Source organism: Pseudomonas sp. DrBHI1 (assembly GCF_002205115.1).
Taxonomy (GTDB): Bacteria; Pseudomonadota; Gammaproteobacteria; order Pseudomonadales; family Pseudomonadaceae; genus Aquipseudomonas; species Aquipseudomonas mosselii.
Genome location: NZ_NIBE01000069.1, coordinates 1 through 48,726, shown reverse-complemented (window position 1 = coordinate 48,726; position 48,726 = coordinate 1). Strand labels below are relative to the sequence as shown.

The 48,726-nt window shown below is 63.6% G+C and carries 50 protein-coding genes; 27 read left to right on the top strand and 23 right to left on the bottom strand.

The genetic code is table 11. From position 1 onward, the window contains the following. Nucleotides 1–52: 52 nt before the first annotated feature. Nucleotides 53–574 carry a ribosome biogenesis factor YjgA gene (gene yjgA / locus CC207_RS15675; RefSeq protein WP_028689647.1) on the bottom strand — a complete coding sequence of 174 codons (522 nt, stop codon included), beginning with the start codon at nucleotides 572–574 and terminating at the stop codon, nucleotides 53–55. Between the two features lie 109 nt (nucleotides 575–683). On the opposite strand from yjgA, the gene pmbA reads away from it, so the two are divergent. Beyond that, entirely contained in the window at nucleotides 684–2,030 is a 1,347-nt protein-coding gene (pmbA, locus tag CC207_RS15670; protein ID WP_028689648.1) for a metalloprotease PmbA, read from the top strand. Between the two features lie 14 nt (nucleotides 2,031–2,044). Here pmbA and CC207_RS26800 read toward each other — a convergent pair whose 3' ends face one another. Next, nucleotides 2,045–2,260, bottom strand: coding sequence for a hypothetical protein (locus tag CC207_RS26800; protein ID WP_143496126.1), 216 nt, complete (start codon nucleotides 2,258–2,260; stop codon nucleotides 2,045–2,047). Between CC207_RS26800 and CC207_RS15665 the strand changes: the two genes are divergently transcribed. From CC207_RS15665 to CC207_RS15645, 5 genes are read left to right on the top strand one after another with little or no spacing between them, the layout of a single operon-like run. Beyond that, on the top strand, nucleotides 2,250–2,651 hold the full coding sequence (locus CC207_RS15665; RefSeq protein ID WP_028689649.1) for a hypothetical protein: 402 nt from the start codon (nucleotides 2,250–2,252) through the stop codon (nucleotides 2,649–2,651). The two genes, CC207_RS26800 and CC207_RS15665, sit on opposite strands and share 11 nt — an antisense overlap. Next, entirely contained in the window at nucleotides 2,644–4,020 is a 1,377-nt protein-coding gene (locus CC207_RS15660; protein ID WP_028689650.1) for a lyase family protein, read from the top strand. Before CC207_RS15665 ends, CC207_RS15660 begins: the two co-directional genes overlap by 8 nt. Nucleotides 4,021–4,045: 25 nt before the next feature. Beyond that, nucleotides 4,046–4,507, top strand: coding sequence for a hypothetical protein (locus CC207_RS15655; RefSeq protein WP_028689651.1), 462 nt, complete (start codon nucleotides 4,046–4,048; stop codon nucleotides 4,505–4,507). Nucleotide 4,508: 1 nt separating this feature from the next. Continuing rightward, nucleotides 4,509–5,120 (top strand): superoxide dismutase, encoded by a 612-nt coding sequence (locus CC207_RS15650; protein ID WP_028689652.1) that lies wholly within the window; start codon nucleotides 4,509–4,511, stop codon nucleotides 5,118–5,120. Between the two features lie 11 nt (nucleotides 5,121–5,131). Continuing rightward, a complete protein-coding gene (locus tag CC207_RS15645) occupies nucleotides 5,132–6,025 on the top strand; it encodes a ZIP family metal transporter (RefSeq protein ID WP_088852393.1) in 894 nt (297 codons plus the stop codon). Nucleotides 6,026–6,070: 45 nt separating this feature from the next. Here the strand turns inward: CC207_RS15645 and CC207_RS15640 are convergent, their stop codons facing one another. The 10 genes from CC207_RS15640 to CC207_RS15595 all read right to left on the bottom strand — a co-directional run bounded on the left by CC207_RS15640 (nucleotide 6,071) and on the right by CC207_RS15595 (nucleotide 13,075). Further along, a complete protein-coding gene (locus CC207_RS15640) occupies nucleotides 6,071–6,343 on the bottom strand; it encodes an HPr family phosphocarrier protein (protein WP_028689654.1) in 273 nt (90 codons plus the stop codon). 20 nt (nucleotides 6,344–6,363) lie between these two features. Further along, the gene (rapZ, locus tag CC207_RS15635; protein WP_028689655.1) at nucleotides 6,364–7,218 is read right to left on the bottom strand and encodes an RNase adapter RapZ; all 855 of its coding nucleotides are present in this window, start codon (nucleotides 7,216–7,218) and stop codon (nucleotides 6,364–6,366) included. A 2-nt stretch (nucleotides 7,219–7,220) separates the two neighbouring features. Then, nucleotides 7,221–7,685, bottom strand: a complete 465-nt coding sequence (gene ptsN / locus CC207_RS15630) for a PTS IIA-like nitrogen regulatory protein PtsN (RefSeq protein WP_028689656.1) — start codon at nucleotides 7,683–7,685, stop codon at nucleotides 7,221–7,223. A 12-nt stretch (nucleotides 7,686–7,697) separates the two neighbouring features. Continuing rightward, nucleotides 7,698–8,006, bottom strand: a complete 309-nt coding sequence (gene hpf, locus CC207_RS15625; protein WP_011532415.1) for a ribosome hibernation-promoting factor, HPF/YfiA family — start codon at nucleotides 8,004–8,006, stop codon at nucleotides 7,698–7,700. A 78-nt stretch (nucleotides 8,007–8,084) separates the two neighbouring features. Further along, nucleotides 8,085–9,584 (bottom strand): RNA polymerase factor sigma-54, encoded by a 1,500-nt coding sequence (locus CC207_RS15620; RefSeq protein ID WP_028689657.1) that lies wholly within the window; start codon nucleotides 9,582–9,584, stop codon nucleotides 8,085–8,087. Between the two features lie 173 nt (nucleotides 9,585–9,757). Beyond that, the gene (gene lptB / locus CC207_RS15615; protein WP_088852373.1) at nucleotides 9,758–10,483 is read right to left on the bottom strand and encodes an LPS export ABC transporter ATP-binding protein; all 726 of its coding nucleotides are present in this window, start codon (nucleotides 10,481–10,483) and stop codon (nucleotides 9,758–9,760) included. Further along, on the bottom strand, nucleotides 10,484–11,008 hold the full coding sequence (gene lptA, locus CC207_RS15610; RefSeq protein ID WP_011532418.1) for a lipopolysaccharide transport periplasmic protein LptA: 525 nt from the start codon (nucleotides 11,006–11,008) through the stop codon (nucleotides 10,484–10,486). It lies immediately after the preceding gene. Further along, nucleotides 10,995–11,567 (bottom strand): LPS export ABC transporter periplasmic protein LptC, encoded by a 573-nt coding sequence (gene lptC / locus CC207_RS15605; RefSeq protein ID WP_028689658.1) that lies wholly within the window; start codon nucleotides 11,565–11,567, stop codon nucleotides 10,995–10,997. Before lptC ends, lptA begins: the two co-directional genes overlap by 14 nt. 8 nt (nucleotides 11,568–11,575) lie before the next feature. Next, entirely contained in the window at nucleotides 11,576–12,100 is a 525-nt protein-coding gene (locus tag CC207_RS15600; RefSeq protein WP_028689659.1) for an HAD family hydrolase, read from the bottom strand. Further along, on the bottom strand, nucleotides 12,101–13,075 hold the full coding sequence (locus tag CC207_RS15595; RefSeq protein WP_028689660.1) for a KpsF/GutQ family sugar-phosphate isomerase: 975 nt from the start codon (nucleotides 13,073–13,075) through the stop codon (nucleotides 12,101–12,103). Nucleotides 13,076–13,319: 244 nt separating this feature from the next. Here CC207_RS15595 and CC207_RS15590 point away from each other — a divergent pair, with 244 nt between their 5' ends. The 10 genes from CC207_RS15590 to hisC all read left to right on the top strand — a co-directional run bounded on the left by CC207_RS15590 (nucleotide 13,320) and on the right by hisC (nucleotide 21,242). Further along, the gene (locus CC207_RS15590) at nucleotides 13,320–14,129 is read left to right on the top strand and encodes an ATP-binding cassette domain-containing protein (RefSeq protein WP_028689661.1); all 810 of its coding nucleotides are present in this window, start codon (nucleotides 13,320–13,322) and stop codon (nucleotides 14,127–14,129) included. Then, nucleotides 14,129–14,926 carry a lipid asymmetry maintenance ABC transporter permease subunit MlaE gene (mlaE, locus tag CC207_RS15585; RefSeq protein WP_028689662.1) on the top strand — a complete coding sequence of 266 codons (798 nt, stop codon included), beginning with the start codon at nucleotides 14,129–14,131 and terminating at the stop codon, nucleotides 14,924–14,926. The genes CC207_RS15590 and mlaE overlap by 1 nt, the downstream gene beginning before the upstream one ends. Further along, nucleotides 14,926–15,411, top strand: a complete 486-nt coding sequence (gene mlaD / locus CC207_RS15580) for an outer membrane lipid asymmetry maintenance protein MlaD (RefSeq protein WP_028689663.1) — start codon at nucleotides 14,926–14,928, stop codon at nucleotides 15,409–15,411. The genes mlaE and mlaD overlap by 1 nt, the downstream gene beginning before the upstream one ends. Nucleotides 15,412–15,420: 9 nt before the next feature. Beyond that, the gene (locus CC207_RS15575; RefSeq protein ID WP_028689664.1) at nucleotides 15,421–16,074 is read left to right on the top strand and encodes a phospholipid-binding protein MlaC; all 654 of its coding nucleotides are present in this window, start codon (nucleotides 15,421–15,423) and stop codon (nucleotides 16,072–16,074) included. Further along, complete coding sequence (locus CC207_RS15570; RefSeq protein ID WP_028689665.1) at nucleotides 16,071–16,373, top strand: lipid asymmetry maintenance protein MlaB; 303 nt, start codon at nucleotides 16,071–16,073, stop codon at nucleotides 16,371–16,373. Before CC207_RS15575 ends, CC207_RS15570 begins: the two co-directional genes overlap by 4 nt. Before the next feature lie 118 nt (nucleotides 16,374–16,491). Next, on the top strand, nucleotides 16,492–16,731 hold the full coding sequence (locus CC207_RS15565) for a BolA family protein (RefSeq protein WP_028689666.1): 240 nt from the start codon (nucleotides 16,492–16,494) through the stop codon (nucleotides 16,729–16,731). A 23-nt stretch (nucleotides 16,732–16,754) separates the two neighbouring features. Next, nucleotides 16,755–18,020 (top strand): UDP-N-acetylglucosamine 1-carboxyvinyltransferase, encoded by a 1,266-nt coding sequence (gene murA, locus CC207_RS15560; RefSeq protein ID WP_028689667.1) that lies wholly within the window; start codon nucleotides 16,755–16,757, stop codon nucleotides 18,018–18,020. Nucleotides 18,021–18,105: 85 nt separating this feature from the next. After that, nucleotides 18,106–18,741 (top strand): ATP phosphoribosyltransferase, encoded by a 636-nt coding sequence (gene hisG / locus CC207_RS15555; protein WP_011532429.1) that lies wholly within the window; start codon nucleotides 18,106–18,108, stop codon nucleotides 18,739–18,741. A gap of 126 nt (nucleotides 18,742–18,867) precedes the next feature. Next, complete coding sequence (gene hisD, locus CC207_RS15550) at nucleotides 18,868–20,190, top strand: histidinol dehydrogenase (RefSeq protein ID WP_028689668.1); 1,323 nt, start codon at nucleotides 18,868–18,870, stop codon at nucleotides 20,188–20,190. A gap of 2 nt (nucleotides 20,191–20,192) precedes the next feature. Next, nucleotides 20,193–21,242, top strand: a complete 1,050-nt coding sequence (gene hisC / locus CC207_RS15545) for a histidinol-phosphate transaminase (protein WP_062364504.1) — start codon at nucleotides 20,193–20,195, stop codon at nucleotides 21,240–21,242. A 701-nt stretch (nucleotides 21,243–21,943) separates the two neighbouring features. On the opposite strand, the gene CC207_RS15540 is transcribed toward hisC, so the two are convergent. The 8 genes from CC207_RS15540 to CC207_RS15505 all read right to left on the bottom strand — a co-directional run bounded on the left by CC207_RS15540 (nucleotide 21,944) and on the right by CC207_RS15505 (nucleotide 34,629). Then, the gene (locus CC207_RS15540) at nucleotides 21,944–24,991 is read right to left on the bottom strand and encodes a multidrug efflux RND transporter permease subunit (RefSeq protein WP_028689670.1); all 3,048 of its coding nucleotides are present in this window, start codon (nucleotides 24,989–24,991) and stop codon (nucleotides 21,944–21,946) included. A 13-nt stretch (nucleotides 24,992–25,004) separates the two neighbouring features. Beyond that, on the bottom strand, nucleotides 25,005–26,147 hold the full coding sequence (locus tag CC207_RS15535) for an efflux RND transporter periplasmic adaptor subunit (protein WP_088852372.1): 1,143 nt from the start codon (nucleotides 26,145–26,147) through the stop codon (nucleotides 25,005–25,007). 220 nt (nucleotides 26,148–26,367) lie between these two features. Beyond that, entirely contained in the window at nucleotides 26,368–27,465 is a 1,098-nt protein-coding gene (locus CC207_RS15530; protein WP_088852371.1) for a DUF1513 domain-containing protein, read from the bottom strand. Between the two features lie 2 nt (nucleotides 27,466–27,467). Next, entirely contained in the window at nucleotides 27,468–28,532 is a 1,065-nt protein-coding gene (locus tag CC207_RS15525; protein WP_028689673.1) for an imelysin family protein, read from the bottom strand. 19 nt (nucleotides 28,533–28,551) lie between these two features. Beyond that, nucleotides 28,552–29,973: a di-heme oxidoredictase family protein gene (locus CC207_RS15520; protein WP_028689674.1), complete on the bottom strand. Its 1,422-nt coding sequence runs from the start codon at nucleotides 29,971–29,973 to the stop codon at nucleotides 28,552–28,554. 200 nt (nucleotides 29,974–30,173) lie between these two features. Continuing rightward, nucleotides 30,174–31,511, bottom strand: coding sequence for an imelysin family protein (locus CC207_RS15515; protein ID WP_028689675.1), 1,338 nt, complete (start codon nucleotides 31,509–31,511; stop codon nucleotides 30,174–30,176). Nucleotides 31,512–31,659: 148 nt separating this feature from the next. After that, entirely contained in the window at nucleotides 31,660–33,711 is a 2,052-nt protein-coding gene (locus tag CC207_RS15510) for a bifunctional diguanylate cyclase/phosphodiesterase (protein WP_088852370.1), read from the bottom strand. Nucleotides 33,712–34,032: 321 nt separating this feature from the next. After that, nucleotides 34,033–34,629, bottom strand: a complete 597-nt coding sequence (locus tag CC207_RS15505) for a superoxide dismutase (protein WP_028689685.1) — start codon at nucleotides 34,627–34,629, stop codon at nucleotides 34,033–34,035. Nucleotides 34,630–34,961: 332 nt separating this feature from the next. On the opposite strand from CC207_RS15505, the gene CC207_RS15500 reads away from it, so the two are divergent. Next, complete coding sequence (locus CC207_RS15500) at nucleotides 34,962–36,197, top strand: MFS transporter (protein WP_088852369.1); 1,236 nt, start codon at nucleotides 34,962–34,964, stop codon at nucleotides 36,195–36,197. A gap of 92 nt (nucleotides 36,198–36,289) precedes the next feature. Here CC207_RS15500 and CC207_RS15495 read toward each other — a convergent pair whose 3' ends face one another. Next, nucleotides 36,290–37,837: an AmpG family muropeptide MFS transporter gene (locus CC207_RS15495; RefSeq protein WP_028689687.1), complete on the bottom strand. Its 1,548-nt coding sequence runs from the start codon at nucleotides 37,835–37,837 to the stop codon at nucleotides 36,290–36,292. A gap of 44 nt (nucleotides 37,838–37,881) precedes the next feature. Beyond that, nucleotides 37,882–38,187 carry an MGMT family protein gene (locus CC207_RS15490; RefSeq protein WP_050703864.1) on the bottom strand — a complete coding sequence of 102 codons (306 nt, stop codon included), beginning with the start codon at nucleotides 38,185–38,187 and terminating at the stop codon, nucleotides 37,882–37,884. 200 nt (nucleotides 38,188–38,387) lie between these two features. Between CC207_RS15490 and CC207_RS15485 the strand changes: the two genes are divergently transcribed. The 5 genes from CC207_RS15485 to groL all read left to right on the top strand — a co-directional run bounded on the left by CC207_RS15485 (nucleotide 38,388) and on the right by groL (nucleotide 43,157). Beyond that, entirely contained in the window at nucleotides 38,388–39,395 is a 1,008-nt protein-coding gene (locus tag CC207_RS15485) for a DUF481 domain-containing protein (RefSeq protein ID WP_062364493.1), read from the top strand. Nucleotides 39,396–39,630: 235 nt separating this feature from the next. After that, nucleotides 39,631–40,362 carry a HugZ family protein gene (locus CC207_RS15480; protein ID WP_062364491.1) on the top strand — a complete coding sequence of 244 codons (732 nt, stop codon included), beginning with the start codon at nucleotides 39,631–39,633 and terminating at the stop codon, nucleotides 40,360–40,362. Nucleotides 40,363–40,428: 66 nt separating this feature from the next. After that, entirely contained in the window at nucleotides 40,429–40,890 is a 462-nt protein-coding gene (locus CC207_RS15475) for an FxsA family protein (RefSeq protein ID WP_028689691.1), read from the top strand. Nucleotides 40,891–41,174: 284 nt separating this feature from the next. Continuing rightward, nucleotides 41,175–41,468, top strand: coding sequence for a co-chaperone GroES (locus CC207_RS15470; protein WP_028689692.1), 294 nt, complete (start codon nucleotides 41,175–41,177; stop codon nucleotides 41,466–41,468). Between the two features lie 48 nt (nucleotides 41,469–41,516). Further along, entirely contained in the window at nucleotides 41,517–43,157 is a 1,641-nt protein-coding gene (gene groL / locus CC207_RS15465; RefSeq protein WP_088852368.1) for a chaperonin GroEL, read from the top strand. 99 nt (nucleotides 43,158–43,256) lie between these two features. Here groL and CC207_RS15460 read toward each other — a convergent pair whose 3' ends face one another. Then, nucleotides 43,257–43,988, bottom strand: a complete 732-nt coding sequence (locus CC207_RS15460; RefSeq protein WP_088852367.1) for a phosphatase PAP2 family protein — start codon at nucleotides 43,986–43,988, stop codon at nucleotides 43,257–43,259. Nucleotides 43,989–44,167: 179 nt separating this feature from the next. Between CC207_RS15460 and colR the strand changes: the two genes are divergently transcribed. The 5 genes from colR to CC207_RS15435 all read left to right on the top strand — a co-directional run bounded on the left by colR (nucleotide 44,168) and on the right by CC207_RS15435 (nucleotide 47,892). Next, a complete protein-coding gene (gene colR / locus CC207_RS15455) occupies nucleotides 44,168–44,851 on the top strand; it encodes a two-component system response regulator ColR (protein WP_028689695.1) in 684 nt (227 codons plus the stop codon). Beyond that, a complete protein-coding gene (locus CC207_RS15450) occupies nucleotides 44,841–46,169 on the top strand; it encodes a HAMP domain-containing sensor histidine kinase (protein WP_028689696.1) in 1,329 nt (442 codons plus the stop codon). The genes colR and CC207_RS15450 overlap by 11 nt, the downstream gene beginning before the upstream one ends. Before the next feature lie 107 nt (nucleotides 46,170–46,276). Then, entirely contained in the window at nucleotides 46,277–46,957 is a 681-nt protein-coding gene (locus CC207_RS15445) for a class I SAM-dependent methyltransferase (protein ID WP_028689697.1), read from the top strand. A gap of 6 nt (nucleotides 46,958–46,963) precedes the next feature. Beyond that, nucleotides 46,964–47,665: a lipopolysaccharide kinase InaA family protein gene (locus tag CC207_RS15440; protein WP_028689698.1), complete on the top strand. Its 702-nt coding sequence runs from the start codon at nucleotides 46,964–46,966 to the stop codon at nucleotides 47,663–47,665. Continuing rightward, on the top strand, nucleotides 47,662–47,892 hold the full coding sequence (locus CC207_RS15435; protein ID WP_028689699.1) for a hypothetical protein: 231 nt from the start codon (nucleotides 47,662–47,664) through the stop codon (nucleotides 47,890–47,892). Before CC207_RS15440 ends, CC207_RS15435 begins: the two co-directional genes overlap by 4 nt. The last annotated feature ends 834 nt before the right edge of the window (nucleotides 47,893–48,726 follow it).

Sequence of the window (48,726 nt, the reverse complement as noted above, 5' to 3'; positions counted from 1 at the left end):
CCCACAGATGCCTGCAAAGGCAGCGTGGGAGCGGGCTTGCCCCGCGATGGCCTCAACGCAGACCGCGCTGGACCTCGTCGAGGTCGCGGATGTACTTGAACACTTTACGCGCAGCCGCAGGCGGCTTGTTCCGCGCCTTCTCGTGCTGGGCATGACGGATCAGCGAGCGCAGGTGCTGGCGATCGGTGTCGGGGAACTCGTTGACGAAGCGTTCGAGGTCCTCGTCGTTGCCGTCGATCAGGCGATCGCGCCAGCGCTCGAGGCCGTGAAAGCGCTCGTTGTACTGGCGGGTCGAGCTGTCGACCTGCTCGAGCACGGCATGGATGGCGTCAAGGTCCTGCACGCGCATCAGCTTGCCGACGAACGACATGTGGCGTTTGCGGGCGCCGTGGGCGGTGTGCTTGCTGGCCTCTTCCAGCGCCTTGCGCAGCTCGTCGGTCAACGGCAGGCGGGCCAGGGTGTCGGCCTTGAGGGTGGTGAGGCGCTCACCGAGCTCGACCAGCGCATGCAGCTCGCGCTTGATCTGGGTTTTGCTTTTTTCGCCGTCGAAGGCGTCGTCGTAAGAATCAACCATGGGGGCAGTCCGCAGGAAATCGCCGCCATGATAACCAGTCGGGGGCCGCTTGTCCGGCCCGGTCGTAGAATGACCCACGCCGTACGCAGAATTTTCAGTGGAGAGAACCATGAGTGCAGTCCAGAGCGTAGGCCCCAAGGACCTGCCGGCGTTGCAGGAACAGGTCGAGGCGATCGTCGCCGAGGCGCGCCGCCAGGGCGCCAGCGCCTGCGAAGTAGCGGTGTCGCTGGAGCAGGGCCTGTCCACCACGGTGCGCCAGCGCGAAGTCGAGACGGTCGAGTTCAACCGCGACCAGGGCTTCGGCATCACCCTCTACGTTGGCCAGCGCAAGGGTTCGGCCAGCACCTCGGCCAGCGGCCCTGAGGCGATCCGCGAGACCGTCGCGGCGGCCCTGGCAATCGCCAAGCATACCTCCGAGGACGCGTGTTCGGGGCTGGCCGATGCCGCCTTGATGGCCCGCGAGATCCCTGATCTGGACCTGTACCACGACTGGGACATCGAGCCGGAGAAGGCCATCGAGATGGCGCTGGCCTGCGAGGCGGCGGCGTTCGACGCCGACAAGCGCATCCTCAACGCCGATGGCACCACCCTCAACACCCACCAGGGCGTGCGGGTCTATGGCAACAGCCACGGCTTCATCGGCGGTTATGCGTCCACCCGGCACAGCCTCAGCTGCGTGATGATCGCCGAAGCCGAAGGGCAGATGCAGCGCGACTACTGGTACGACGTCAATCGCCAGGGCAACCTGCTGGCCGACCCGCGCAGCATTGGCCAGCGCGCCGCGCAACGCGCCGCCAGCCGTCTGGGCGCGCGTCCGGTGCCGACCTGCGAGGTGCCGGTGCTGTTCTCGGCGGAGCTTGCCGGCGGCCTGTTCGGCAGCTTCCTGTCGGCGATTTCCGGCGGCAACCTGTACCGCAAGTCGTCGTTCCTCGAAGGCACCCTCGGCCAGCGCCTGTTCCCCACCTGGCTGACCCTTGATGAGCGTCCACACATCCCGCGTGCGCTGGGCAGCGCGGCGTTCGACGGCGATGGCCTGGCCACCTACGCCAAGCCGTTCGTCGACAAGGGCGAGCTGGTGTCCTACATCCTGGGCACCTATTCCGGGCGCAAGCTGAGCCTGCCGAGCACCGCCAACGCCGGGGGCGTGCATAACCTGTTCGTCACCCACGGTGTGGAAGACCAGGCGGCATTGATTCGCCGCATGGGTCGCGGCCTGCTGGTGACCGAGCTGATGGGGCATGGCCTGAACATGGTGACCGGTGACTATTCTCGTGGTGCGGCGGGCTTCTGGGTCGAAAACGGCGAGATCCAGTTCCCGGTCCAGGAAGTGACCATCGCCGGCAATATGAAGGATATGTTCCAGCAGATCGTGGCGATCGGCAGCGATATCGAGACCCGCAGCAATATCCACAGTGGCTCGGTGCTGATCGAACGGATGACGGTGGCAGGCAGCTGATCGGCGCTCTGTCATCAGCAGGGAAGTAGCAGTGCGTGGGAGCGGGCTTGTCCCGCGATAATCTTACCTGCAATCGCGAGGCAAGCTCGCTCCCACGCTGCCCTGCTCATACCTTGTAAAAGACCCGGCCATCGCGCCGGGTTTCTTTTGCCCATTGCTCGACTTGAACTGATTCTAGTTATCACATAATAATGAATATCATTATCCAGTAACTTGGCGATGATGTTCATGAAATCCGTCCTCCACGAACTGCCTTACCTGGAAAACTGGCGCTGGCTCAGCCGGCGCATCCGCTGCGCGCTCGAACCCGACGAGCCGCGTCTGATCGAGCATTACCTGGCCGAAGGCCGCTACCTGGTGTGCTGCACCGAAACCTCGCCCTGGACCGTGGCGCTGACCGCCTTCCGCCTGCTGTTGGATACCGCCAACGATCGCATGCTGCCGTGGCATTGGCGCTGCCTGTGCCTGGACCAGGCCTGGCGGCCCTTGCTCGACCTGCGCAACCTCGATCGCCGCGAACAAAACCTGCGCTGGCAGCCCTACGCGATGCAGCTCGCCAACAGCGTGCTGCTGCCGTCGATTTCTCCCGAAGAACTGATGCAAGGACTTGAAGATGAGTGATACCCGTATCGAGCGTGACAGCATGGGCGAACTGCAGGTGCCGGCCCAGGCCCTGTACGGTGCCCAGACCCAGCGCGCGGTCGACAACTTCCCGGTCAGCGGCAAGCCGATGCCGGCCCAGTTCATCCGTGCCTTGCTGCTGGCCAAGGCGGCTGCGGCCAAGGCCAACGTCGAGCTGTCCCAGCTGAGCGCGGGGCAGGGCGAGGCCATCGTCAGGGCGGTGGAGCAACTGCTGGCCGGCGACTTCATCCAGCACTTCCCGGTGGATGTGTTCCAGACCGGTTCCGGCACCAGTTCGAACATGAACGCCAACGAGGTCATCGCCACCCTGGCCAGCCGCGTGCTGGGCGAGCCGGTCAATGCCAACGACCACGTCAACTGTGGCCAGAGCAGCAACGACATCATCCCCACCACCATCCACGTCAGCGCCGCCCTGGCCCTGCACGAGCAATTGTTACCGGCCCTGCGCCACCTCACCCAGGTGATCGAGGCCAAGGCGGTCGAAGTGCACAAGCACGTGAAGACCGGCCGCACCCACCTGATGGATGCCATGCCGGTGCGCATGAGCCAGGTGCTCGAAGGCTGGGCCGCGCAGGTCAAGGGCGCCCAGGCGCATATCGAAGCCACCCTGCCGAGCCTGCAGGCCTTGGCTCAGGGCGGTACTGCCGTGGGCACCGGCATCAACGCCCACCCGCAGTTCGCCGCAGGCTTTGCCCGCCAGTTAAGTGGCCTGACCCAGGTCAAGTTCACCCCCGGCGAGAACCTGTTCGCCCTGATCGGCTCCCAGGACACCGCCGTGGCCCTGTCCGGCCAGCTCAAGACCGCCGCCGTGGCGCTGATGAAGATCGCCAACGACCTGCGCTGGATGAACTCCGGCCCGCTCGCCGGCCTGGGTGAAATCGAGTTGCAGGGTCTGCAGCCGGGCTCGTCGATCATGCCGGGCAAGGTCAACCCGGTGATCCCGGAGGCCACCGCCATGGTCGCGGCCCAGGTGATCGGCAACGATGCCACCATCGCCGTGGCCGGGCAGTCGGGCAACTTCGAGCTCAACGTGATGCTGCCGGTGATCGCCCGCAACCTGCTGGAAAGCATCGAGCTGATGGCCAACGTCAGCCGCCTGCTGGCCGACAAGGCCATCGCCAGCTTCAAGGTCAATGACACCAAGCTCAAGGAGGCGCTGTCGCGCAACCCGATCCTGGTCACTGCGTTGAACCCGATCATCGGCTACCTCAAGGCCGCCGAGATCGCCAAGACCGCCTACAAGCAGGGGCGCCCGATCATCGACGTGGCGCTGGAGCACACCGACTTGTCGCGTGACCAGCTCGAGGCGCTGCTGGATCCGGAAAAACTCACTGCCGGCGGCATCTGAGCCCGGGCCGCCCAGGAGACACGTCATGCAGCACTGGAAACACACCACGCAAGACGCCAACCGCCTGTTCGAGCAGGGCGAGCTGGTCGATGCCCGGGAACACTACCTGCAAGCCCTGGCCCTGGCCCAGGTGCTGTTCGAGCGCTGGCATGACGTCGACGAGGCGGTGGCCGCACTGGTCATCGCCCATCACAACCTGGCCGACCTGCACCTGCGCCTGAACCAGCCGCAGGAAAGCGCCGACTACCTGTGCGCGGCGCACCAGCGGCTGCTCCAGGCCAGTCAGGACCCGCGCCTGCCCCAGGCCCTGCGCGACGCCGCGTTACGCCATAGCGGGCGCACCTACACCGAGTTGCTGAGCTTCATCGCCGAATACGGCCAATACCCGCGTACCGAGCGCCTGCTCAATCGGCAGGCTCCGGTGACCAGCGAGCTGGTCGTATATACGGATATCACTGATCGCACACCTGCCTACGGAATCCACTGACATGCCGCATACCTTGCCTGCGTTGCCCTATGCCTACGATGCGCTGGAGCCGCACATCGACACCCAGACCATGGAGATTCACCACAGCAAGCATCACCAGACCTATATCAACAATCTCAACGCCGCCATCGAGGGCACCGAGTGGGCCGAGTGGCCCGTGGAGCAGTTGGTGGGCGCGGTCAGGCAACTGCCCGAGAAGCTCCAGGGCGCGGTGATCAACCAGGGCGGTGGGCATGCCAACCACACCCTGTTCTGGACCGTCATGTCGCCCAAGGGCGGCGGCCAGCCGGCAGGGCAGGTGGCCAAGGCCATCGATGCGCAGCTCGGCGGCTTCGAGGCGTTCAAGGAGGCCTTCACCAAGGCCGCGCTGACCCGTTTCGGCAGCGGCTGGGCCTGGTTGAGCGTGACCCCGCAGAACACGCTGGTAGTTGAGAGCAGCGGCAACCAGGACAGCCCGCTGATGCACGGCAACACGCCGATCCTTGGCCTGGACGTGTGGGAGCACGCCTACTACCTGAAGTATCAGAACCGTCGTCCGGAATACATTGGCGCTTTCTACAACGTGGTCGACTGGGCCGAAGTGGAACGTCGCTACCTTGAAGCCCTGAAGTGAGCCTGACCGGTATGCGTGCCGAGGTGATGTCTGTCAGCAGTGTGCGCCTGTTCCGCCTGGCGCTTGGGACCATGCTGTTGCTGGTTGGCACCGCATTGTTGGTGGCACGCGGCATCGCCTGGCTGGACCTGGAACCGCGCATGTTGCGTGCCCTTGAGGGCGGCGCATTGTGCGCACTGGGGACGGCGTTGGGCGCGGTACCGGTGCTGGTGATCCGCAACATGCCGGTGGCCGTGGCCGATACCTTGCTTGGCTTCGGTGCCGGCGTGATGCTGGCGGCCACCGCGTTCTCGCTGATCATGCCCGGGCTGGATGCGGCCCAATCCATCGGTTTCAGCCCGTGGGGCGCCGGTGGCCTGATCAGCGGCGGCCTGCTGTTCGGCGCGCTGTGCCTGTTCCTGGTCGACCTCAAGGTCTCTGGTGCTTCGCCAGAAGCCCTGGTCGGCAGCGATCAGCAACCGGTGATCGCGGCGCGAATCTGGTTGTTCGTCATCGCCATCATTGCCCATAACATCCCCGAAGGCATGGCCATTGGCGTGTCTGCTGGCGGTGGCATGCCCGATGCCGACAGCCTGGCCATGGGCATCGCGCTTCAGGATGTGCCGGAGGGTCTGGTAATCGCGCTGGTGCTGGCCGGGGCCGGCATGTCGCGGTTCAAGGCGTTCCTGATCGGCGCGGCGTCCGGGTTGGTCGAACCGCTGGCCGCGGTGATCTGCGCCTGGCTGGTGAACATCGCCGAACTGTTGCTACCGCTGGGCTTGGCCTGTGCGGCGGGGGCGATGCTGCTGGTGGTGACCCAGGAGATCATTCCCGAATCGCGCAGTAACGGGCATCACCGCCTGGCGAGCCTGGGGCTGTGTGCCGGGTTCTGCCTGATGATGGTGATGGACACGGCGCTGTCTTGAGCCCGGCACATTCCCTGTAGGAGCGTGCGCAGTCGTTAACGGCGCTTACTCGCCTTCGTCGAAGAAGTTCTCGATCAACGCGACCAGTGCATCCATGGCCTCACCGTCCTGTTCGCCCTCGGTGTGCAGGTGCACCGGCGTGCCCTTGCCGGCGGCGAGCATCATCACCGCCATGATGCTCTTGCCGTCCACCAGCTTGTCCGGTGCGCGGCCGACCCGTACCTGGCAGGGAAAGCGACCGGCCACGCCGACGAACTTGGCGGCCGCCCGCGCATGCAGGCCCAGCTTGTTGATGATGGTGATTTCGCGGGCGGGCATCGTGGGGCGGATCCTGTGGGCTAGAGGTCGCGGTGGCGGACCTGGACGTTTTTCAGGGATTGCTGGAGCAGTTGGCCAAGCCGTTCGGTGATGTACACCGAGCGGTGGTGGCCGCCGGTACAGCCGATGGCGATGGTGACGTAAGCGCGGTTGCTGGCGGCGAAGCGCGGCAGCCACTTGAGCAGGTAGCCGGAGATGTCCTGGAACATTTCCTCGACGTCCGGCTGGGCGGCCAGGTAATCAATTACCGGCTGTTCGAGGCCGGAATGCTCACGAAGTTCCGGCTTCCAGTACGGATTGGGTAGGCAGCGCACGTCGAACACCAGGTCGGCGTCCACCGGCATGCCACGCTTGAAACCGAATGACTCGACCAGGAACGCGGTGCCTGGCTCGGGCTGGTTGAGCAGGCGCAGCTTGATCGAATCGCGCAGTTGATAGAGGTTCAGGCTGGTGGTGTCGATCTTCAGGTCGGCGAGGTCGGCGATCGGGCCGAGCAGCTCGCTTTCCACGCGGATCGCCTCGGCCAGCGAACGGCTGTCGTTGGTCAGCGGGTGGCGGCGGCGGGTTTCCGAGAAGCGCTTGAGCAGGGTGTCTTCGTCGGCGTCCAGGTACAGCACGTCGCACTGGATATGGCGCGAACGTGCATCTGTCAGCAGTTCGGGGAAGCGTGACAGGTGGCTGGGAAGGTTGCGCGCATCAATGGACACAGCGACCTTCGGTTGCAGCAGCTCGGTGTTGAGCAGCGCGTTTTCCGCCAGCTGCGGCAGCAGCCCGGCGGGCAGGTTGTCGATGCAGTAGTAGCCGTTGTCTTCCAGCACGTCGAGGGCGGTACTCTTACCGGAGCCGGAGCGGCCGCTGACGATGATCAGGCGCATGTTCAGTGCTCGTTCTGTACGTCCAGGACGACCTGGTAAAGGGTCTCGCTGCTGTCGGCGGCACGCAGGCGATCGCGGACCTCCTTGCGATCTAGCATGCTGGCGATCTGGCGCAGCAGTTCAAGGTGGGCATCGGTGGCAGCTTCCGGGACCAGCAGGACGAACAGCAGGTCGACCGGGGCACCATCGATGGCGTCATAATCAATGGGGGCATCCAGGTGCAGCAGGGCGCTTACTGGCGCGCTGCAACCCACAAGCCGGCAGTGCGGAATGGCGATGCCATTGCCAAAACCGGTGGAGCCGAGTTTTTCCCGAGCGATGAGCTTGTCGAAGACATCTTGCATCTCCAGCTCGGGTACTTGCTCGGCGATCAGGGTGGCGACCTTTTCCAGGGCGCGCTTCTTGCTGCCGCCCGGCACGTTCACGAGTGAACGGCCGGGGGTCAGGATGGTTTCAAGTCGGATCATGGATGAGGGGGATCAGCGGGCGGCTGCGCCTTGCAGCAGGCTTTGCTGTTTTTCCTTGTGTTTTTTCAGTTGGCGATCGAGTTTGTCGGCCAGGGCGTCGATCGCCGCGTACATGTCTTGGTGTTCAGCGTTGGCGACGACTTCGCCACCGGGAATCTGGAGTGTGGCTTCCACCTTCTGCTGCAGCTTCTCGACCTTCATGATCACCGTCGCATTGGTGATCTTGTCGAAATGACCCTCCACGCGGGCGAGCTTCTCGAGCACGTAATCGCGCAGTGGTTGGGTGACTTCTACATGCTGTCCACTGATGTTGACTTGCATACAGCTTCTCCTTTGTTGCCCGTGCATAAAGAGGCAGGTCTTGCACCTGCCACTGAAACGCTGTGGCACATCCTGGGGCTACATCAGTCGCTTGCGCTCGCTCGATGGGGCGATGCCCAACGATTCGCGGTACTTGGCGACGGTGCGACGGGCTACCTGGATGCCTTGTGCCTCCAGTAAACCAGCGATCTTGCTGTCACTCAATGGCTTTTTCTGATTTTCCGCCGCCACCAGTTTCTTGATGATCGCGCGAATCGCCGTGGACGAGCATTCGCCGCCTTCGGCGGTGCTCACGTGGCTGGAGAAAAAGTATTTCAGTTCGTAGATGCCGCGCGGGGTGTGCATGTATTTCTGCGTGGTCACCCGGGAAATGGTCGACTCGTGCATGCCCACCGCCTCGGCGATATCGTGCAGCACCAGCGGCTTCATGGCCTCGTCGCCATGGTCGAGGAAGCCGCGCTGGTGCTCGACGATCTGTGTCGCCACCTTCATCAGCGTCTCGTTGCGGCTCTGCAGGCTCTTGATGAACCAGCGCGCTTCCTGCAGCTGGTTGCGCATGAAGGTGTTGTCGGCGCTGGTGTCGGCGCGGCGAACGAAGCCGGCGTACTGCGGGTTGACCCGCAGGCGCGGTACCGCTTCCTGGTTGAGCTCGACCAGCCAGCGCTCGCTGTCCTTGCGCACGATGACGTCGGGCACGACGTACTCGGGCTCGCTGGACTCGATCTGCGAGCCGGGGCGCGGGTTGAGGGTCTGCACCAGTTCGATGACCTGGCGCAGCTCGTCTTCCTTGAGCTTCATGCGGCGCATCAGCTGGCTGTAGTCGCGGCTGCCGAGCAGGTCGATGAAGTCGGTGACCAGGCGCTGGGCCTCACCCATCCAAGGCGTCGAGGCCGGCAGTTGGCGCAGTTGCAGCAGCAGGCATTCGCCCAGGGAGCGGGCGCCGATGCCGGCGGGTTCGAACTGCTGGATGCGGTGCAGCACCGCCTCGACCTCGTCCAACTCGATGTCGAGTTCCGGGTCGAAGCCTGCGCAGATTTCCTCGAGGGAGTCCTCCAGGTAGCCCTGGCCGTTGATGCTGTCGATCAGGGTGACGGCGATCAGGCGGTCGGTGTCGGACATCGGCGCCAGGTTGAGCTGCCACAGCAGGTGACTCTGCAGGCTCTCGCCGACCGAGGTGCGGGTGGTGAAGTCCCACTCGTCGTCATCATTGCTCGGCAGGCTACTGGCGCTGGTCTGGTAGATGTCCTCCCAGGCGGTGTCGACCGGCAGTTCGTTGGGGATGCGCTCGGCCCATTCGCCGTCTTCGAGGTTTTCAGCGGTGCTGCTGGTACTGGTTTCCTGGAAGCTGTTGTCCTGGACTTCGGCGGCCGGCTTGTTCTCGGCGTTGTCCGCCATCGGGTCGCTGTTGTCGAAGTCCTCGCCGTCTTCCTGACGTTCGAGCATCGGATTGGACTCCAGCGCTTCCTGGATTTCCTGCTGGAGGTCCAGGGTGGAGAGCTGAAGCAGACGGATGGCCTGTTGCAACTGCGGGGTCATCGTCAGTTGCTGGCCCATTTTTAGGACGAGCGATGGTTTCATGGCTGGGGCTTGATACCTTGTTGCCGGCGCGCATGCGCCATCCACTACACGGAGGGCGCCTGGGCGCCGATTTTAAGCAAGTTATATGCCTGAAATTGCAGCGTTTGCCTAGAGCACTGTAACAACTTAAGCCTCGAACAGGCGCCTGCGCCAGTGCTCCGGGCAGGCCAGGGTCAGAGTCGGAACTCGTGCCCCAGGTATACTTCCTTGACCAGCTGGTTGGCCAGGATGGTCTCGGCGTCGCCTTCGGCGATCAGCTGGCCATCGTTGACGATGTAGGCGGTCTCGCAGATGTCCAGGGTCTCGCGAACGTTGTGGTCGGTGATCAGTACGCCGATACCCTTGTTCTTGAGGTGGTGGATGATCTGCTTGATGTCGCCGACAGAGATCGGGTCGACACCGGCAAAGGGTTCGTCCAGCAGGATGAACTTGGGCGCGGTGGCCAGGGCACGGGCGATCTCGACGCGGCGGCGTTCGCCGCCGGAGAGGCTCATGCCGAGGTTGTCGCGGATATGGCTGATGTGGAACTCCTGCAGCAGGCTTTCCAGCTCCTTGCGCCGACCGTCACGGTCGAGGTCCTTGCGTGTCTCGAGGATGGCCATGATGTTGTCGGCCACCGACAGCTTGCGGAAGATCGAGGCTTCCTGCGGCAGGTAGCCGATACCGGCCTTGGCGCGCCCGTGCATGGGTTGGTGGCTGACGTCGAGGCTGTCGATCAGCACGCGACCTTGGTCGGCCTGGACCAGGCCGACGATCATGTAGAAACAGGTGGTCTTGCCGGCGCCGTTGGGGCCTAGCAGGCCGACGATCTGGCCGCTGTCGATGGACAGGCTGACGTCGCGAACGACCTGCCGGCCCTTGTAGCTCTTGGCCAGGTGCTGGGCTTTGAGGGTTGCCATTTACTCGGCCTTTTTCTTCGGTTGAATGACCATGTCGATGCGCTGACGTGGTGCAGTCACGTTGCCACCGCGACCGGCGGTAGCCACCTGGGTCTTGGTGTTGTAGACGATCTTCTCGCCTTCGGTGGTGTTGCCTTCGTTCTCGACCTTGGCGCGATCGGTGAGGATCACCATGTCTTTCTGCGCCTGGTACTGGATGGTCACGGCCCAGCCTTTCATCTTGTCGGGCTTGGCGGCGCTCTGCTGTTGCTCGAAGTAGGCCAGGTTGCCCACCGAGGTGACCACGTCGATGTCGCCGGAGGCGGCGCGGGTCATGGTCACGGTGTTGCCTTTGATCATCATCGAACCCTGGGTGATGATCACGTCGCCGGTATAGGTGGCAACGCCCTGCTTGTCGTCCAGGTGGGCGTTGTCCGCCTGGATGCGGATCGGCTGGTCACGGTCGTTCGGCAGGGCGAAGGCGCTCGCGCTTCCCAGTGCTACGCCCAGGCTGAGCAGAAGGGGGATGGTTTTAACGAGCCTCATACTGTCCTCTTACGTTAGAGAGCAGGTCCATCCTGCCTTCTTTCAAATACGCTTTCATTCCTTTGCCCGTAGTCGTGCCACCGGCGCCGTCGATTCTAACGGCTTGCTCGGTCTGCGCATATTGCTTCTGCGGGAACACGGTCATGCGTGTGCTGGTGATGATGGTTTCACGTTGCTTCTCGTCGGTGCGCGCCACGCGCACATCGTCGATCAGCTCGACCTCGGTGCCGTCCGGATTGACCTCGGCGCGCTTGCTCTGCACGTGCCAGGGATACTCGGTGCCACGGTACATGTGCAGGTCGGGCGTGGTCACCAGGGTGACCTCGCTGGCCTTCAAATGCTCAACCTTGGCGGCGGTCATCTCGTACTGCAGCTTGCCGTCGGGCAGGAACTGCAGGCTGTGGGCGTTGATCGCATAGTAGTCGATGGCGCTCTGGTCGACCTGGGCCTGCGGCTGGTCGAGGAAGCTCTCCGGGCTGATATTCCAATAGCCTACTGCAACGAGCACGGCGGCGATCCCGCCTAGCAGCGCGACATTTCTGATCTTCTTGCTGAGCATGGGCAGCCTTACAGGTAATGGGCGTTGGCAGCGTCCAGGGTGCCCTGGGCCTGCATGATCAGTTCGCAGAACTCGCGGGCGGCGCCTTCGCCGCCGCGAGCCTGGGTAACGCCATGGGCGTGCTGGCGAACGAATGCCGCGGCGTTGTGCACCGCCATGCCCAGGCCGACGCGGCGGATCACCGGCAGGTCGGGCAGGTCGTCGCCGAGGTAGGCGACCTGTTCATAGCTTAGATTGAGTTCGGCGAGCAGGCCGTCGAGCACCACCAGTTTGTCCTCGCGGCCCTGGAACAGGTGCGGGATGCCGAGGTTCTTCGCCCGGCGCTCGACCACCGGGGTCTTGCGCCCGCTGATGATCGCGGTGGTCACGCCCGCGGCCATGAGCATCTTGATGCCGTGGCCGTCGAGGGTGTTGAAGGTCTTGAACTCGCTGCCGTCCTCGAGGAAGTACAGGCGGCCGTCGGTGAGCACGCCGTCGACGTCGAACACCGCCAGCTTGATGGCCTTGGCGCGTTGCATCAGGTCCTGGTTCATTTACATCACTCCGGCGCGCAGCAGGTCGTGCATGTTCAGGGCGCCGGTCGGGCGGTCTTCCTGATCGACGACCACCAGCGCGCTGATCTTGTGGTCTTCCATGATCTTCAGCGCCTCGGCGGCGAGCATCTCGGCGCGGGCGGTCTTGCCGTGCACGGTCATGACCTCGTCGATGAGGGTCTTGTGCACGTCGATGTTGCGGTCCAGGCTGCGGCGCAGGTCACCGTCGGTGAACACGCCGGCGAGCTTGCCGTCGTCACCCAGGACCACGGTCATGCCCAGACCCTTACGAGACATTTCAAGCAGCGCGTCCTTGAGCAGGGTGCCGCGCTTCACCAGGGGCAGCTCCTCGCCGGCATGCATGACGTTCTCGACCTTCAGCAGCAGGCGACGACCCAACGCGCCCCCGGGGTGGGAGAAGGCGAAATCCTCGGCGGTGAAGCCGCGGGCCTCGAGCAGGGCGATGGCCAGGGCGTCGCCCAGCGCCAGTGCGGCGGTGGTGGAGGAGGTCGGCGCCAGGTTGAGCGGGCAGGCCTCCTGGGCGACGCTGGCGTCGAGATTGACCTCGGCGGCCTGGGCCAGGGGCGAGCCCGGGTTGCCGGTCAGGCTGATCATCTGGATGCCCAGGCGCTTGATCAGCGGCAGCAGGGTGACGATCTCGGCGGTGCTGCCGGAGTTGGACAGGGCAAGAATGACATCGTCCCGGGTGATCATGCCCATGTCGCCGTGGCTGGCCTCGGCCGGGTGCACGAAGAACGCCGGGGTGCCCGTGCTGGCCAGGGTGGCGGCGATCTTGTTGCCGATATGCCCCGACTTGCCCATGCCCACCACCACGACCCGTCCCTTGCTGGCCAGGATCAGCTCGCAGGCCTTGACGAAGTCACCGTCGATGCGGGCCAGCAGGGCCTCCACGGCCTCGAGTTCGAGGCGCAGGGTGCGCTGGGCGGATTGGATCAGCTCGCTGGATTGGGTCATGTTGAAACGCAATGCCTGATGAAAAGGCGGCGATTATAGCCGTAATGTGTGAAAGGCTCATCCTTCGAATGTCATATGGATGCCACACCAGCCTGTCTGCGGCCTGAACGAGTGGGGGGACGCCCTTGGGGCGGGCCTATCAGCGGTGCTATAGTTCGCCGCTATTCGGCCCGCAGGGGACCTGTGTGCCTTCAAGATGAAGGCAGGCGTCCACATGACGAGGCTGCACTAGCAAGGAGTCTAGATGAGTGTGGATAGCGCCTACGCGGTCGAGTTGAAGGGTGTCACCTTCAAGCGCGGTTCGCGCAGCATTTTCAGCAACGTGGACATACGCATTCCCCGCGGCAAGGTCACCGGCATCATGGGGCCTTCGGGATGCGGCAAGACCACCTTGCTGCGCCTGATGGGCGCGCAGTTGCGCCCGTCCGGTGGCGAGGTCTGGGTCAACGGGCAGAACCTTCCCGCGCTGTCGCGCAGCGACCTGTTCGACGCGCGTAAGCAGATGGGCGTGCTCTTTCAGAGTGGTGCGCTGTTCACCGACCTGGATGTGTTCGAGAACGTGGCCTTCCCGCTGCGGGTTCATACGCAGCTGTCGGACGAGATGATCCGTGACATCGTGTTGATGAAGTTGCAGGCCGTGGGCTTGCGCGGCGCCATCGACCTGATGCCCGACGAGTTGTCCGGCGGCATGAAGCGCCGCGTGGCGCTGGCACGGGCGATCGCCCTCGATCCGCAGATCCTCATGTACGACGAGCCGTTCGTCGGGCAGGACCCCATCGCCATGGGCGTGTTGGTGCGCCTTATCCGCCTGCTCAACGACGCCCTGGGCATCACTAGTATCGTGGTTTCCCACGATCTCGCGGAAACCGCGAGCATCGCCGACTACATCTATGTGGTTGGCGACGGCCAGGTGCTGGGGCAGGGCACGCCGGACGAACTGATGGGCTCGGACAACCCGCGCATCCGCCAGTTCATGAAAGGCGACCCGGACGGCCCGGTACCTTTCCACTTCCCTGCGCCTGACTACCGCGCCGATCTGTTGGGGACGCGTTGATGCGCAGAAAATCCTTACTCGAACGTATCCGTCTGTTCGGCCGTTCGGCCATCGATGTACTGGCCGTGCTGGGACGCTCGTGCCTGTTCCTCGGCCATTCGCTGGGTGGACGCAGCGGCATCGGCGGCGGTTTCCAGCTGCTGGTCAAGCAACTGTACTCGGTGGGCGTATTGTCGCTGGCGATCATCGTCGTGTCCGGCGTGTTCATCGGCATGGTACTGGCCCTGCAGGGCTACAGCATCCTCACCAAGTACGGCTCGGAGCAGGCTGTGGGGCAAATGGTCGCCCTGACCCTGCTGCGCGAGCTGGGGCCGGTGGTCACCGCCTTGCTGTTCGCCGGCCGCGCGGGCTCCGCGCTGACCGCCGAGATCGGCAACATGAAGTCCACCGAGCAGCTGTCGAGCCTGGAGATGATCGGCGTCGACCCGCTCAAGTACATCGTCGCCCCCAGGCTGTGGGCCGGTTTCATCTCGCTGCCGCTGCTGGCGCTTATCTTCAGCGTGGTCGGCATCTGGGGTGGCTCGTGGGTCGCCGTGGACTGGCTGGGCGTCTATGAAGGTTCGTTCTGGGCCAACATGCAGAACAGCGTTTCGTTCAGCGACGACGTGATCAACGGGCTGATCAAGAGTCTGGTGTTCGCTTTCGTCGTCACCTGGATCGCCGTATTCCAGGGGTACGACTGTGAGCCCACCTCAGAAGGGATCAGCCGTGCCACCACCAAGACCGTGGTCTATGCCTCGCTGGCAGTCCTGGGTCTGGACTTTATTCTGACCGCCTTGATGTTTGGAGATTTCTGATGCAAAACCGCACCCTGGAAATCGGTGTCGGCCTGTTCCTCCTGGCCGGGATCCTGGCGCTGCTGCTGCTGGCCCTGCGTGTCAGCGGGCTGTCGGCCAGCCCGAGCAGCGACACATATAAAGTTTATGCTTATTTTGACAATATCGCCGGTTTGACGGTCAGAGCTAAGGTGACCATGGCCGGTGTGACCATCGGCAAGGTCACGGCCATCGATCTGGACCGCGATTCCTACACTGGCCGGGTTACGCTGCAGCTGGACAAGCATGTCGACAACCTGCCGACCGACTCCACTGCCTCGATCCTGACCGCAGGCCTGCTGGGCGAGAAGTACATCGGTATCAGCGTGGGCGGCGAGGACGCGGTACTCAAGGATGGCAGCACCATCCACGACACCCAGTCGGCACTGGTGCTGGAAGACCTGATCGGCAAGTTCCTGCTCAACTCGGTGGGCAAGGAACCGAAAGAAGCGCAACCGGCTAATTAAGGAGTTTCCATGATTTCGATCCTGCGACGTGGCTTGCTGGTTCTGCTGGCGGCCTTCCCCCTGCTGGCCCTGGCGGCGCCGGGGCAATCCGCCCGTGATGTGATCCAGGGCACCACCACGCAGTTGCTCAGCGACCTGAAGGCCAACAAGGAGCAGTACAAGGCCAACCCCGAGGCCTTTTACAGCGCGCTTAACAGCAACCTTGGCCCGGTGGTCGATGCCGACGGTATTTCCAAGAGCATCATGACCGTCAAGTACTCGCGCAAGGCGACCCCTGCGCAGATGCAGCGCTTCCAGGAGAACTTCAAGCGCAGCCTGATGCAGTTCTACGGCAACGCCTTGCTGGAGTACAACAACCAGGGCATCACCGTCGATCCGGCCAAGGCCGAGGGTGATGATCGCACCAGCGTCGGCATGAAGATCACCGGCACCAACGGCGCGGTCTATCCGGTGCAATACACCATGGTCAAGCTGGACGGCGAGTGGAAGGTGCGTAACGTCATCGTCAACGGCATCAACATCGGCAAGCTGTTCCGCGACCAGTTCCAGGACGCCATGCAGCGCAACGGCAACAACCTGGACAAGACCATCGACGGCTGGGCCGGCGAAGTGGCCAAGGCCAAGGAAGCGGCGGACAGCTCGCCGGATAAGGAAGTCAAATGAGTGACGCCGCCGTGAGCATGGCCGAGCCGGGCGTCCTCTCCCTGGCAGGCGTGCTGGACTATCGCAGCGGTCCGGCCCTGCGCAAGCAGGGCAAGGCGCTGGTCACGGCGTGCCGCGAACCACGCCTGGTGCTCGACTGCTCTGCGGTGGAGAAGTCCAGCAGCGTCGGCCTGTCGTTGCTGCTGGGCTTCATGCGCGATGCGCAGGCGGCCGGCAAGACCTGGGAACTGCGCGGTATCCCGGAGGATATGCGGGAAATCGCCGGGGTCTATGACCTTGATGAAGTGCTGGCAGGCTGATGCCCTGCCGTTCGCGAAAGGCCCCTCGGTCAGCGCGCCCACTCATGGGCTTCGCAGGCGAGGGGCTTTTTTGTATGATGGCCGACCCGCGCGCGTTGGGCGCCGATCGAGGTTGAGCATGCAGGCCGTAGAAGTCAAAAGCTTTCTGGAAGAGAAATTGCCGGGAACCCGGGTCGAAGTTGAAGGCGAAGGCTGCAACTTCCAGTTGAACGTGATCAGCGATGAGCTGGCCGGCCAGAGCCCGGTCAAGCGCCAGCAGGCGATCTATGCTCACCTCAATCCGTGGATCGCCAACGGCAGCATTCACGCGGTAACCATGAAATTCTTCAGCAGCGCAGCCTGGGCTGAGCGCACCTGAGCCAACTTGGCGGCGAGATACGTATGGACAAACTGATTATCACTGGCGGCCCGCGCCTCGACGGCGAGATCCGCATTTCCGGCGCGAAGAACGCTGCCCTGCCGATTCTCTCGGCCACCCTGCTGGCCGATGGTCCGGTTACGGTCGGCAACCTGCCGCACCTGCACGACATCACCACCATGATCGAGCTGTTCGGTCGCATGGGCATCGAGCCTGTGATCGACGAGAAGCTCTCGGTGGAAATCGATCCGCGCACCATCAAGACCCTCGTCGCGCCCTATGAGCTGGTCAAGACCATGCGCGCCTCGATCCTGGTGCTCGGTCCGATGGTCGCCCGCTTCGGTGAGGCCGAAGTGGCGCTGCCGGGCGGTTGCGCCATCGGTTCGCGTCCGGTGGACCTGCACATCCGTGGCCTGGAGGCCATGGGTGCGAAAATCGATGTTGAAGGCGGCTACATCAAAGCCAAGGCACCCGAGGGCGGCCTGCGCGGCGCACACTTCTTCTTCGACACCGTCAGCGTCACCGGTACCGAGAACATCATGATGGCCGCCGCCCTGGCCAAGGGCCGCAGTGTGCTGCAGAACGCCGCCCGCGAGCCGGAGGTGGTCGACCTGGCCAACTTCCTGATCGCCATGGGTGCGAAGATTCAGGGCGCTGGCACCGACACCATCACCATCGATGGCGTCGAGCGCCTGCACTCGGCCAACTACCGGGTCATGCCTGACCGTATCGAAACCGGCACCTACCTGGTCGCCGCTGCCGTGACCGGCGGCCGCGTCAAGGTCAAGGACACCGATCCGACCATCCTCGAAGCCGTCCTCGAGAAACTCAAGGAAGCCGGCGCCGATATCACCACCGGTGAAGATTGGATCGAGCTGGACATGCACGGCAAGCGTCCGAAGGCCGTGAACCTGCGTACCGCCCCGTACCCAGCGTTCCCGACCGACATGCAGGCGCAGTTCATCTCGCTCAATGCCATCGCCGAAGGCACCGGCGCGGTGATCGAGACCATCTTCGAAAACCGCTTCATGCACGTCTACGAGATGCACCGCATGGGCGCGCAGATCCAGGTCGAGGGCAACACCGCCATCGTCACTGGCGTCAAGGCGCTCAAAGGTGCTCCGGTGATGGCCACCGACTTGCGCGCTTCCGCCAGCCTGGTACTGTCGGCGCTGGTCGCTGAAGGCGACACCCTGATCGACCGCATCTACCACATTGACCGTGGCTACGAGTGCATCGAGGAAAAACTGCAGATGCTGGGCGCGAAGATCCGTCGCGTACCGGGCTAGTCTGCATGGCGCAGGGATGCGCCCCGAATTTTATGCGGCCGGGCAGTGCCCGGCTGGCTATAGCTGCTTAAGGACCGACGTTCCAATGTTGACCATCGCGCTATCCAAAGGCCGGATTCTCGACGATACCCTGCCACTGCTGGCCGAAGCCGGTATTGTGCCGACCGAGAATCCGGACAAGAGCCGCAAGCTGATCATCCCGACCACCCAGGATGATGTCCGCCTGCTCATCGTGCGTGCCACCGACGTGCCGACCTATGTCGAGCATGGCGCCGCCGACCTCGGTGTGGCCGGCAAGGATGTGCTGATGGAATACGGCGGCCAGGGCCTGTACGAGCCCCTGGACCTGCAGATCGCCCAGTGCAAGCTGATGACCGCCGGCGTGACCGGCGCGCCCGAGCCCAAGGGCCGCCTGCGCGTGGCCACCAAGTTCGTCAACGTAGCCAAGCGCTACTACGCCGAGCAGGGCCGCCAGGTCGACATCATCAAGCTGTACGGCTCCATGGAGCTGGCCCCGCTGATCAACCTCGCCGATAAGATCATCGACGTGGTCGACACCGGCAACACCCTGCGCGCCAACGGCCTCGAGCCCCAGGAACTGATCGCCACGATCAGCTCGCGCCTGGTGGTCAACAAGGCTTCCATGAAAATGCAGCACGCCCGTATCCAGAGCCTGATCGACACCCTGCGCAACGCCGTCGAATCGCGACACCGCGGCTGACCTCTGCGCGCGACCTCCGCTGTCGCGCCCGTCTATCCGCGTCATAGCCAATTTTCTCAGGTGCCCGCGCGGATGGAGTGGTAGCTTTAGGGCGCCTGAACATCCGCTAATAACGAGGCCCTCGCCATGACCGTGTCCACTGCAATTGCCCGTCTCAACGCCGCTGACCAGGATTTCGCCCGACATCTGGATCATCTGCTGAGCTGGGAAAGCGTGTCCGATGACGCGGTCAACCAGCGCGTGCTCGACATCATCAAGGCCGTGCGCGAGCGCGGCGACGCGGCGTTGGTGGAGTTCACCCAGCGTTTCGACGGTGTCGATGCCACATCGATCAATGATCTGATCCTGGACCGCGCACGCCTGGAGCTGGCCCTGACCCGCATTACCCCGGTGCAGCGCGAAGCCCTGGAAAAAGCCGCCAACCGTGTGCGTATCTACCACGAACGGCAAAAGCAGGATTCCTGGCAGTACACCGAGGCCGACGGCACTGTGCTCGGCCAGAAAGTTACCCCGCTTGACCGCGCCGGCCTGTACGTGCCGGGCGGAAAAGCATCGTACCCGTCGTCGGTGCTGATGAACGCGATTCCGGCCAAGGTCGCCGGTGTGGCCGAGGTGGTGATGGTCGTGCCGACCCCGCGTGGCGAGGTCAACGAGCTGGTGCTGGCCGCGGCCTGCATCGCCGGGGTCGACCGGGTGTTCACCCTCGGTGGCGCCCAGGCGGTCGCGGCCTTGGCCTACGGCACCGAAAGCGTGCCGCAAGTCGACAAGATCGTCGGTCCGGGCAATATCTACGTGGCCACCGCCAAGCGCCATGTGTTCGGCCAGGTCGGCATCGACATGATCGCCGGCCCTTCGGAGATCCTGGTGGTGTGCGACGGCCAGACCGATCCGGACTGGATCGCCATGGACCTGTTCTCCCAGGCCGAGCACGACGAGGACGCCCAGGCCATCCTGGTCAGCCCGGATGCCGAGTTCCTCGATCGGGTGGCCGCCAGCATCGACAAGCTGCTGCCGACCATGGAGCGCGCCGAGATCATCGAGAAGTCGATCAACGGCCGAGGCGCGCTGATCCAGGTGCGTGACATGCAGCAGGCCATCGAGGTGGCAAACCGCATCGCCCCCGAGCACCTGGAGCTGTCGGTGGCTGATCCACAGGCCTGGTTGCCGCAGATCCGCCACGCCGGCGCGATCTTCATGGGCCGCCACACCAGCGAGGCGCTAGGCGACTACTGCGCCGGCCCCAACCACGTGCTGCCGACTTCCGGCACTGCGCGCTTCTCTTCGCCACTGGGCGTGTATGACTTCCAGAAGCGTTCGTCGATCATCTTCTGCTCCGAGCAGGGCGCGTCCGAGCTGGGTCACACCGCTTCGGTGCTGGCCCGGGGCGAATCGCTGACCGCTCATGCGCGCAGCGCCGAATACCGCATCCTCAACGAGAAGGGGAACTGAGCATGAGTCGTTTCTGGAGTCCCTTCGTCAAGGACTTGGTGCCTTACGTGCCGGGCGAGCAGCCCAAGCTTGCGCGGCTGGTCAAGCTGAACACCAACGAGAACCCTTATGGACCGTCGCCCAAGGCGCTGGAGGCCATGCGCGGCGAGCTTAACGACAACCTGCGGCTGTATCCGGACCCGAACGGTGACCGCCTCAAGCAGGCGGTGGCCGAGTATTACGGCGTGACGCCGGCGCAGGTGTTCGTTGGCAATGGATCGGACGAGGTGCTGGCGCACATCTTCCACGGCCTGTTCCAGCATGACCGTGGGCCGCTGCTGTTCCCGGACGTGAGCTACAGCTTCTACCCGGTGTATTGCGGCCTGTACGGTATCGCGTTCGAGCAGGTGGCGCTGGATGAGCATTTCCAGATTCGGGTTTCTGATTACAGCAAGCCCAATGCCGGGGTCATCTTCCCCAACCCCAATGCGCCGACCGGTTGCCTGTTGCCGCTTGAGGCGGTCGAGCAACTGCTGCAGGCCAACCGGGATTCGGTGGTGGTGGTCGATGAGGCCTATATCGATTTCGGTGGCGAGACGGCTATCAGCCTGGTCGATCGCTACGACAACCTGCTGGTGACCCAGACCTTGTCCAAGTCACGGTCGCTGGCGGGGCTCAGGGTTGGCCTGGCGGTGGGACATCCTGACCTGATCGAGGCGTTGGAGCGGATCAAGAACAGCTTCAACTCCTATCCGTTGGATCGCATGGCGATTGTCGGGGCGGCGGCTGCGTTCGACGACCGTGCGTATTTCGATCAGACCTGCCGCAAGGTTATCGAAAGCCGGGACGTGCTGGTTGCCGAGTTGGTGGCGCGTGGGTTCGAGGTGTTGCCTTCGGCGGCGAACTTCATCTTTGCCCGGCATCCCGGGCAGGATGCTGCCGGGATCGCGGCGCGCCTTCGTGAGCAGGGGGTGATTGTTCGGCACTTCAAACAGGAGCGGATTGCGCAGTTCCTGCGGATTACCGTTGGGACGCCGGAGATGAACCAGGCTTTGCTTGATGCTTTGAATTGATTTCAGGGGTTTGACTGGGGGCGGATTGGGGTTGGTTATTTTGACTTCTGATTCGCCCCTTGTTGTTGTTTGGTGGTTTTGGAAGTTGTATGCGCATTCATTTTTGATGTCGACGCTTATTCACCTTTCCGCCCTTACGGCGGGTCCCTTTTTGAAGGATCAAAAAGGAACCAAAAAATCCTCGCTCCATTCATCCGGCCCTGCGCTTCGCTCCGGGTTCCCTCACTCCGGCCTTGCTCCCGGGAGGACCGCGCTGAACGCCCCATCCTGGGGCGCAGCGCTTGACGGGCATCCATGCCCGTCACCTCCCTTCGCAAGACCTGCGTTCGGCCTCCTGAAGTCGCGAAGTTACGGGCGGCGACTGGACTGGCGCAGCTGTCGCTAGTTGAAGCGGAATTAATCTCTCGATTGTTTCGCGGGGCAAGCCCGCGATAGGCCGGAACAGCCAATATATAACTAATTTTCAAACAGTAAACTTCGCATTTTCCTGTTCTTGCTCTTGCTTTTAAGCGCGCGACAGTTCAGGCACCGCCAATTGCGACTTCAGGAGCGAGGGAACCCCGGAGCGAAGCGCAGGGCCGGATGAACGGAGCGGAACGGTTTTGCCTACTTTTCCCTAGAGAAAAGTAGGTCGCCGTAAAGGCGAAAAGGTGAATAAATGTCGATATATTCTACGAATTCGCATAATAAACCAAAACAAATCACCCGCGAGCATCAACAATACCGTGCCCCCCCTTATGCGCCAAAACACTATAAATGCAAGGCAAAACAAACAGCGTAAACAGCGTCCCAACCGACATCCCGGTCGCAATCACCATCCCGATATCAAACCGGCTGACCGCCCCGGCCCCGGAGGCCAAAATCAGGGGCACCATGCCAAACACCATGGCCGCCGTGGTCATCAGCACAGGCCGCAGGCGAATCGCGGCGGCCTCCTCGATCGCCTCCCGCACCCCAAGCCCTCGCTCGTCCCGTAGCTGATTGGCAAACTCGACAATAAGAATCCCGTGCTTGGTGATCAGCCCGATCAGGGTCACCAACCCCACCTGGGTATAGATGTTCATGCTCGAAACCCCCAGGAACAACGGCAACAACGCCCCGCAGATCGACAACGGCACCGTTACCAGAATCACCAGCGGATCCCGGAAACTCTCGAACTGCGCCGCCAGCACCAGGAAGATGATCGCCAGCGCCAGGCCGAAGGTCACCCACAACGCACTGCCCTCCTGGACGAACTGCCGCGCCGTCCCGGCATAGTCCAGCGAGAACCCCTCGGGCGCCTCCTCGCGAGCGATGGCGCGCACGGTTTCCAGGGCCTCGCCCATGCTCACCAGCGGCACCCCCTGGATGATCGCCGAGTTCAACTGCTGGAACTGGTTGAGCTGGCGCGGCCGGGCACGGTCGTTGAGGGTGATCAGGGTCGCGAGCGGCAGCAACTGGCCCTGCTCGTTCTTCACGTAGTAGTTGTTCAGCCAGCCAGGATTGGCCCGGTAAGGACGCTCGACCTGGGCGATTACCTTGTAGCTGCGGCCCTCCAGGGTGAAGCGGTTGATCTCGGCCTCGCCCAGCAAGGTCGCCAGGGTGCTGCCCAGGGTGTCCATCGACACCCCCATCTGCGCCGCCTTGGCGCGGTCGATGTCGATCACCACCTCGGGTTTATCGAAGGCCAGGTCGATGTCGAGGAAAGCGAACTTGCCCGACGCCTGGGCGCGTTCCTTGACCCGCTGGGCCACCTCCAGCAGGGCTGGGTAGTCACCGGCGGTGTTGATCACCAGTTGGAACGGCAGGCCCTCGCCGGTGCCGGGCAGCGACGGCAGGTTGAAGCCGAAGATCTGCAGCCCGCCAATCTGCTCAAGCTCGGCCTGCACCAGCGGCAACAACTGCATCTGCGTGCGCTCGCGCTCGTTCCAGGGCTTGAGCAGGAAGCCACCGATCCCGCTCTGCACACCGTTGAAACCGTTGATCTGGAACGACGAGTAGTACTCGGGGAAGCGCTTGAAGATCGGCGTGAACTGGTCGGTGTAGGCGTTGAGGTAGTCCAGGTTGGCGGTCTGCGGCGAGCTGCTTATCATGAAGATCACCCCCTGGTCTTCCTCCGGCGCCAGTTCGGTGCGGGTGAACATCAGCAAGGCCGGGATCAGGCACAGAATCAGCACGGCGAACACCAGCACCACCGGGCGGCTGTTCAGGGTGCCGTGCAGCAGGCGCTGGTAGCGCACCTTGAGCGCGTCGAAGATCAGGTCCAGGCGATGGGCCAGGCCGCTGGGGTTCTGCTCGTGGCGCAGCAGCAGGGCGCACATCATCGGTGACAGTGTGAGGGCGACGATGCCGGAAATGACCACCGCCCCGGCCAGGGTCAGGGCAAACTCCTTGAACAGGGCACCGGTCAACCCGGTGAGAAAACCGATGGGCGCGTACACCGCGGCCAAGGTGATGGTCATCGACACCACCGGCAGGGCGATCTCGCGGGCACCTTCCAGGGCTGCGTCGAAGGGCGACTTGCCCTCCTCGATATGACGGTGGATGTTCTCCACCACGACGATCGCGTCGTCCACCACCAGGCCGATGGCCAACACCATGGCCAGCAGCGTCAGCAGGTTCAGCGAGTAGCCCATCATCTGCATGAAAAACAGCACGCCGATCATCGATAGCGGGATGGTCACCACCGGGATCACCACCGAACGCAAGGCGCCGAGGAACAGGAACACCACGACGATGACGATCAGCACCGCTTCGCCGAGGGTCTTGATCACTTCGTCGATGGACGCCTGGATGAACAGGGTGGCGTCGTAGGCGATGGACACCTTGAGGCTGGCGGGCAGCGCCTCTTCGAGCTGCGGCATGATCCGCCGCACCTCCTTGATCACCTCCAGCGGGTTGGCTGCCGGCGTGGCCTTGATGCCGATGTACACCGACGGCGTGCCGTCGAACGAACTGACCGTGTCGTAGTTTTCCGCGCCCATTTCCACCCGCGCCACATCGCCCAGCAACACCCGGCTGTCGCCACTGGTCTTGACCGGCAGGGCGGCAAAGGCCTCGGCGGATTTCAGCTCGGTGGTGGCGTTGATGCTGGTGGCCACGTACTGGCCCTTCACCTCACCGGCGGCGGAGAGGAAGTTGTAGCGGCGCACGGCGTTGGTCACGTCCACCGCCGACAGGCCGAAGCCGGCCAGCTTCACCGGGTCGATCCAGATGCGCATGGCGAACACCTGGTTGCCAAGGATCTCGGCCTCGGCCATGCCGGGCAGCGTGGCCAGCTTGGGCTGGATGACCCGGGACAGGTAGTCGGTGATCTGCGGGTTGCTCATTTCGTCGCTGTAGAAGCTGATGTACATCAGCGCTGAGGCATCGGCGGCCTCCTTGCTCAGCACCGGGTCCTCGGAGTCCTGGGGCAGCTTGTTGCGCACCTCGTTGGCCTTGGCCAGCAACTGGGTGAACAGACGGTCGGTGTCGGCGCCGATTCGCGCATAGACCGAGATCACCGAAAAGTTCTGCCGGCTCACCGAGGTCATGTAGTCGATGCCGTCGGCGCTGGCCAGGCTCTGCTGCAAGGGTTGGGTGATATAGCCCTGGATGGTTTCGGCATTGGCCCCGGGGTAGGCGGTGGTGACGGTAATCAGTGCGTTTTCCATCTGCGGGTACTGGCGGATCTGCAGCTTGTTCCAAGCCTGCAGGCCGAGCAGCAGGATCAGCAGGCTGACCACGCAGGCCAGCACCGGGCGGCGGATGAACGGGTCGGTGAACGCCATGGCCGCCTCCCGTTCACTTCGCGCCGGGCGCGGCGGGCTTGAGGGCGTTGTCGGCGCTGATGCGGATCGCCGCGCCGGGGCTCAGTTTGAGCTGGCCGGCAGTGACCACCTGATCGCCGGCCTGCAGCCCCTTGAGCACCACGACCCAGCCTTCACGGCGCTCGCCCGTCTGCACGGTGAGCTGTTCGGCAATCAGCTTTGGCTGGCCGTTGGCGTCACGCTGGGGCTGGCCGTCCTCGCCCTTTTTCTCGCTGACCCGGTACACCGAATTGCCGTAGAGGGTATAGGTGATGGCGTTCTCCGGCACCACCACCAGCGGCTGCGGGTCGGGCAACAGCACTTGAAGGCTCGCGAACATGCCCGGCAGGAGCTTGCCTTCGGGGTTGGCCAGGGTGGCGCGGACCAGGAGGTTGCGGGTGCTTTCCTCGACCTTGGGGTTGATTGCACTGAGGCTGGCGGAGAAGGTCTGGTCAGGGTAGGCGGCCACTTGTGCCAGTACTCGCTGGCCCAGGCTCAGGTGTGGCAGCGCCTGCTCGGGCACATTGAAGTCGACATAGAGGCTGGACAGGTCCTGCAGGGTGGCGATCACCGTACCGCTGGCCAGGTAGGCGCCGACGTCCACCTGACGAATGCCGATGGTGCCGCTGAACGGGGCGCTGATGCTCTTTTTCGCCAGCGAGGCCTTGAGCTGTTCGACCACTGCCTGGTTACGCCGGTACTGGGCGGTCAGGCGGTCGAACTCGCCGCGGGAGATGGCCGAATCGCCGACCAGTTGGCTACCCCGGCCGAAGTCGACCTTGGCCAGCCCCAGGTCGGCCTGCGCAGTGCCGAGCAGGGCGATTTCCTGGTCGCTGTCCAGTTGCAGCAGCAACTGGCCGGCTTTCACTTGTTGCCCGGATTCGAAGTGCAGCGACTTCACGGTACCGGCAACTTCCAGACTCAGTTCCACGCCCTGATAGGCCTTGAGGCTGCCAACCGCTGGCAGGCGCTCCTGCCATTGGCGCCGCTCGGCTTGGGCCGCGGCCACGCTGACCGGCGGCCGGGGCTGCGAGAACATCTGCACCTGCTTGTAGATGGAAAAGGCCTTGATGCCCCCCAGGATCAATACGATCAGCAGGACGACGGCCAACATGATCAGCATGCGGCGGCGCAACATGGTCCGGTTCCCTGGAGGTGGGTTTGTTATTTATCGGGCACGACCTCGGGCGATCCGGCCCACGTGCGGTGAGGGAAAGTATTGTCGGTTTTCTGGAAAAGAGGAGGGACAAACGTGTGCCGGCCAAATCGCGGTGCAAGTCGCATCGGCGCACCGCCGCTCACGCGTCAGGACGTGGGAGCGGCGGTGCGACTTGTACCGCGATAGCTTTTACGACAAATCAGACCAGATGCAGGTGGTTATCCCAGAAGCCTGAAGGCAGGTTCATCGGCTGGCCGATCAGCTCTGCCTTGCGGCAATCGTAGAACCGGCAACGCCCCTGCCCGGAGGTAATGACGAAGCCATCCTTCACCGCCCCGACCCCGGCGCAATCGGGCATCGGTGCATCGAGCTTCACCGCGCCGCTGTCCAGATCCCAGATGAACAGGCGATTGGCCCGTGGCGCGGTCAAGGCCACCAGGCGCAGGTCGCTGTGGATGGCGACGCTGGCGGTGTACTGGGCCATCGACTGCAGCTGGCGCTCCGGCACCGGGAAGGCCTTGAACGGCTCGCCCGGACGCTTGATCGCCAGTAGCTCGGCGGTCTCCTCGGAGCCGCCCATGAACTGCTGGCAGGCGGCGATGGTGCCATCGTCGCCCACCGCCAGGTGGCGCACGCTGTTCATCTGCTGGGCCAGGGTCTCCTTGCTCAACAGGGTGCCGTCGCGCTGCATCAGCACCAGGCTCGGCTCCATGGCGTCGAGGTTCATCTCCACCCGGCTTTCGGCCTCGGTGCGGATACCGCCGTTGGCCACCACCAGGGTTTCGCCATCGGGCAGCCAGGCCACCTCATGGGGGCCGATGCCGTGGGTGGAAAGCTCGCCGCTGTGCACCAGACGTTCGCCTTCGAACCGATAGACGCCCAGCACGCCGCGACCGGGGTCGGTGGTGTCGTTCTCGGTGGTGTACAGCCACTCGCCGTCCTTGTGGATCACCGCATGGCCGTAGAAGTGCCGCTGCGGTTGCGAGGCGAGGGTCTGCAGCAGCCGGCCGTCGCGCAGGTCGACCAGGTAGCTCTCGGTACCGGGGCGGCGCGCGACGAACAAGGCGATCGGCAGCGTCGGGTGGTTGATGATCGCATGGCAACGCTGGGCCACCTGGGTGCTGAACACCTGGGTGCCGTCCAGGCGAAAGCCCACGGCGTAGTGCTTGCCGTCGCTGTCGTCGCGCGCCGACAGCAGCAACGGTTCGCTGCCTTTGCCGCGGAACAGGCTCCAGCCGCCCAGGGTCAGGGCGCTGAGCAACACGCTACCGAGTTTCAGGGCCTGGCGTCGCAGCATGATCAGTCACCGTCGTTGGCATTGAAGCCCAGCTGGATGTTCAACGCCTTGGCCAGCTCGCCTTCGTGCAGGCGGTGGACGACGTTGAGTGCGTCGTAGATCTGGTTGAGGGTCTGCTTGCCGGCGTCGTCGGCCAGCAGTTCGCCCAAGGTCTTCTGGTTGTCGGCCAGCAGCTTGATCGCCGCAGCGTAGGCGTCGTCGATCTTTTGCGCCAGTGCCGCCTGATCCTTGCCCAGCAGGCCGCGCAGGCCCTGGTTGTCGACCCCGACCCAGACCGTCTGGGCGGCCTTGAGCGAGGCTTCCAGGCTCTTGATCGACGAGTGGCTGCGCCAGGCCTCGGCCTGCAGCGGCTGCGCGATCCCCTTGCTCTGGCGGCCCATCGGCGCGCCGAGTTTCTTCTTCAGGGTGTCCAGGGCGGTGACCTGGGCCCGCAGCAGGTCGGCGATCGCCTCGTGGGAGTCGGCGTAGCGCTGGTTGGGGAACTTGGTCATCTGCGACAGCATGCCGTCGGTGCTGTTCCAGCCCTTGAGGATTTCCTCGGCCAGGGCCTTCTGGTGTTCGCCGATGGCCACCAGCAGCGGGCAGTAGCGGGCTTTCTGCTCGGCGCTGGCGATGTCCGGCTTGCTGTCGAACAGGATGTATTCGTAGGCCGACAGGCCACGCACCACCACGCTGGCCTTGCCCAGCGACTCGGCGGTGACCGCCTGTTCGCCGTTGACCAACTGCTCGACCTGGCGGCCGACCAGGTTCTTCTTGTCCGGCCAGAACTGCACCTGCCACGGGCGGTTGCCCTCGGCCAGCGGGCCGACCAGCAATGGCTGCAGTTCGGCCCAGGCCTTCTGGGCGTGGAGGAAGTCGGTGCGGGCGGTCTCCAGGGACTGTTTGCCTTCGCAGTAGGCCAAGGCGCTGGCGGCCAACTGCCGGTCGGCCTCGACCCAGCGGCTGTAGGTCGGCAGGATCACTTGCTTGGCGATGGCAGCGGAGGTCACCGCCTGCGGATCTTGCGGCGAGCAGGCGCCGAGGGCAAGTGCGGCGAGGCTGGTGAACAACAGTTTGGGTCGGAACATGCCCGGCTCCTTGTGCGGTTTAAAGGGAATTCAGGAACGCCAGCAGCGCGGCGCGCTGCTCGGCATTGAAGGTCAACACGTGATCGCGCGCCGCCTGGGCCTCGCCACCGTGCCAGAGCACGGCTTCAAGCAGGTTGCGGGCGCGGCCGTCGTGGAGGAACTGGCTGTGGCCGCTGACGGTCTCGCTCAGGCCGATGCCCCACAGTGGCGGGGTGCGCCAGTCCTGGCCATTGGCGGCGAACTCGGTGCGTTCATCGCTCAGGCCCGGGCCCATGTCGTGAAGCAGCAGGTCGCTGTAGGGACGGATCACCTGGCCGGCCAGTTCCGGTTCGGACGCATCGGCGGCGGTGGTGAACTGCGGGGTGTGGCAGCCCTGGCAGCCGGCCTGGTAGAACAGGTTCTTGCCCGCCAGCACTTCGGGCGTATCCACTTTGCGTCGGGCCGGCACGGCGAGGTTGCGGGTGTAGAAGGTGACCAGGCGCAGGATATTGTCGCTGACTTCCTTCTCGCCGTCCTGACCGTCACCGTTTGGCGCGGCCAGGCAATCGACCTGCGCGGCGGTGCAATCGTCCTTCGGCATCAGGGTGGTGGTCAGGCCCATGTCGCCGGCAAATGCGTGCACGTTCTGCTGGTTGACGTTGGGCTGCCCGGCCTTCCAGCCGAAGCGGCCGACCACGGTCTTGCCCTGGGCGTCGTCCCATACCCGGTTGGCGCGGCCGCGGATGCCATCGCGGTTGAGGTCGTCCGGGTCTTCGTTGGCCAGCAGGTCGGCTTCGGGGATGGCCTCGAGCAGCCCCAGGCCGATCATCGGCGGGGCGACCCGGGCCGAAAAGCGAGTGTCCGGGTGCAGCGGGCCATAGCCGAGCTGGGTGATCTGCAGCGTCGGGCGGCGCAGTTCGACCTGGTGGCCATCCTTGAAGGTGACGCTGTGCTTGTCGTAGCTCACCCGCACCTTGCCTTCCGGAGCCACGCCGGGGATGGCCATGTCCTGCAGCTGGGTGCCGTAGACCGGCTCGGGAACCACACCCAGGCGTTCGATTTCGCGGGCGTAGTAGGGCTGGTCGGGGATCGACAGGCGCACCAGCATCGACACCGCGTTGCTGTCGCCCGGCTCCGGCGGATGGCCTCGACCGTCGCGCACGTGGCAGTTCTGGCAGGCGTTGGTGTTGAACAATGGGCCGAGGCCATCGCGGGCGGTGGTGGTGGAGGGGGCGATTACCCAGGGATTGCGGAAAAAGCTGTTGCCCACGGCGAAATCCAGGCGCCGCTCGGGCGTCAGGTTGGCCGAGGGCAGCGAATAGGCGTTGCGGTCGCTGCGTTGCACCGTGGCCTTGCCGCCGGAGAGGGCTTCGCCGGGCTCGGCCTGGGTGAAGCGCGGGGCGTCGTCACAGGCGGCGAGGGCGAAGGCCAAGAGCAGGGGGCTTAGGCGGAGCAAGGACATCGAGGATCCTGGGCATGGGCGAAAAACCGGCGTGCAAGCTTATCAGGCTGGGGGTGTTTGAATAAGAGCAATTTGCAATTGCTGGATGAAATCACTGTCAGTTGGCCGTTATCGGCGAGTTCCGTACCTGTAGGAGCAGTGGTGCTGCTGGAAAACAAAAAGGCGGCCCAAGGGCCGCCTCTGCTGAACCGCGACGCTGATCAGAACTCGTGATCGGCGGTATCCGGGTTCAGGTTGTCGATGCCCAGCTTGCCAGCGGCCTGTTCGATCGCGCCGGTCTGCTTGACCAGCGAGGCGATGGCATCACGCACAATCTGGTTGCCGGCGGCGTTGTCGGCGGCGATCAGCTGGTCGTAGTGCTCGCCCTTGAGGGCGTGGTCGACGATCACCTGGATCTTGGCCTCGGTGGCTTCCAAGTCGGCCTTGAGGGTGGCGTCGGTGGCCGGGTCGGCCTTGGCCACCAGTGACGACAGACTCGGGCCGCTCAGCTTGGTGCCGTCGACACGGGTGTACTCGCCCAGGTAGACGTTGCGGATGCCCTTGGCGTCGTAGAAGTGCGAGTAGTGGGTGTTGTCGCTGAAGCAATCGTGCTCGTCTTCCGGCGAGTTGGCTTCCAGCGAGACCTTCATGCGCTCGCCGGCCAGTTCGCCCAGCGACAGGCTGCCCATGCCGAACAGCATCTTGCGCAGGCCGTCGTTGGCCGGCTCGCCTTCGAGGGTGGCGCGGTAATTGTCGGCGACGTTCGGCGCCCAGTTGCCGACCATCTCTTCGAGGTCCTTGACCAGCAGGTCGGTGACCGCTTTCAGGTAGGCGCGGCGACGGTCGTTGTGGCCGCCCGTGGCGCCCTTGCCTTCCAGGTAGTCGGACGCCGGACGGTTGCCCGCGCCAGGGCCGGTGCCATTGAGGTCCTGGCCCCAGAGCAGGAACTCGATGGCGTGGTAGCCGGTGGCGACGTTGGCTTCGGAGCCGCCCAGTTCGTTGAGGGTGGCGAGTTTCTCGGGGGTGATGTCCTTGACATCGATCTTGTCTTCGCCGACCTGGATCTCGGTGTTGGCGATGATGTTGGCGTTGGCCGCCGGGTTCCCCAGGGCGTGCTCGTAGCTCTTGTCGACGTAGTCGATCAGGCCTTCGTCCAGGGGCCAGGCGTTCACCTGGCCTTCCCAGTCGTCGATGATGGTGTTGCCGAAGCGAAACACTTCGCTCTGCAGGTACGGCACGCGCGAGGCGACCCAGGCATCACGGGCGGCTTTCAGGGTCTGCTCGTCGGGCTTGGCCAGGAACGCGTCGACGGCGGTCTGCAGTTGTTTGGCGGTGCTCAGCGAGTCGCTGTACACGGCATGGACCATTTCGGCGTAGTGCTTGACCACAGCCTTGGCGGCCGCCTCATCGACAGCCCCCGGCGCCGCGGCGGTGGTGCTGGCGGCGGCAGGTGCCTGGGCTTGCGGTGCGGCGGCCTTGTCGTCCTTGCCTTCGCCGCAACCGGCGAGAGCGATGGCGATGGCCAGCAGACTGGCGGAGGCCAGAGGCATTCGAATCATTGTTGGTTTCCTGCGTGGTGTGGTTGGACCGTGCGCCGTGGCACGCGAAACCAATACATCATGCGAAAGATTTGCATTTGCTGTAAAGGGGCGGGCGTGCATTTCATGCAAACGCCCGTTCAAGGTGCACCGCCAAGGCTGGCAGGGCTTACAGGGCGGAAACCTGGTTGCGTTGTGCCTGTTTGAGGAAGCTGGTCAGTTCGCGTGCCGACAACGGCTTGCTGTAATGGTAGCCCTGACCCTCGTGGCAGCCCTGGGCGATGATGTAGCTCTCCTGTTCGACGGTTTCCACGCCTTCGGCGATCACCTGCATGCCCAGGCTCTTGCCCAGTTGGATGATGGCGCGAACGATGGTGGCGTCGTCGTCATCGTCAAGCAGGTCCTGAACGAAGCTCTTGTCGATCTTGATCTTGTCCAGCGGCAGCGACTTCAGGTAGCTGAGCGAGGAATAGCCGGTGCCGAAGTCGTCAATGGCGATCAAGGCGCCCGAACGGCGCAGGCTCAGCAGGTGCTGGGCGGTGGTGCTGATGTCTTCCATCAGGCCGGTCTCGGTGACTTCCAGCTCCAGGCTGCGCGGTGGCAGACGGTAGGCCTGCAGCAGGTTGTTGACCACCCGCGGCAGTTCGTTGTGGTGCAGTTGCACCGTGGACAGGTTGACCGCCATGCGCAGCTCGCTGAAGCCCTGGTCGTGCCATTCGCGCAGCTGCCGGCAGGCCTGGTCGAGCACCCATTCACCGATGCCGATGATGCTGCCGTTCTGCTCGGCCAGCGGGATGAACTGGTCGGGCGGGACCATGCCCAGCTCCGGATGCTGCCAGCGTAGCAGCGCTTCTACGCCGACCACACGGTGGTCTCGGTAGCTGATCTGCGGCTGGTACACCAGGTACAGCTGGTTGCGTGACAGGGCCTCGCGCAGGTCTTTTTCCAATTCGCGACGGCGGCGCATCTCGCTGTCGACGCTGGCAATGTAGAACTGATAGCGGTTGCGCGAGCGGGCCTTGGCCAGGGTCATGGTCTGCTCGGCCTTCTGCAGGAGCTTCTCGGTGCTGTCGCCGTCCTCGGGGAACAGGGTGATACCGATGGTGGCGCGCAGGCGGATCTGCTGTTGGTCGAGGTCGAAGGGCGCTTCTAGGTCGTCGAGGATGCTCTGGGCCAGCTCGGCGGCTTCATAGGGTTGCTCGATGTTGGCCTGGACCAGGGCGAACTGGTCGCCGCCCAGGCGAGCCAGGGCGCCGAGCCGCCCGCTGTGGGCGCGCAGGCGGTCGGCCAGGGCCAGCAGCAACTGGTCGCCGACCTGGTAGCTGAACTGCTCGTTGATGCCCTTGAAGTCGTCCAGGCCCACGCACAGCACGGCGACACGGCGCTGCAGGCGGCCGCCGTCCACCAGGATCTTGTCCAGCTGCTGCTGTAACTGCTGGCGGTTGGGCAGGCCGGTGAGGAAGTCGTATTGGGCCATGCGCTGCAGGCTGTTCTCGGCCTCGTGGCGCAGGTGGGTGTTGCGCTCGATGGAGGCCAGCAGTTGGTTGGCGGTGTTGACCCACAGGCCCAGCTCATTGCGCTCGTGGCCCTTGAGTTGCGGAATCTGGTGCTGGCTGGGGCGGTCGGGGTTTATCTGGGTCAGGTGGTCGATGATCTTCGACAGCGGCTTGGTCAGCAGCCAGTGGTACACCAGGTACAACACCAGGCCCATGGCCAGGGCGCGCAGCACGCCGGAGATGAAGATGATCACGGCATTGATCAGGAAGTCCTCGCCGTAGGAGGAGGTGTCGAGGGTGATGCTCAGGTCGCCATAATACTCGCTGTAAGGGCCACGGCCGACCAGTTGCGTGGTGTAGGTGCGCTCCTGGCCGAGGATCAGGTCGGTCAGCCAGCGCATGGACATGTCCTGCAGCGGCCGTGACTTTTCCGCCAGCATGGTTTCGTTGGGGTGGCCGATGGAGGCCATGCGCACCGACTCGTCCTGGAACAGGCCTTCCATCACCTGCATGCCCATTTCCCGGTCGAGGCTGTACACCGCCTGGGTCGATGGGTCGCGGAACATGTCGAGGATGCGCTGGGCATCGTTGTTCACCGCCTGGCGGGTCTTGTAGGCGTCATAGACGATTTGCGCACAGCTGAGTACGACGCCGACAGCCAGCGCCGAGAGCAGTACGACCCTCAGCAGCTTGACCGATAAGCTGTTTCGAAATTCCAGCTTCAATGGGGTTTCCTTAATCCATGCGCATGCCATTATTTTGCCATCAATCATGGCGAGAGACTATCGGCCCGAGACCCCGTCAGGCAATCCGTCCGTTGATGGAAATGCCCTTGGCTCTGTATCGGTCGAGCGGTCATGCGACTTGAGTGCGCTGCGTCAACTTTCCAGATGGTTGATGTTAGCGCGCTATGCGGTCTGAGCAAGAGCGCGCGGATCGGTTGCAAATATTTCTGTCAGGTATGTCGTTGCCGAATGCGACGGCATCCTGCCGGGCAACAAAAAACCCGGCACTCAGGCCGGGTCTTTTGCATTCAAGGCGAACAATCAGGCCTTGAAGGTCTTGCCTTCGAACTGCTCGGCAACGAAGGCCCAGTTGACCAGATTCCAGAAGGCCTCGACGTACTTCGGACGCAGGTTGCGGTAGTCGATGTAGTAGGCGTGTTCCCAGACGTCGCAGGTCAGCAGCGGGGTGTCGCCGCTGGTCAGCGGGCAGCCGGCGCCGATGGTGCTGGCCAGGGCCAGGGAACCGTCGGCCTTCTTCACCAGCCAGCCCCAGCCGGAGCCGAAGGTGCCGACCGAAGTCTTGGTGAACTCTTCCTTGAACTTGTCGAACGAACCGAACGCGGCGGTGATGGCGTCAGCCAGGGCGCCGGTTGGCTGGCCGCCGCCGTTTGGCGACAGGCAGTTCCAGTAGAAGGTGTGGTTCCAGACCTGGGCTGCGTTGTTGAAGATGCCGCCCGAAGAGCTCTTGACGATCTCTTCCAGGGTCTTGCCTTCGAATTCGGTGCCTGGGACCAGGTTGTTCAGGTTCACGACATAGGTGTTGTGGTGCTTGTCGTGGTGAAACTCCAGGGTTTCCTTGGAGATGTGCGGCTGCAGGGCATCGTGGGCGTACGGCAGCGGCGGCAATTCAAAAGCCATGGTGGATCTCCTGATTCAGGTCTGTTTGCGGTTTGCGCCAGGCCTCACGGGTGGCCTGATGAGCGTCGGCGAGCTTGTACTCTTTGCGACGCGAGGGCAGGATCATAGCACCGGCCCGGGCGCTTAACCACGCAACATCTGTGGGGAATAGAGGTTCCAGAGCGGTTGGCGGGGGCCGACAGGCGGACCCTTTCAGGTGATGTGCAATCGCTGTGGGAGCCGGCTTGCCGGCGATGGGCGCGAAGCGGCCCCGTTCTTTTACACTTGTTCACAGCCAGGCGCTGCCATATCTGGCATATACCCTGATCCTGCCTTAAACCCCGATGTCCGCCATGAAACCTTTGCTGTATATCACCCCCTTGCGCGCCTTGCTGTTCGGTCTGACCCTGGCGCTGTTCGAATTGCTGACCTACCTCGCCAGCGACGCGGTCATGCCCGCCATGCCGGTGGTGGTCGGCGACCTTCACGCCAGCACCGAGTACATTCCCCACGCCCTTAACCTCTATCTGCTGGGCGGAGTGCTGCTGCAATGGCTGATCGGCCCGCTGGCGGATCGCTACGGCCGGCGCCCGTTGCTGCTGGGCGGCTGCATCTTCTTCGGCCTGGCGTGCCTGGCGACCTTCTGGGTGCAGGACATCGGCTTGTTCAACCTGTTGCGCCTGTTGCAGGGCATCGGCCTGGGTTTTGTGGTCACAGTCAGTTACCCGGCGCTCAACGAGGCTTTCAGCGAGGCCGACGCGGTGCGCATGATGGCCCTGCTGGCCAATATCGCCCTGTTGTCGCCACTGCTCGGCCCGCTGGTGGGCACCCTGATGCTGCAGTGGCTGGACTGGCGCTGGCTGTTCGTGGCGTTTGCCGCGGGCGCGGTGCTGTGCTGGCTGCTGCTCTACCGGCTGATGCCCGAAACCCTGGGGGTGGAGCGTCGCGACGGTTCGCGCCTGCCGTTCACGCCCATCCACCTGCTGCCATTGCTGGCAGGCTACGGTCAGTTGCTGGGCAATCGGCGCTTTATGGCCGGCAGTGCGGCGCTGGGGTTGGTGGGGCTGCCGCTGATCGGCTGGATCGGCCTGTCTCCGGTGCTGCTGATCCATGACGAGGGCCTGAGCACCCTGGAATACGCGCTATGGCAGCTGCCGGTGTTCGGCGGGCTGATCCTGGGCAACCTGATCATCAATCGAATCGCTGATCGCTATCCGCTGCCGTCACTGGTGCGCGGGGCCCTGTGGCCATACCTGGCAGGGCTGTCGCTGATGGTTGCGGCGACCTGGTATCGGCCGACGGTGCCCAGCGTGGTGGCCGGCATGTCGCTGTATGCGCTGGGATTGGGCGTGGCCAACGCCGTGCTATACCGCATGACGCTGTTCTCCAGCGAACAGAGCAAGGGGCTGGTATCGGCGATGCTGGGGATGATCACCATCGCCTTGCTGGGGCTGGGCGGCGCGGTGTTGGCGATGCTCGGCGCGGGTGCGAGCCTGATGCACTTCGCCCTGGCCGCAGGCGTGGCGGGCGCGCTGGCGCTGTGGTTCGTGGTAGGCGGACGTTCGGGGAAAGGGGCTGTGACCCAGTAGAAACATCTCGGGGCAAGTCCGCTCCCACGCAGTCAGTCATTCAGGCTGAATATGTGGGAGCGGGTTTGCCCCGCGATAAGGCCGGAGAAGGCCTAGTTTTGTTCAGCCGCCGGACTCTCCACCGGCACCGGCTTTCCCCGACCCACCTCCTGCCGCCAGTGCAGGGCGATCAGCACAAGCGTCGGCACGCCAAGCAGCGCGGTGATCAGGAAGAAGTCGTGGTAGCCGAACTTCTCCACCATCACCCCGGAATAGCCACCGATCAAACGCGGCAGCAACAGCATGATCGAGCTCAGCAGTGCGTACTGGGTGGCCGAGAACTTCAGGTTGGTCAGGCTCGACAGGTAGGCGACGAAGGCCGATGTGGCCAGCCCCGAACTGAAGTTGTCCAGCGAGATGGTCACCACCAGCATTTCCAGGTTCGGGCCCATGTCGGCCAGCATCAGGAACAGGATGTTGGTCGCCGCCGAGGCCGCGCCGCCGATGAACAGGATCGGCAGGATGCCGAAGCGCACGATCAGCAGGCCACCGGCACCGGCGCCCACCAGGGTCATGATCAGGCCGAAGATTTTGCTGACGCTGGCGATCTGGTCCTTGGTGAAACCCATGTCGATGTAGAACACGTTGGCCATCACGCCCATCACCGTGTCGGACATGCGGTAGGTGGCGATCAGCCCGAGCAGCAGCAGGGCCTGCCAGCGGTAGCGCGTGATGAAGTCGTTGACCGGCGTGAGCACCGGCGCCAGGCCGCGGCGGCCCAGGGACGACAGGCATGCCCAGGTCAGCAGCACATAGAGGATCAGGCGCAGGAAAGCACGGTCTTCGAGCAACAGGTCGAGCATGGACGAGTCGCCGAACACCACGCTGGCCCAGTCGGTGTTGAACAGCTGGGTGAAGCTGGCCGGCACCGAGACCAGCAGGATGATCAGCACGAACACCGAGGCCAGTTGGTGCATCAACCCGTAGCGGGCCGCCGACAGCTGGGTGCGCAGGGGCACCGGCGGTTCGCGCATCACCAAGGTGGTGAACAGCGCGGGCAGCATCAGCACGCCGAACAGCACGTAAGTACCGGTCCAGGCCTCGTGCAGGTAGCTGAACCCGGTGGAACCGAACCACTCGGCGAAGAACAGCGCACCGGCGGTGGCGAGCAGGGCGGCGACCCGGTAGCCGGCCATGTAGCTGGCGGCCAGGGCGGCCTGGCGCTGGTCGTCGGCGATCTCCAGGCGGTAGGCGTCGACGGCGATGTCCTGGGTGGCCGAGGCGAAGGCCACCAGCACCGCCAGGGCGATCAGCCACGACAGGTGTTTCTGCGGGTCGCAGAAGCCCATGCCGACCAGCCCGAGCACCACCAGCACCTGGGACAGCAGCAGCCACGAACGACGACGGCCCATGCCACCGAGCAGCGGCAGGCGCCATTGGTCGAGCAGCGGCGACCAGACCCACTTGAAGGCGTAGGCCAGGCCGATCAGGCTGGCATAGCCGATGGTCTCACGCGCCACACCCGCCTCGCGCAGCCAGACCGAAAGCGTCGAAAACACCAGCATATACGGCAGGCCGGCGGCGAATCCGAGCAGCAAGAGCACCAAAGTTGACGGGCTGGCATAGGCAGCGAGCGCAGCGCGCCAGGTTTTACGGGGCATGGGCCAACATCTGCCTCAAGGTTTGCGAAAACAAAGCGCGCACTCTAACCGCTGTGCTCCATTGGACGCCAGCCATGGCGTGCCATATCCACACGATTATTGGCCACATTCACGCCTTCTGCGCGCAAGCGGGCGCGTTGTTCGTCGCCCGATGGCGTGCCCAGGGCAAGGCTCAGTCGGCCACCGGCACCCAGCACCCGGTGCCAGGGCAGGCGGGTGTCCGCCGGCAGCTGCCCTAGGGTGCGTCCGACCCAGCGCGCCGCGCGGCCGAGGCCGGCCAGTTCGGCCAATTGCCCATAGCTGACCACCTTGCCGGCGGGGACCTGGCCCAGCACCGAGTACAGTGCCATTCGTCGGGCCTCGGCATCCTCCGGCACAGCGGGCGGTGGCGTCGAGGTCACGGGGTATTTGGCCTGTGAATGAAACCGGGCAGGCGGTCCGGGCAAATGCGAGCGGAACTCATCGGCATGGTCTGGGTCTGTCCTTGCTCAGGTTGTCGGTATCTGGATAATGCCCGGCTTTTTCGTCGAATCGAACCCAAATTGCGCTTATGTCTTCTAGAACCCTGCTTTGCCTCATCGCCGCGTCGCTCTGTACCCCTGTGCTCGCCGACACCGTGTGGATGAAGAACGGTGACCGCCTGAGCGGCAAGATCAAGGTCTTCGACGGCGGCAAGCTGTTGCTGGAGACGCCCTATGGCGGCTCGATCGCTCTGGACTGGAAACAGGTGCAGACACTGGAGAGCGACCGGGAACTGCTGGTCAAGCAGGACGCCTACTCCGGCGAGAAGGCCAAGTCGCTCAAGGCCGCCGAGCCGGGCAAGGTGACTCTGGCCAACGGCGATGCGCCGAAGACCGTCGAGCTGGCCAGCATCGAGCAGATCATGAAGCCGCGACCGCTGGTCGAGGACTTCCTGTGGAAGGGTAATGTCGATGTGGCGATGGACTACAAGCGTGCCGAGACCGACAGCGACGACTACGACGTCAGCTTCAAGACCACCGCCCGCCATGGCCGTTGGCGGCACAACGCCGAGGGCGAGTACAACCGCGAGACCAAGGACGACGTCACCACCACCAACAACTGGAGCGCCGAGTACGCCCTGGACCGCTTCATTACCGAGAAGTGGTTCTGGCAGGGGCGCCTGGAGTACAAGCGCGATCATATCGAGGACCTGGCGCGCCAGCGCACCATCGGTACCGGCCCGGGCTATCAGTTCTGGGATGACGAACTGGGTGCGTTCTCGCTGGGTTCGCTGATCAACCGCACCGATTTCGAGTACCGCGACGGTGGCAAGGACAACTTCTATTCCGCCGCCGTGAAGTGGGACTACAACCGCTACCTGATCGGCAAGAAAGTGGAGTTCTTCACCAATGGCGAATTCGGCAAGCCGCTGGGCGGCGTGGCCGACTACTCGCTGGATGCCGAGATGGGGCTGCGCTACAAGGTGACCGAGTGGGCTTCGCTCAACCTCAAGGCGGAGAAGGACCTGATCAAGGGCACGAGCGACAGCGACCTGGACAAGACTCGCTATACCGCAGGGTTCGGCGTTACCTGGTAGGTCGGCAGCGTGCTTTTGGTGTAGGAGCGGCCTTGTGTCGCGATAGGGCTGCGCAGCGGCCCCAGGATCTCAGCGACTAGGCAGACATTGCCGGGGCCGCGTTGCGGCCCTATCGCGACACAAGGCCGCTCCTACAGGGATATGCGTAGATCTACACGGCAGCAGGCCCAGTGGCAGCGGCGGGTGATAATGCTTATCTTGTCACCCATCCAGTCCGTCGTCAGGAGCCTTTCCAGTGAGTACCAACGCCCTTCGCCCCGCCCGGGAACTGCTGCTCAAGGAGTACCGCGGCGTCCTCTCGACTCACTCCAAGTCCATGCCCGGCTATCCCTTCGGTTCGGTGGTGCCTTACTGCCTGGACGCCGAGGGCCATCCGCTGATCCTCATCAGCCGTATCGCCCAGCACACCCACAACCTGCAGAAAGATCCGAAGTGTTCACTGCTGGTGGGCGAGCGCGACGCCGAGGACGTGCAGGCGGTCGGGCGCCTGACGGTGATGGCCGAGGCGCGCAAGCTGACCGACGAAGCGGCCATCGAGGCTGCCGCGGCCCGCTACTACCGGTACTTCCCTGAATCGGCCAACTACCACAAGGCCCACGACTTCGATTTCTGGGTGCTCGAGCCGGTACGCCACCGCTACATCGGTGGCTTCGGCGCGATCCACTGGCTCGACCAGGTGACCCTGAGCAATCCCTTTGCGGGCAAGGCCGAGGCCAGCATGATCGAGCACATGAACAGCGACCACGCCAATGCCATCGCCCATTACGTCGAACTGACCGACCTGCCGCGCACGGCGCCGGCCGAAATGGTTGGTATCGACAGCGAAGGCATGCATCTGCGTATCGGCCAGGCGGTATACTGGCTGGCGTTCCCGAGCACCTGCAACACGCCGACACATGTCCGTGAAGCCTTGGTTTTTCTGGCCCGCGCTGACCAGTGGCCGGTTGCGGAAAGCGTCGAGGGTTGAAAACAGGCGTCGAGGCATCCATTTGATGGTCTTACAGGAAGATTCTCTTCCGTCGAGGAACCCTTGATGCGTGCTTTTCTACTGCTGTTACTGCTTTTCCCCGTGCTGGAGCTGTTCGTCTTCGTCAAGGTCAGCGCGGCCATCGGTTTCTTCCCGGCGCTGCTGCTGATCATCGCCGGTTCCGCCCTGGGTGTGTTGGTGATGCGCGTTGCCGGCCTGGCCACTGCCCTGCGTGCCCGGGAAAGCCTGCAGCGCGGCGAGTTGCCGGCTGAGGACATGTTCCAGGGCCTGATGCTCACCGTTGGTGGCGGCCTGTTGCTGCTGCCGGGCTTCATCAGCGATGTGCTGGGCCTGCTCTGCCTGCTGCCGTTCACCCGTCGCCTGGTGGCCGGTCGGCTGCGTCGCCGCGCCGAGGAACAGGCTCTGCGCCAGCGCGCGTTCCAGGATGATCCGTTCCAGGCGCAGCCCCGCGATGGCGGCCATCGTCCGAACGTGATCGAGGGCGAGTACGAGCGTCGCGACAAATAACACCGATTTTTCGTGGGCGCGGGCTTGTCCCGCGATGGCCTCTGGGTTGGGCTCATCGCGGGACAGGCCCGCTTCCACGATGACGTTTTGAAAAATTTTCCGCGCAAGCCTTGTAATTGTTTTTAGCGGCCTCATGTATGTGTCACCGCAAGGTTTCTGGTGGCGACACCAGACATGACATAGGTGGTTCGCCCTGTGCGGACCACCCCCGGCAACGCCGGATCGAACCAACCCGCCGGTGTCGACACCGGCCGATGAAAACCACAATTTGGGAGAGATCGACAATGAAGCTTCGTCCTCTGCATGACCGCGTCGTCATCCGTCGCAGCGAAGAAGAATCGAAAACCGCTGGCGGTATCGTCCTGCCGGGTTCGGCCGCTGAAAAACCAAACCGCGGCGAAGTCGTTGCCGTCGGCACCGGTCGTATCCTGGACAACGGCGAAGTACGCGCGCTGGCCGTGAAAGTGGGTGACAAAGTGGTTTTCGGCCCTTACTCGGGCAGCAACACCGTGAAAGTCGACGGCGAAGACCTGCTGGTCATGGCCGAGAACGAAATCCTGGCCGTTATCGAAGCCTGATTTCCCCGACTTCCCGTTACTCCAAAGAATTTCAAGGATTAAACGATCATGGCTGCTAAAGACGTAAAATTCGGCGATTCCGCCCGTAAGAAAATGCTGGTTGGTGTCAACGTTCTGGCTGACGCGGTAAAAGCGACCCTGGGCCCGAAAGGCCGCAACGTGGTCCTGGCCAAGAGCTTCGGCGCGCCGACCATCACCAAGGACGGCGTTTCCGTCGCCAAAGAGATCGAGCTCAAGGACGCCTTCGAGAACATGGGCGCCCAGCTGGTCAAGGAAGTCGCTTCCAAGGCCAACGACGCCGCCGGTGACGGCACCACCACCGCCACCGTCCTGGCCCAGGCCATCGTCAACGAAGGCCTGAAGGCCGTTGCCGCCGGCATGAACCCGATGGACCTCAAGCGCGGTATCGACAAGGCCACCGCCGCCGTCGTCGCCGAGCTGAAGAACCTGTCCAAGCCATGCGCCGATTCCAAGGCCATCGCCCAGGTCGGCACCATCTCCGCCAACTCCGACAACTCCATCGGTGAAATCATCGCCGAAGCCATGGAAAAAGTCGGTAAAGAAGGCGTGATCACCGTCGAAGAAGGTTCGGGCCTGGAAAACGAACTGTCTGTCGTAGAAGGCATGCAGTTCGACCGTGGCTACCTGTCGCCGTACTTCGTCAACAAGCCGGACACCATGGTTGCCGAGCTGGAAGGCGCGCTGCTGCTGCTGGTCGACAAGAAGATCTCCAACATCCGTGAGCTGCTGCCAGTACTGGAAGCCGTTGCCAAGGCCGGTCGTCCGCTGCTGATCGTTGCCGAGGACGTCGAGGGCGAGGCCCTGGCCACCCTGGTGGTCAACAACATGCGTGGCATCGTCAAGGTTGCCGCGGTCAAGGCCCCGGGCTTCGGCGACCGCCGCAAGGCCATGCTGCAGGACATCGCCGTCCTGACCGGCGGTACCGTGATCTCCGAAGAGATTGGTCTGTCCCTGGAAACCGCCACCCTGGAGCACCTGGGTAACGCCAAGCGCGTGATCCTGTCCAAGGAAAACACCACCATCATCGACGGTGCTGGCGAAGAAGCCGACATCCAGGCCCGCGTCACCCAGATCCGTGCCCAGGTTGCCGACACCACTTCGGACTACGACCGTGAGAAGCTGCAAGAGCGTCTGGCCAAGCTGGCTGGCGGTGTTGCCGTGATCAAGGTCGGTGCTGGCACCGAAGTCGAAATGAAAGAGAAGAAAGCCCGCGTCGAAGACGCCCTGCACGCCACCCGTGCAGCCGTCGAAGAAGGCGTGGTGCCTGGCGGTGGCGTTGCCCTGGTTCGCGCCCTGGCTGCCATTGCCAACCTCAAAGGCGACAACGAAGACCAGAACGTCGGTATCGCCCTGCTGCGTCGCGCCGTCGAAGCCCCGCTGCGCCAGATCACTGCCAACGCCGGCGACGAGCCAAGCGTTGTCGCTGACAAGGTCAAGCAAGGTTCGGGCAACTTCGGCTACAACGCCGCTACCGGTGAATACGGCGACATGATCGAGATGGGCATCCTGGACCCAGCCAAGGTCACCCGTTCGGCCCTGCAAGCCGCAGCTTCGATCGGCGGTCTGATGATCACCACCGAAGCCATGGTTGCCGACCTGCCGGAAGACAAGCCAACTGCTGGCATGCCTGACATGGGCGGCATGGGTGGCATGGGCGGCATGATGTAAGCCAGCCTTACCCCCTGTACCCAGAAAAAGCCCCGCCTAGTGCGGGGCTTTTTCGTTTGTTCTGGCGTCATCGCAAGGATGGGTTTGCCCTGCGATTGTTCATCGAACGGCGCTGTGTTCTGCCACGGGGGCCCTGGCGGCCCCGCGGCCATACAGCACCAGGTAATACGACCCCAGCCCGATCAACCAGCAGAACACCGCCGTCCATACGTTGTGTGACAGGAAGTGCGCGCCCTGCATCATCCGTCCGACCGACAGTCCCGCGCCAGCCACGAGGGCTACCGCGAGCGCCACCCGTGCCAGGCGCGGACGGCGATCGCGCAGCATGAAGAACAGGCCGAACAGGCAGAACCCGGTCGCGGCATGCCCGCCTGGCCAGCACAGTCCGGGCTTGTCGGTCGCAGGGCGTGGCTCCAGCAGCTTGCTGTAGGTCTCCTTGCCGCCGAATTGGGTCAGGCTCCACGGGCATTGCACTTGGGTAACTTTCTTCAGCGGCGTGACGAAGGCCGTCGACAGCCCCAACGCCAATACCAGGCAGCCGAGTTCACGGCGCCAGCCCGCCAGCCGTTGCCAGACGAAGCTCAGGGCGAAACCGACCACGGCCAGCAGTCCGAAGACGATTACGCCCTGCTTGACCCGGTCATGCAGGATGTTTTCCAGCAGGTAGCTGTGGCGACCGATGAACTGGCCGGCAGCCGGGTCGTAGAACAGGTTGGCCACATCCATGTCCAGCGGCGTCCATTCGAGCAGGATCAAGGCCATGGCGGTAACGAAAGGGATGCCCAGGTACAGCCACGGGTTGATCGGGCGAGGGCGCACGGATGACTGCATGATGACTCCAGAGGGTGGAAAAGACCGTGCATTGTCGGGTGCCCGCTATCCTGTGTGCGTGAATGATCGGTGAAAAAACTGTCAAGTTCGGTGATTTCGAGCCAGGGCATGGCACCATGCGGGCATTGGACGTAAGCTGCGCCTGCCGCGCCCGGCGAAGCGCCGCACAGGAGACCTCGATGCGCATTCTTTTGGTTGAAGACAACCGCGATATTCTGGCCAACCTGGCCGACTACCTTGGCATGAAGGGCTACACCGTCGACTGTGCCCAGGATGGCCTGTCCGGGTTGCACCTGGCCGCGACCGAACACTACGACCTGATCGTGCTCGACATCATGTTGCCGGGCATCGATGGCTATACGCTGTGCAAGCGCCTGCGCGAGGATGCCCGGCGCGACACGCCGGTGATCATGCTCACCGCCCGCGACCAGCTGGACGACCGCCTGCAAGGCTTCCGCTCGGGCGCGGACGACTACCTGCTCAAGCCGTTCGCGCTGTCCGAGCTGGCGGCGCGCATCGAGGCGGTGCTGCGTCGCGCCCAGGGTGGTGGTCGGCGTACCCTGCAGGTCGCCGACCTGAGCTACGACCTCGATACCCTGGAGGTGACTCGTCAGGGGCGCCTGCTCAAGCTCAACCCGGTCGGCCTGAAACTGCTGGCCGTGCTGATGCAGAAGAGCCCCCATGTATTGCGCCGCGAGGTGCTGGAGGAAGCCTTGTGGGGCGACGACTGTCCGGACAGCGACAGCCTGCGCAGTCACGTCCACCAGTTGCGCCAGGTGATCGACAAACCGTTCGACAAACCCCTGCTGCATACCGTCCATGGCGTCGGCTATCGCCTCGCCGAGGGCCGCGATGGAGTTTAAACAGAGCCTTGCCCAGCGCATCATCATCGCTTTCGCGCTGATGAGCGCGCTGGTGGCCGGGGCCTTCGCCTTCGGCATCGTCGCCACGGTGCACCTGGTCGAGGAACGCCTGATCTCGTCGGTGCTTGGCGGTGATCTGCAACGCCTGCTGCGCATGGACAGCGTCAGCGACTGGAGCCATCGGCCACGCCCCGACCAGTTGTTCTATTTCAGCGGCGGGCGCGATGACTTCGAGTTGCCCAAGGACCTGCGCCACCTGGATGCCGGCTTCCACGAGGTGTTTCGCGACCAGCTCTCGTATCATGCCATGGTCGAGATCGTCGACGGTCGGCGTTATGTGCTGCTGCAGGACCAGAGCGATTTCGAGGAGCGCGAGCGGGTGTTGTTCGCCGTGGTCGTGGTCGGCTTCGTGCTCAGCCTGGCCCTTGCGGTGATCCTTGGTTGGTTGCTGGCGCGGCGCGTGATGGCGCCGGTGATCCGCTTGGCGCGCCAGGTCCGCCACCGTGACCAGTTGCTGGGCCTTGCGCCGCCGTTGGCGCCGGACTACGCGGCGGACGAGGTCGGCCAGCTGGCAGTCGCCTTCGACGATACCCTGGGGCGCCTGCGCGATGCCTTGACCCGTGAGCGGCTGTTCACCAGCGACGTCAGCCATGAGCTGCGCACGCCGCTCATGGTCCTGGCGACTTCGTGCGAGTTGCTGATGGAGAACCCCGGCCTTGATGGGCGCGCGCGCAGCCAGGTCGAACGCATCGCCCGGGCGACCGAGGAAATGCGCGAACTGGTGAAGACGTTCCTGATGTTGGCCCGTGCACAGCGCGATGAAGGCGCCATCGCATCGCGGGCAACCTTGCGTGAGGTGGGCGACGACCTGATCGGTGTATGGCGCGACACCATCGAACAGAAGGGCTTGGCGCTTTACTACGAGGGGCGGGTCAGTGCCAGCCCGGTGCTGTACAACGCCACCTTCCTGCAATCGGTGATGGGTAACTTGCTGCGCAACGCGGCGCACTACACTGACAGTGGCTACATTCGCTTGAGTCTCGAGGCCAATGGCTTCTGTGTCGAGGACAGTGGCGTGGGGATTCCGGAGGAGCAGCGCGAGGCGATGTTCCGGCCGTTCGTGCGTGGCGACGAGCGCCGCGGCGAGGGCCTGGGCCTGGGCCTGTCGCTGGTGCAGCGCATCTGTGACGATCAGGGTTGGCGCGTCACCTTGACCGCGACCTTGCCCCATGGTTGCCGCTTCCAGGTCGACCTGAGCCAGGGCACGAAAGTGGTGCAGGACGGTGAAAGCCAGGATGGGCTATTGGATCCCGATTAACCTCCTGTAACACCTGCATTTGGTGCTGACAGATTTTTCACATCGACATGACCTGATTCCAACGCTTGCGTACCTATGGTGAGCGCACTGGAGTCAGGAGATGTCCAATGCGTAGCCCCATCAAACTCGAATTCTCGGACAAGTACGACCGCAATCACGCCCGGGAGTACTTCCTCAAGCACCAGGATGGCCTGGCTCGGCGCTTGTCCCACCAGCGTGACGAGCAGTTGGCCCGCCGTGCCCTGGCGCTGGCCGGTGAGCCTGGCCTGGTGCTCGACCTGCCCTGCGGCGCCGGAAGGTTCTGGCCGCTGCTGGCGGAAAAGGCCAACCGCGTGATCATCGGCGCGGACAATTCAGCGGCGATGATCGAGACAGCCTGTGCGTCACAACCGCCAGAGGTGGTTGCGCGGGTACGCCCCTTGCAGACTTCCGCGTTCGCCATCGACCTTCCGGATAACGCGGTCGACAGCATTTTTTGCATGCGCTTGTTCCACCATATTGGCGATCCGCTCCACCGGAAGAAAATTCTTTCGGAATTTCAAAGGGTTAGCCGAGACAGCGTGATCCTTTCACTGTGGGTGGATGGCAATTTCAAGGCCTGGCGCCGCCGCAAGCTCGAAGCCAGGCGCAGTGCGCGGACGACGCAGGACGGCTATCAGAACCGCTTCGTGTTACCCGCGGCTACAGTTGAAGAAGAATTTGTGTCAGCAGGATTCAGAATTCAGGAACGACTCGACTTTCTGCCGTTCTATGCCATGTGGCGAGTTTACGTATTGCGCAAGGGGTAACGAGTGATGGCGGTAGCGCAGAATCAGTCCAGGCAGTTTGATTTTTACTGGCAGCAGCAGGGAGAGTGGGTCGAGGAACCCAACCAGCGGCGTGGCGGCGAGAGTGGCGTGCAGCGCCTGAGCGACGGCGAGGGGCATCTGCTGTATGCCAAACGCCAGGTCGGGCACATCTACCGCAGCCTGCTGCATCCGTTCGGGCGCCCCACGGTGTTGCGCGAACTCGATGCACTGAACAGTTTCGAGCAACTGGGCGTCAGGGTACCGCGGATCGTCTATGCCGGGGCCGAGCGGGACGCTGATCATCAGTGGCGGGCCTTGCTGGTCAGCGAGGCGCTCGAGGGTTTCGTCGACCTCGATGCCTGGCATGCCTCCGGGGCCCGTGAGCATTACCCGCAGGCCGTGCATGAGCGCATGCTCAAGGACCTCGCGGACAACCTGGCGCGCATGCACCTGGGGCATTGGCAGCATGGCTGCCTGTACGGCAAGCACGTGTTCGTCAAGGTGGTGGGCGAGGGCGAGTTGGCGCGGGTGGAAGTGGCGTTGCTGGACCTGGAGAAGTGTCGGCGGCGGATCAGTTGCCAGCGTGCGGCCTATAACGACCTGCGGCAGTTGCGACGCCACTCGTCGTTCAACGAGGCGGAATGGCAGACCTTGCTCTACTTTTACCAAATGGCGTTTGGCAGCGCGGTCAAAGGTTTAGAGCAATGAAACTAGAAATCGCTCGAGCTTTATTCCTGGTCGCGGCGTTGGCGGTGACCACGGCGGCGGCGGCGGCCTGGGAGCAGCCGCGGCCCACGGTCTTCAGCAAGGCTGAGGTCGGTGGGGTGTGTCCGTTGCCACGGGTGGCCAAGGTAGAGCAGGGGCGGGCTGAGCCGGATCATGATCTGCTGTTGTTCCTGTTTGGGATGAGGCAGGGGTTGCGGCCGTTTGGTTGACGTGGGTTATGTGGTGAGCGCCGGGGGTTTCTTTATGAATTTCTGGCGTTTGTTTATTTGGGGTTTATGGTTGGTTGATGTTTGTTTTTGAAGTTTTATGCGCATTCATTTGCGATGTCGACGCTTATTCACCTTTCCGCCCTTACGGCGGGTCACTTTTTGTCAAACGCCCGGAGCGCCGGCCGGACAAAAGTAACCAAAAAACGCTGCGCTCCATTCATCCGGCCCTGCGCTTCGCTCCGGGTCCCCTCACTCCGGCCTTGCTCCCGGGAGGACCGCGCTGCAGGGCCCATCCTGGGCCCCAGCGCTTGACGGGCATCCATGCCCGTCACCTCCCTCCGCAAGGCCTGCGTTCGGCCTCCTGAAGTCGCGAAGTTACGGGCGGCGCCTGAACTGACACAGCTGTCGCTAGTTGAAAGTTTAGTTGATCTCTCGATCGTATCGCGGGGCAGCCAATATATAACTAACTGTCAAACAGCTAACTTCGAATTTCTTGCTCTTGCTCTTGCTTCTAAGCGCGCGGTAGTTCAGGCAACACCAATTGCGACTTCAGGAGGCCGAGCGGAGTTCTTGCGGAGGGAGGTGACGGCCATGGATGGCCGTCAAGCGCTGCGCCCCAGGATGGGGCGTTCAGCGCGGTCCTCCCGGGAGCAAGAACGGAGCGAGGGAACCCCGAAGCGAAGCGTAGGGGCCGGATGAACGGAGCGGGGCGGCTTTGGTTACTTTGGCCGCGGACGGCGAGTTAAGACCAATCTATGGTCACCCCATTTTTTGCAATACTGTTCATCAGATGGAATGGATGGCTTGCTTCAATCTATCCGGCGTCTATTGGGC

What these genes read in the sequence shown, in the direction of transcription:
- CC207_RS15450 (WP_028689696.1), top strand. Translation starts at nt 44,841, where the DNA reads ATGGAGTTTAAACAGAGCCTTGCCCAGCGCATCATCATCGCTTTCGCG.
- CC207_RS15600 (WP_028689659.1), bottom strand. Translation starts at nt 12,100, where the DNA reads ATGAACCAGGACCTGATGCAACGCGCCAAGGCCATCAAGCTGGCGGTG.
- CC207_RS15535 (WP_088852372.1), bottom strand. Translation starts at nt 26,147, where the DNA reads ATGTTGCGCCGCCGCATGCTGATCATGTTGGCCGTCGTCCTGCTGATC.
- CC207_RS15440 (WP_028689698.1), top strand. Translation starts at nt 46,964, where the DNA reads ATGGCGGTAGCGCAGAATCAGTCCAGGCAGTTTGATTTTTACTGGCAG.
- CC207_RS15650 (WP_028689652.1), top strand. Translation starts at nt 4,509, where the DNA reads ATGCCGCATACCTTGCCTGCGTTGCCCTATGCCTACGATGCGCTGGAG.
- CC207_RS15490 (WP_050703864.1), bottom strand. Translation starts at nt 38,187, where the DNA reads ATGGCACTGTACTCGGTGCTGGGCCAGGTCCCCGCCGGCAAGGTGGTC.
- CC207_RS15570 (WP_028689665.1), top strand. Translation starts at nt 16,071, where the DNA reads ATGAGTGACGCCGCCGTGAGCATGGCCGAGCCGGGCGTCCTCTCCCTG.
- CC207_RS15620 (WP_028689657.1), bottom strand. Translation starts at nt 9,584, where the DNA reads ATGAAACCATCGCTCGTCCTAAAAATGGGCCAGCAACTGACGATGACC.
- CC207_RS15515 (WP_028689675.1), bottom strand. Translation starts at nt 31,511, where the DNA reads ATGATTCGAATGCCTCTGGCCTCCGCCAGTCTGCTGGCCATCGCCATC.
- murA (WP_028689667.1), top strand. Translation starts at nt 16,755, where the DNA reads ATGGACAAACTGATTATCACTGGCGGCCCGCGCCTCGACGGCGAGATC.
- groL (WP_088852368.1), top strand. Translation starts at nt 41,517, where the DNA reads ATGGCTGCTAAAGACGTAAAATTCGGCGATTCCGCCCGTAAGAAAATG.
- pmbA (WP_028689648.1), top strand. Translation starts at nt 684, where the DNA reads ATGAGTGCAGTCCAGAGCGTAGGCCCCAAGGACCTGCCGGCGTTGCAG.
- CC207_RS15590 (WP_028689661.1), top strand. Translation starts at nt 13,320, where the DNA reads ATGAGTGTGGATAGCGCCTACGCGGTCGAGTTGAAGGGTGTCACCTTC.
- CC207_RS15575 (WP_028689664.1), top strand. Translation starts at nt 15,421, where the DNA reads ATGATTTCGATCCTGCGACGTGGCTTGCTGGTTCTGCTGGCGGCCTTC.
- rapZ (WP_028689655.1), bottom strand. Translation starts at nt 7,218, where the DNA reads ATGCGCCTGATCATCGTCAGCGGCCGCTCCGGCTCCGGTAAGAGTACC.
- CC207_RS15505 (WP_028689685.1), bottom strand. Translation starts at nt 34,629, where the DNA reads ATGGCTTTTGAATTGCCGCCGCTGCCGTACGCCCACGATGCCCTGCAG.
- hpf (WP_011532415.1), bottom strand. Translation starts at nt 8,006, where the DNA reads ATGCAAGTCAACATCAGTGGACAGCATGTAGAAGTCACCCAACCACTG.
- CC207_RS15525 (WP_028689673.1), bottom strand. Translation starts at nt 28,532, where the DNA reads ATGTTCCGACCCAAACTGTTGTTCACCAGCCTCGCCGCACTTGCCCTC.
- CC207_RS26800 (WP_143496126.1), bottom strand. Translation starts at nt 2,260, where the DNA reads ATGAACATCATCGCCAAGTTACTGGATAATGATATTCATTATTATGTG.
- CC207_RS15640 (WP_028689654.1), bottom strand. Translation starts at nt 6,343, where the DNA reads ATGCCCGCCCGCGAAATCACCATCATCAACAAGCTGGGCCTGCATGCG.
- CC207_RS15655 (WP_028689651.1), top strand. Translation starts at nt 4,046, where the DNA reads ATGCAGCACTGGAAACACACCACGCAAGACGCCAACCGCCTGTTCGAG.
- lptC (WP_028689658.1), bottom strand. Translation starts at nt 11,567, where the DNA reads ATGCTCAGCAAGAAGATCAGAAATGTCGCGCTGCTAGGCGGGATCGCC.
- CC207_RS15445 (WP_028689697.1), top strand. Translation starts at nt 46,277, where the DNA reads ATGCGTAGCCCCATCAAACTCGAATTCTCGGACAAGTACGACCGCAAT.
- yjgA (WP_028689647.1), bottom strand. Translation starts at nt 574, where the DNA reads ATGGTTGATTCTTACGACGACGCCTTCGACGGCGAAAAAAGCAAAACC.
- CC207_RS15495 (WP_028689687.1), bottom strand. Translation starts at nt 37,837, where the DNA reads ATGCCCCGTAAAACCTGGCGCGCTGCGCTCGCTGCCTATGCCAGCCCG.
- mlaD (WP_028689663.1), top strand. Translation starts at nt 14,926, where the DNA reads ATGCAAAACCGCACCCTGGAAATCGGTGTCGGCCTGTTCCTCCTGGCC.
- CC207_RS15645 (WP_088852393.1), top strand. Translation starts at nt 5,132, where the DNA reads ATGCGTGCCGAGGTGATGTCTGTCAGCAGTGTGCGCCTGTTCCGCCTG.
- ptsN (WP_028689656.1), bottom strand. Translation starts at nt 7,685, where the DNA reads ATGATCCGACTTGAAACCATCCTGACCCCCGGCCGTTCACTCGTGAAC.
- colR (WP_028689695.1), top strand. Translation starts at nt 44,168, where the DNA reads ATGCGCATTCTTTTGGTTGAAGACAACCGCGATATTCTGGCCAACCTG.
- CC207_RS15540 (WP_028689670.1), bottom strand. Translation starts at nt 24,991, where the DNA reads ATGGCGTTCACCGACCCGTTCATCCGCCGCCCGGTGCTGGCCTGCGTG.
- hisC (WP_062364504.1), top strand. Translation starts at nt 20,193, where the DNA reads ATGAGTCGTTTCTGGAGTCCCTTCGTCAAGGACTTGGTGCCTTACGTG.
- hisG (WP_011532429.1), top strand. Translation starts at nt 18,106, where the DNA reads ATGTTGACCATCGCGCTATCCAAAGGCCGGATTCTCGACGATACCCTG.
- CC207_RS15500 (WP_088852369.1), top strand. Translation starts at nt 34,962, where the DNA reads ATGAAACCTTTGCTGTATATCACCCCCTTGCGCGCCTTGCTGTTCGGT.
- CC207_RS15660 (WP_028689650.1), top strand. Translation starts at nt 2,644, where the DNA reads ATGAGTGATACCCGTATCGAGCGTGACAGCATGGGCGAACTGCAGGTG.
- lptA (WP_011532418.1), bottom strand. Translation starts at nt 11,008, where the DNA reads ATGAGGCTCGTTAAAACCATCCCCCTTCTGCTCAGCCTGGGCGTAGCA.
- mlaE (WP_028689662.1), top strand. Translation starts at nt 14,129, where the DNA reads ATGCGCAGAAAATCCTTACTCGAACGTATCCGTCTGTTCGGCCGTTCG.
- CC207_RS15435 (WP_028689699.1), top strand. Translation starts at nt 47,662, where the DNA reads ATGAAACTAGAAATCGCTCGAGCTTTATTCCTGGTCGCGGCGTTGGCG.
- CC207_RS15485 (WP_062364493.1), top strand. Translation starts at nt 38,388, where the DNA reads ATGTCTTCTAGAACCCTGCTTTGCCTCATCGCCGCGTCGCTCTGTACC.
- CC207_RS15470 (WP_028689692.1), top strand. Translation starts at nt 41,175, where the DNA reads ATGAAGCTTCGTCCTCTGCATGACCGCGTCGTCATCCGTCGCAGCGAA.
- CC207_RS15530 (WP_088852371.1), bottom strand. Translation starts at nt 27,465, where the DNA reads ATGCTGCGACGCCAGGCCCTGAAACTCGGTAGCGTGTTGCTCAGCGCC.
- CC207_RS15665 (WP_028689649.1), top strand. Translation starts at nt 2,250, where the DNA reads ATGATGTTCATGAAATCCGTCCTCCACGAACTGCCTTACCTGGAAAAC.
- lptB (WP_088852373.1), bottom strand. Translation starts at nt 10,483, where the DNA reads ATGGCAACCCTCAAAGCCCAGCACCTGGCCAAGAGCTACAAGGGCCGG.
- CC207_RS15565 (WP_028689666.1), top strand. Translation starts at nt 16,492, where the DNA reads ATGCAGGCCGTAGAAGTCAAAAGCTTTCTGGAAGAGAAATTGCCGGGA.
- CC207_RS15475 (WP_028689691.1), top strand. Translation starts at nt 40,429, where the DNA reads ATGCGTGCTTTTCTACTGCTGTTACTGCTTTTCCCCGTGCTGGAGCTG.
- CC207_RS15520 (WP_028689674.1), bottom strand. Translation starts at nt 29,973, where the DNA reads ATGTCCTTGCTCCGCCTAAGCCCCCTGCTCTTGGCCTTCGCCCTCGCC.
- CC207_RS15460 (WP_088852367.1), bottom strand. Translation starts at nt 43,988, where the DNA reads ATGCAGTCATCCGTGCGCCCTCGCCCGATCAACCCGTGGCTGTACCTG.
- CC207_RS15595 (WP_028689660.1), bottom strand. Translation starts at nt 13,075, where the DNA reads ATGACCCAATCCAGCGAGCTGATCCAATCCGCCCAGCGCACCCTGCGC.
- hisD (WP_028689668.1), top strand. Translation starts at nt 18,868, where the DNA reads ATGACCGTGTCCACTGCAATTGCCCGTCTCAACGCCGCTGACCAGGAT.